This window comes from Seohaeicola saemankumensis, assembly GCF_021021435.1.
GTDB lineage: Bacteria > Pseudomonadota > Alphaproteobacteria > Rhodobacterales > Rhodobacteraceae > Seohaeicola.
On the sequence record NZ_JAINWI010000023.1, the window covers coordinates 1 to 53771 of the forward strand.

Genomic DNA, 53771 nt, shown 5'->3' on the forward strand with positions numbered 1-53771 from the left:
TGATGCCGTCGGGGGGCGGTCACATCATCAGAGCCGGGCTACGCCGAAAGCAAGATTGGCCGCATCCATCAAATTCTAGACCCCGTCGTGCGCGCAGCCGAAAACATGGGCATCACTCTTGTGATCGAAAACATTCAGGACGTTCGCCCAGAAACACGTCGCGCGATGGTGGATGGCTTTGGCTCACAAGCAATCGCACTTTCCATCGACACCGGGCACGCTCAGTTAGCCCGTCGCATGTCTGGCGCCCCACCCGTCGCTGACTTTATCACTGATGCCGGTGCGCAGCTTGCCCATGTCCACCTGCAAGACGTCGATGGCCATGCCGACCGCCACTGGGCCCCGGGGGAAGGGGAAATCGAATGGACAGCTGTCTTCCGTGCCTTGGCTGCTTGCGAAAGCGACCCGCACCTCGTGCTGGAACTGCGTGATAATGCGGACATTCCGAAGGGATTTCGCGCGCTGAGTGATCTTGGTGTGGTGATTTGACAGCTTGTTGCATGGGTCGCGGATTTTGGCGAAGACGCCGGTTCTGATATCCTCAAGGTAGCGCCCTATGCCGCATATATTCAACGCTGGTCGACGCGATAAGTTTTCCAAGGCGAAATACACGGTGACGAATTGGTCGGATTTCAACGAGGCTCTGCGCCGTCGCGGAGACGTTACGATCTGGCTTGAGGCCGGGGCTGCCGGGCGATGGTCAGCGCCGAAGCGAAAGGGTCGCGGTGGTCAGCCAAAATATTCGGACTTCGCGATTGAGACGTGTCTGACGCGGGGGCTGATCTTTCACCAGCCGTTGCATCAGACCCAAGAGTTCGTCCGGTCGCTACTTGGACTGATGGGCGTGGAGTTGCCGGTTCCAGACTTCTCGACCTTATCGCGGCGGGCGATTGACCTCTCGGTCGTGGACGAAAGGCCACAATCCAGTGGCCCCACCACGCTGATCGTGGATAGCACAGGCCTGAAGATCCATCGCGGTTCGGGCTGGCAGGACGAAAAGCATGGCACGTGAAAGACCCGCAAATCCTGGCGTCAACTGCACATCGGGTATGACCCGGACAGCGGTGAGATCGTCGCCTCACTGTTGACCACAGACCAGATCGGCGACGAAACCGCCTTGCCCGACCTCATCGTGGGGATCGCAAGCTAGGTGACCCGCGTTCTGGCGGACGCCGCTTATGATGGCACCGTAGTTTCCGATTGCTTGACCCAAAAGTTCTGACCCGATGTCGAGATCACCATCCCGCCACTAATTACCGCTGTTCCCGGCCTACGCGATGGGCGCAACGCTCACATAGAGCATATCGCCGAGCATGGCCGAATGGCAGGGTAGTCAGCAACGGGATACAATCGCAGAGCCCTCGTCGAAGCCCAGATCGGGCGCCACAAAGACCCTCAACCGCATGACCCGCCTCGGTCATGCGGTCTTCAAACGTGCCGCATAGTCGTTCGGGGAAAGGGGCGCCTGCACCCATATTTTGACCCATGCAACAAGCTGGCATGAAAGAAAACTGAACCGTTGAGGTGATGGCTCATTGTTCGAGCAAATCACCTTGGCATCTGCTTAAATCACCGGAACTTCGCACGGAGCATATTGCTGAGTATATCCACAACGGTCACACAGGCGAGGATGACCAGCAAAACCGCTGACACCTGTGGGTAGTCCAGAAGGCGGAGCGAGCCGACGAGCTCAGTGCCGATACCGCCTGCACCAACCATACCCATGACGGTCGAGGCTCGAAAATTATATTCCCAGCGATACATGCTCACATCTGCGAATTGCGGAAAGACTTGAGGCAGGACGCCATGCAGGATGACTTGCATTGACGTGGCTCCTGACGCCTCGGTCGCTTCAATCGGTGCAGGATGCGCGTGCTCGATGGCCTCCGCAAAGAATTTTCCGACCATTCCAACCGAATGGAGGCCAAGGGCCAAAACACCAGGCAACATGCCAAACCCTACAGCTGCAACGAAAATTATACCCATGATCAATTCTGGGATCGAGCGAAGCGTATTCAGGACGACCCGCGAGACTTGGTAGATAACCTTGTTGGGCGATGTGTTCCGTGCGGCCAAGAAGCCCAGTGGCAAAGAGAGAGCGACCGCCAGCGCCGTGCCGGCGATAGACATAGCCAGCGTCTCGACAAGGGGTCCTACCCAGTCGCGCCAACGGCCGAAATCCGGCGGGAACATCTCAGTGCCGAGGATACCGATAGCCGGCAAGCCGCTGGTCAACCGGCTCCGATCTAGCATCCCGGTCATCCATAGCGATACAATGACGATCGCGGCGACTACGGCGATTTGAAGGAGCAGCTTTCGCCGCCCCTTGCTGTCCTCGGCCAGCACATCTTCAGCGTTGGTCAGCGCAGGCTGGGCAGTCAAGAGGCGGGTCATGGCGGTCTCCTAGTTCGGGCATTCTCAGTCGGCTTGCAGGTTCTTGCGGATGTCACGGATGATGTCGTAGTCGGCATCCGTGATTGCTGCGAACCCGTCGGCCTTGAACGGCGTCAGGACTGCATCGCCCGCGTCGGTCCCTGGCTCCAGCGTCAGGAAGGCGTCCTTGATTGAGTCTTCAAGCGCCTCGGTCATGTCGGTGCGCATAACCCAAGGATATTGTGGGATATCGGCGGAGTAACCGATGACAATCAGCTTCGATGCATCAACCGACCCCTTGGCCAGCAGGCTCTCGTAGATCGGACGGCTCAGACCGCCGACAGCGGCATTGCCCAGCTCGACGTTGCGCGCCACCGCGTCGTGCGCGCCCGTGAAGTTCTGGGTATAGTCATCGCCCTCCGTCACGCCTTCGAGCATCATCGTGTATTTCGGCGCGAAGTGGCTCGAGGTGGATGCCTGATCGCCAAAAGCCACATCGATGCCCGACCCTTCGATATCGTCGATCGAGTCGATACCGCTTTCGACATTGGCAATGAGGACAGACTGGTAGGTGGTGCTTCCATCCGTCACGCGCGCGGCGAACGGCTCGATGTCCAGATCGCCATCCGCCATCTTGGCCTTGGCGATGGTGTAGGAGGCCGGCCCAAAATACGCGACATCCACGCGGCCAAAGCGCATCGCCTCGATCATCGAAGAGTAATCGGTCGTGACGATCAGTTCGATATCCTTGCCGAGCTTCTCTTCAAGATACGCGGCCAGCGGCTTGTTATCCTGGATCACGGTCGAGGCGTTTTCATCAGGAAGCAGCGCGACGCGCAAAGTGTCCGGATCATAATCGCCTGCTGCGAATGCGGCTGTTGAGGCCAGCAGCATGGCGGTGAGAGTTGCGATATTCTTCATGGCAGTCTCCAAGAGTTGAAAGATCAGTTGGTCGTATCGGCCGGCGCGCCGTAGATGCGCGACAGCGCGGCGTTATCCAGTGCCGAGGGCGGTCCGTCAAAAACGATGTCACCATCACAGAGGCCGATGATGCGATCGGCATAGGCCTTGGCAAAATCGAGTTGGTGAAGGCTGACAATGACGGGAATTCGGTCTTCGCGGCATACGTCGCGGAGGATTTTCATCACCCGGTCCGAAGATGCTGGATCGAGCGATGCGATAGGCTCGTCCGCGAGGATCAGCTTTGGCTCCTGCGTGAGCGCGCGCGCAATGCCGACGCGCTGCTGCTGGCCACCCGAAAGGCTGTCACAGCGTGTCAGCGCCTTGTCAAAGAGGCCCACGCGGCTGAGAGATTCCAGCGCAAGGTGTTTCTCGGCGCGCGAAAAGCCTGCCAAACTGCTCCAGACAGAATGGCGACCGAGACGCGCCATGAGGATATTGCGCAGAGCGCTCAGGCGGCCGATCAGTTGGTGCTGCTGAAAGATCATGGCGGTGTCGCGCCGATGAAACCGGATATCGCGGCGCGACTTCAACTGCTGGCCCGCCGATGTCACGATATGTCCTGCGCTTGGCTGGGTCAGCAGGTTGAGAGTGCGAAGAAGCGTAGACTTACCGGCGCCCGACGGACCAAGAAGGACGGTCACTTCCCCGTCCATGAATTGGCAGGTGGTCTTATTGAGTGCGCGTGTGCCGTTCGGGTACACGACTTCGACATCGTCGACGCTCAGAATATCACGTCCCATAATACTCATTGACCCATCCATCGCACCGATTCTCCTTCTGTTAGTTCTTTGATACGCAATATATATGACAGTTTTATTACATATTGCGATATATGTTCCTTGCTGTTAGTGATTGGAAAATCGCAGCTAAGGATGTTGGATAATGGTCAAAATTGTAGTGCCCAACTGGATCGAAGATGAGACGCTGGCACGCCTTTCAGCGCACGGGGATGTCGTGACCAGCGAGGGGCGCGATCCACTCGCCGACGACGAATTGCGTGCGGCTTGCGCGGATGCATCGGCGTTGATGGCCTTCATGACCGAGTGCGTCGACCGCCCATTTCTGGACGCCTGCCCCAAATTGAAGATTATTGCCGGCGCATTGAAAGGCTTCGATAATCTTGATCAGCGGGCCTGCACAGATGCCAGGGTGCTGTTGACCTATGTTCCGAACCTTTTGACCGAGCCGACGGCCGAGTTGGCCATTGGCCTCAGCATTGCGCTCGCACGGAACATGCGTGCGGGAGACGCGCATCTACGGTCAGGAACGTTCGCCGGGTGGCGGCCCAATTTTTATGGTGGCAGCCTGCAAGGCGCGACCGTGGGCATCATCGGCGGCGGTGCAGTGGGCCGCGAGACAATGCGGCTCCTTTCGGGTTTTCGAGGCCGGCGCATCTACTTCGACGAAAATCGCCTCGACCCCACGACGGAAAAAGCTCTCGATGCGCAGTACGCTCCGCTCGATGATCTCACCCGCCTGTCTGACTTCATCATCCTTGCGCTGCCATTGACGGACCAGACCAAGCACATCGTGAATGTATCTTTTCTAGCAGCGATGAAACAAGGGACTTATCTGGTCAATCCCGCGCGCGGATCGTTGGTGGATGAGGCCGCCGTCGTGGAGGCGCTGAACACAGGCCGCCTTGCCGGCTATGCCGCGGACACGTTCGAGATGGAGGATTGGCATCGCCCGGATCGGCCAAGGCAAGTTCATCCAGCGCTCCTCGCCTGTGACCAAACGGTTCTGACACCGCATATCGGATCGGCAGTCAGCGAGGTGCGCCGCCAGATTGCAGCCGAGGCCGCCGATGAGATCATCGCCTTTCTTTCTGGCAAGCGGCCGCGCCACGCCGTCAATCCCGAGGTGCTCGAGACGTGAACCCGACTGTTCTCAAAAGCTTCGTCGCGCTGGCCGAACTCGGCAGCTTCCAGACTGCCGCCGTCCGGATCGGCATCGCGCAGCCTACCCTGTCGCAACATATCAAGAAATTGGAGGAGGACTTAGGCGCGCCCTTGATCCAGCGCAGCCATAGCGGCAGCCGCCTGACCGACGCCGGGCTGCGACTCCTGCCACATGCACAGCAGATTCTTACATCCACTCAAAGGGCACAGGCCGCCGTTTTATCCGAGTCGCTCAAGATCGGGTGCAGCGGCAACATCGCATCATACTTCATGCCGGATGCGCTGGCATCCTTTCTCAAACAGACATCATCGCAGATGCGATGGGAGGTCATCTCAGCCCCAAACCCTCGCGTTGCGCAGATGTTGCTGGCCGAAGAGATCGACATCGCCGCGATGGAGTGGCCAATTTCCCACCCCGCCGTAACGGTGGCTCCTTGGCTCAGCGATGAAATGATCGTCATCCTGCCAAGCGATCATCCACTTGCCACGCGCGAAGAGATCAGCTTTGCCGAACTCAAGACGCTCAAGATGCTGGGCGGCGAGCGCGGCAGCGGGACCGGCACCCTTCTGACAGAAGCACTAGGGCCCCAAGCAGAAGATGTCGACACCATCGGCAATGTGGGCTCGACCGAGGCAGTTAAGCGCAGCGTGGCCGCCGGTCTGGGCGCGTCCATCGTGCTGGAGACGGCGGTGCGAGGCGAAATTGCTTCGGGCTCGCTGGCACGAGCAAGGCTCGAAGGAATGCCTTTGAGAAAGCAGTTTTTCATCGCGCAAATCACATCAAGCGCCGAGACCGGCCCAGCGGCCCGGCTTTTCAAGTTTCTACTTGAGTCCGACTGACGACCCTACCCGGATAGATTGGATCGACGCGCTAGTCACAGAGGGGGTTCCGTCGCAAAGTTCAGTGTGGCCAAGAAAGACGCTTCCTCGGTTGCGCGTCACGCGGCAAGACTGGCATAGATCTCGAAGGGGCAACCACTTCCCAACTCTCCTTTCCTGATCATGTGTGCCGTTTCTATACCGTCCAAAGTTGCAGTTGCTGATCTGAATGACTTGAAGCCCAACATCGGCCTGATCCGCCGTTTTACGCCTCGGTGATCCTGCTCAACGATGTTGTTATCCGGCATGAATGATCTCGGCACCCCAATCGGAGGTTTATAATACCTCGATGTGGGTTAGAATTGACCCACCGGGATTGGGGTGTTGGGAGCACGAATGGCGGGCAGGCCGAAGTATCTCATGAGCTGAGAGCTCGAGTTGTTATCTGGCCGCCCCTTCGACTTGCCCGGTTGCGCTGCGAGCGCGGATCCGTAGTTGTCGTGTGGCCCGCTGGCTCCCTTGTTTTTGAACATTGAAAGGAGCCAATCATGAAGATCATTGCCCTCGATGTGCATCGTACCTTCGCACAAGTGGCGATCCTGGAGAACGGCAAGATCAGGGATGCCGGTCGCCTGGAGCTTGAGCGCGAGCATATCCTGAAATTTGCAAAGCGGCTAAATGTGGAGGACGAGATCGTTCTGGAAGCGACGGTCAACACAAAAGCCATCGTGCGACTGCTAAACCGAGGATCAACCCCGCAGTCGAGAACATCATCGCGGTGACCCTGCGGGAGATGTGGTTGCGCCCGGAGCAGCCGGACCTTGCACCGATCGTTGAAGAGATCCGCACCCGCTGCGCAGAGGAAGGGCACACTCCGCCCGCCTATGTCACTGTCGCCCGGCGCATTCCCATCCTGTTCACCCCGGAAGAAATTGCCCGCCGCCGCCTGTCAGATGGTAAACACCTGCACCGGCTGAAGCCGCGACCGGGCTACATCCGGGCTAACCACGCACTCGACGTTGTCCAGATCGATCACACGCCGGCAGACATCCAATTTGTTGAGGTGATTGATGACCACGGTGTCTTCGTTGGTCGCCCCTATCTGACCATCGCTGCAGATGTGGCCACGAGCGCGATCATCGGCTTCTGCCTGACCCTCGAGCGGCCGTCACGACTGTCTGTCGCGCTTTGTCTGGCGCACGCGATGTGCTGCAAGACTGCCTGGCTGGCAGAACGCGGCATCGATCATGCCTGGCCAATGCATGGTCGCCCGAAGCAGATCGTCGTCGATTCCGCCAAGGAGTTCCAAAGCAGCACCTTCAGCAGAGGATGCGCGGACTATGGCATCGCCATACGCATGCGGAACAAGGGCACCGTGCATCGGGGCGGAGTCGTCGAACGCCTGCTGGGGAAAGTGAACACCGCGTTACGGGCCTTGCCCGGTAAGACAGGGCGTTCCATCGCGGATCGGGGTGACTATGCCTCGGAAGCGCGGGCACGGCTCAGCTTCGCGGATCTTGAACGCTGCATCGCGCTCGCGATCATCGACCACAACCTGAGCCAGAATGCGCGCAAGCTGACCGTTCCGGCGAAAGAGTGGAAAGATCTGTTCCAGCCGAAGGACCGGCCGATCGATGCACCTGTCGATGTGCTGCTGAATTTCCTGCCACGCAAGACGCGGAAAATTTCACCTCAGGGCATCAGTCTCTTCGCCATCGACTATTTCGAACCTTGGCTGGGCCCGTTGGTCGCGCGTCGTGATCGGCTGGCCCCGCTCGATCTGTGCTATGATCCTCGCGACATCAGCCATGTCTACGTCAAGGATCCGGATACGCAGGCCTGGCGGCCGGTCAGGCGACGGGACGGACTGGCCGAGCCGATCACGCTTTGGCAGCACCAGGCGGATCGACAGCGGCGGCGTGAAGTCCAGCGGCGCCCCGTGCAGGAGGCAGCAGCCATCCGACGCGAAATCGCTGCAACTGTTGCCGCCGCCAAAACCCCCAAAAGCCGGTTGAAGGAGATGACCCGCGCCCGGCATGCCACCGGGGCAAAGAAACCTTATGCCGACTTCGCTGCGCCTTCCGCCTCGGCCCAGGCAAAACTCGACCCGGATCGTCCGCGGCGGGTCTTCCCGGTCGAGGATTGGTAAGGTGCCGGATCACCTCATGCCCGCCACCGTCCCGCTCTTGCAAGCCGATGACGCAGTGCGGATCGCCCATGTGCGCGCGCCGCGCTGGATCAGCCATCCGGCCGCCGGCGCGGCGCATGACGCGATGCGACTGCTGGTCGAGCGGCCGCCATCCCTGCGCCCACGCGGTTTGCTGCTTGCCGGTCCCTACCACAACGGCAAAACCATGATCGCCGAACGCTTCGCCGTCGAACATCTGCGTGCCGCCGACCAGCAAAAGGTGTGGGTGATCCAGACCCGAGAAGGTGCAGGGCTGTCGCATTTCTATGCCAGCATCCTGTCTGGATTGCGCGCACCACAAGCCGATGGCTGGCGCAGCCTGTCCCGCGCCGGCGATCAGGTGGATCATCTTCTGGAGCGCTTGAAGCCGCGCCTTTTGATATTCGACGAGTTCCACAGCGCATTGCGCGGGCGGCGCCAGGATGTGAAGGCCATCTTCTCGTTCTTGCGGCGGATCGCACGGGTGCATGACATCTCACCCGTCCTTGTCGGCGAAATCGCGATCTACGATGCGGTGCATGATACGGACGAAATGGGCTCACGTTTCGATACGATCCCCATTCCACGATGGCCGTATGACGAGGAATTCGCGACGCTTCTCGACAGCCTGGAAGCCAGTCTGCCGCTCGCCGACACCTCCGATCTGTCGCGCGAACCCTTGGCGAAGATCATCCATGATCTGTCAGAGGGGCTGATCGGCGAGGTTGTCGAGATCGTCACCCGTGCCGCAGTGGCGGCAATCTCGCGCGGTGAGGGCCGGATCACGGGCGCAACCCTGTGGGACCTCGGCTATGTGCCTCTCTCGAGGCGCCGTAATTCCGCTTTGCGTCACGATATGACATGAGGTTTGGGCCGACCGAGATATCCGTCACATCTGCAGAGCGGTATGAAAGTGTGGCGGGAAGCCGTTGGCCAGTGAGCATTATGCCCGCACCAGGTGAACTTCTGTCGAGTTGGCTGCACCGCCTCGCCTACGCGAACGGCATACCTCCGCACTATTTTGGCACGCTTCTCGGAGCGCCGGGTGAGAACTGGTCGGCGCGGCTTGATCGGGCGTTGCCCGATCGCATCCTGCAGTTTCTGCGAGAGCATACCGGCATACCCGTGGAAGACATCGCGGCTCTGACCATTGCCCCTGACCCTTTGGCTGTGCTGCGTTTGCCCCTGCGGGCATCGCCTCAGCAGAGTTGCGCACCCAGGAGGCAGGTTACCTGGCTGCAGTTCTGTCCCGCTTGTCTGACGGAAGACGAAACGCCCTATTTTCGCCGAGACTGGCGCCTCGCGACACGCGTTTCTTGCTTTCGCCACGGCTGCCGACTTCGGGACAGGTGCCCATCCTGCGGACAAGGATTGGCTCCGTTCAGCCAGAAGCGTCTTGTGCCGCATCAGATCTGCGCCTGGTGCGGCGCGGCCCTCTGCAAACGCATCCGTCCTGCCACCAATGGGGTTCGGCGTCTTGAGCGTCTGATCGACGATCTGCTTCGTCTGCAGGCATCAGGGCATCGAATGGCAGAGGGGCGATCACTCCCGGACCTTCTTGGATCAGCCTGCTTTCAATTTAGTCGACGGCCAATGTCCATCGCGCGCCTCTCTCATCGGGATCGCTATCAGCTGTTTCAGAAATTGGCGGAAGGGCGGTCGACGCCGTTCGAAAAGAGAAGAAGTTCCGCGATTATCTATTGGAAACGCGTCGTTCAGGCTGCGCCAGCTTGGAGCGGACTGGTCACATCATTCAGCGATGCCGTCCTGCCTCGGCCCAAAGCTGGGCCTTGCTCTACCACCGCTGGCCCGCATTTGGCGGATCTCGTTCAGGCGGCCGCGCGGCTCGATCAGCAGCGGCAAGCGCTGTAAAAATTCCCGGTGAGTTTCAGGCGCGCGCGGCCAGCCCGGCATCATTCAGCTGTTCAGCATCTGGCAGGTCGCGCAAGCTCTCCAGCCCGAAAGCTGCGAGGAACGCGTCTGTGGTCACGAAGGTATAGGGGGCACCACGACGCGGCGCGCGCGGCCCAGTTCCAATCAGACCCTGCGCATGCAGCCTTCCGATCAGGTCCCGGCTGATCTCTTTGCCAAAGATGTCTTTGAGCCCATCGCGGGTGATCGGCTGGTGGTAGGCGATGGCCGCCAAAATCGCGACGTCGAACTCGTTCAGGTCCAGCAACTGGTCTCCGACATCCGCTGCGGCGCGGATCGCAGGCGCGTAAACAGGCCGCGTCCGGAACATCCACCCCCCTGCGACCATGGCAATCTCGAACGCCCGCCCTTCCAGATCAGCGGCAAGGTCTTCCAACAGCAGATCAACCGAAGTCCCCTGCCCCACTATGCGCGCCAGATCCTCGCGCGGTACAGGCGAGGCAGAGGCAAACAGCACCGCCTCGATCCGGCGCATCCATTCCCGCCAGCGCAACTCCGGTGGCAGGTCGAGCAACTCGCGATCAAGCTCAGCTTCTGGTCGATCCTTCGACTTCCTTTCCGGTCGCATGTCCGAACCGCGAAACCGGTTCCCACTTTCGCTGTCCATGCTCATGGCTACACCCCGTAGAGCCGGAATGTGTCGCGCCCGGTTAGCTCACGGACCGCGCCGAGATCGACAAGCCGGTCACAGAGCCGCCGCGCCGCGCGGTCCGGCAAAGGCAGGGCACTGGGCGCCACGGCGTCCTGCGTCAGGAATATTTTCACCGCCGCCCCTGCCCCCTTGGCCCGAAGCTTTGGTGCAACTCCTTTCAAAAGCGAAGCCCGACGCGCGAGATCGACAGCCAGACGCGCGGCCTCGACCGCGGATGCGGTCACTGCGCGATGACAGGCTAGGCGCAAATCGTCACCCCGCTTGCGCAGGTCTGTGCGTTTCAAACCCGCGGCCAGCAGCGGCACGACATGATCCCAACCAAGCGCCTGGGCGAGGGCGGCGTCCGCGAGGATCAACGCCGGGACTTCGGCACGGGGTGCCTCCGTCAGGACAGCATCCAGCGCCATCGCGGCACGGGTCACCGGCGCTCCCTTCCCCGTTGTCGCGTTGCCCTTTAATCTGAGACGCGACGCGTTTGGCGACAATTTTTGCCCTTAATTGTGAGATACGGCTGTCATGGGGCCCCTGTTTCTCGCGCACCTTTGCGCGATGTGATCAACCGCGGCAAGCAATCGAGGCTCCTTCTCGAAGGCGCGCAAGAGAGCAACCCTTGCATAGTCGTCGATGCTTTTGCTGACGATGGCTGCCTTAGCCAAGGGATGAGATCGAGCGGCGGCGATTGCGGCGAGGCAGAACAGCCTAACTTCCGATCTGGGGTTCTGGACAGCGAACGACGGATCCCCGCGGAAGGTTTTGAGTGACATGGCAAAGGTGACTGCGCGCATTGCGCGCCGAAGTTGCTTGGGGCCGCGCGAGCGCGCGGCGCACTCAAGCATCTCTGCCCCGCGGCGCGCTCGGTATATCAGTTTTCCAGATATTTGTTCCTCACGGAGTTTGCCAAGGGTCTGCACAAGTCTCGTCCCGCAAACTTGGCAGTCAAATGCCCAGGCCCGCCTCCAATGCCTGAGCGAAAGGCCCTCTCTGGCGCATTGCATGCAATGCTGGAATGGCATCTGAGCCGTCAGCGAGGCTTCTCGTGGCGTCATTGCCGGAAAGGTCAAAGATCGAACAACATCTGGGTTAACCCGTGCGGCGTTGGCAATCTTCGCCGCCGCAGCCGCGTCGACGTTGAAGTCCAAGGCGGTGCCATGCGCGGTATCGATTCTGAGATGAGCCAGTAGTTCCGCATCATCACAGTAGTTGGCCGCCGCCAGCCGAGACAACCAACCTGACAACAACTCGTCTGGCAGCGGCGCGACAGTCTTGGGCAGCGGGTGCGGCTTCACACCCGGGACTTCTGGAGCCGCCGATGGGGGTTCGCATGGCGCGACCAAACCGGCGTCCATTTTGCGATTGCGTCATCGGTGATGCATTCCTCGCCTGTGATAATGGCGTCGATGGAAAGATCCTTGACCAGAGCGAAGATGCGCGAGGTCACCCCACCGGTCAGTGCCAAGACCTGCTTGAGAGATTTGACCTTCAGGTTGGACTTCTTTTCCAGTGGCATGGCAGCAATAAGGGTCTGGATCATGTCCGAGAACTCGGCATCGTCGCGCCAGTTTGGCAGATGATGTTCGTCCAGCCGTCGGGCAAGCTGGATATCACCGCGAATAGCATCGACGGCCTCGCTGACCCCAAGGCAGACCAGTGACACCTCGAGTTCATTGCTGAGATACCGCAGGACATTGAGAAATCGGCGCTGTTCGCGGTGGGTCCCGGCCAAGAGATTGTGGACCTCGTCGATCATGATCATCCGCAGGCCAAGGTCGCGTAAGAGCGCGATGACACGGACTTCGAGGGAAGCCACATTTTGAGCGCGGGCGCTAAGAGCCGTCGCCGGGGCGCCGACGGCGGCCAGGATGTGCAGGTAAAACCGCCGTTCATCAGGTGCGGGCGGCGCTTGCAACAGCAGAAGCGGTGTGCGGGTGATGCCCGACGCCGGATCGTATTCTGGTGCGTACTTGCGCGACAGGTTTCGGGCAATCATCGTCTTTCCGATCCCGGAGGCGCCATGCACAAGAAGCCCAGGCATACGGGTTTGTCGTGGCGCTTCGATCATGCCCTGCAAGCGGTCCAACACCTGTTCCGCCCGAGGAAAGCCGATCCAGATATCCGATTGAATGAGGGCGATCCGGCCGTCTTCTTCAGTTGTCCCTGCCCTCAATTCACCATCTCTCCACCTTGAACAATGGGCGCGATGTATCACCCGTATCGATCGGGCGCAGCCCTTCGGTTGTCGAGACGGCCGAGTTCGTGCCCTTCAATGTCCCTTTTCTTTCACGGGTTCTGCGTTCGGCCTTCGTCAGGCCCCGGCTTTCAGCTTCGATCTGGCGTTGCTGTCGGATCAGCTCAGCCAGCACCAGCTCATTAGACCCGGACTTGCCAAGGGCACGGGCCTTCCTCATCGCTTCGCGATATTCCCAGAGCGAGACGGGCGGAATTTCCAGGTTTCTGTACCGCGCCTCAACATACCGGCCATCGTCCAGTTCGACCCAGATCATTGAGATATCGCGAGGATCGTAGCGAACGACCACCTTTCCATCCCCGCGCCCAATGTGGCCTGCAAGGGCATCTGACCAGTACCTTATCTGGAACAGATGGATGCCGTCACGCCTGATCTTGCGCAGTTCACTCGGCAGGAAGCTCACCTGAAAGGCTTCCATCTCGAAGGGGATGTCGCCTGTCATTTGCTCTGAGAGCGCCTCCCATTTGGCAACGGGCGTGCAGCCAAGACTTGAATGAATGCTGTTGTTGTAACGGCAGATTTCCAGAGCAAACCAGCGATCGAATTCGCTCAACGTCATCGTGGCCTTGCTTTCGGCGTCATAGTCGCCCTTTGCCGCGATCGAGGATTGCGTTGTTCCCGGCAACAGGTGAACGGCCCCCATCATGGTGCCGATCAACCGTTCGATGTGACCACCGAAGTGAGGACTTGCTGGCGGTCGATAGACCAGATCGATCCCCCAATCCGCACAGGCCGACCGAAAGGCGCGCGACCGGAAATCGCGGCCATTGTCGACATGGACACTCTGCGGTTTGCCCTGTGCCGGCCAAGGAACATCGCACGCCAATTCCGCAAGAAGTTCCTCCTTGAGGGCCACCGCCTGTGTCAGGCAAAGCGCCACTGACAGACGCGAAGGTGCCTCGAGAGAGGTGTAATATCCGGTCACCATCCGCGTTGCGACGTCGATCGCCAGCGTGACCCAAGGCCGCCCAATTGGTTTGCGTTCAAAGCCGTCGACAAGAATGATGTCCGCCGGTGTATGATCAATTTGGACGATCTCCAGTGGCATACTGGCCTTGTTCTCACCTGTGACCGGCGCAAACTTCTGGCGGGCCGCCTTTGCGCCCTCTCGTGCCTTCGCAACTTCGCGGGCATCCATCGCATCCAGACGACGCTGAACCGTTCGCCGTGTCGGCGGTTGCAAGCCCTCCTGCCAGCAAGCGCTGCGGATTTCTGTCACGACGCGCGACAAGCTCGAACGCTCCCGGCGCAAGAAATAGCGGCGAAGGTGCTCCTCGATTACCGCTTCGACTTTGCTGGATATTAACATCGTCCCGGTCGGGCGGCCCCGTTTCCGCGGAGCCAGAGCGCTGGTGCGCCCACCCTCTTCCGCCAACCGTTTTATCCAACGCCAGACCGTCGCCCTGCTGACACCAAGCTCCCAAACGGCGTCATTGATGCCACGTTCCAGGCTGCCAGTCCCATTGAGATATGCCTGAACAAGAGGGCGCAGCACCGCGGCCCTGCGCGCCTCTTCAGCACCAACAGCAACGCAGTCTTCGCCATCATCATTCATCGATATTTGCCGCAAATGTCTGTGAACCCTGTCTCAGGTTTAAGGGAAAAAATATCAGAATTAAAGGCAAAATCTCATATTTAAGGGCAAAGCTCAGCCGTTGATTTCGTTGGATTTCCCATCTCACAATTAAGGGCTACGCGACACCTGACAATCTTTATCTAACATATGTTAGATTATCAAGCCTTCAGACATCGCCCTGGGAGGTTAGCGGCTCGGGCATTCCATCAGAACACGATGGTATCTACCACCCGCCAACATGCAGCCCATTGCGGGCGTGCGTTCGGGCGCTGACGAATGAATCTGTTTCTTAAGAAAGTGCCTTGCGTACTTCCGGCGCGACGCGGGTGCCAAAAAGTTCGATAGCCCGCATCAGGGCGGCGTGATCGACCGCGCCAATGGCCATCTGCAACAATATGCGCGAAAAGCCGAAGAGTTCGTGTGCGGCGAGAATTTTATCCACGACCTCATCTGGCGAACCGAGAAACAGCGACCCGCCCGGCGCTGCGGCAGCTTCGACCTGGGGTCGCCTCATTGGCGGCCAGCCGCGTTCGGCGCCAAGCCGGGTCATCACCTCGGCATAGGCCGGGGCGAAATTTTCCAGCGCCTGATCCCGTGTGTCGGCCACGAAACCGTGCAGGTTAAGCGATGTTTCAAGGACGCCGGCGTCATGCCCGGCTTGCGTGGCGGCGCGTCGATACAGATCGAAAAGGGGCGCGAAGCGCGATGGCTGTCCGCCGATGATACCGAGCGCCAGCGGCAGGCCCATCTGACCGGCCCGCGCCACGGAGTCCGGCGTTCCACCAACCGCGACCCAGATTGGCAGATTTTTTTGGACCGGGCGCGGGTAGACACCGCGTTGCGGAACCGGAACGGTATGCGTCGTGCCGGGCCAATCCAGGATCTCATCTTCGTTGGCGGCCAGAAGCTTTCCCAGCTTTTCAATGAAGAGCCCATCGTAATCGTCCAGTTCCTGACCGAAAAGCGGAAAGCTTTCGATGAACGACCCACGCCCGACCATCACCTCGGCGCGGCCACTCGACAGGTTGTCGAGCGTGGAATACTGCTGGAACACGCGGATGGGGTCCTCCGAGCCCAGCACCGTGACGGCGCTGGTTAGACGGATCCGCCGGGTGCGGGTCGCGGCGGCCGCGAGCACCATTGCCGGGGCCGAGACAGCGTAATCGGCGCGATGGTGCTCGCCCAGGCCGAAGACGTCGAGTCCCACCTGATCGGCCAGTTCGATCTCCTCGACAAGGTGGCGCAGCCGGGTTTCGGGGGATACAGTCGCCCCCGTTACCCGACTCGTACCGGCATCGCCAAAGGTATAGAGGCCGATTTCCATGTGCATTTCTCCTTGTGCGCCGCTCAGAGCCCCAGGGCCGCGTTCAGGGGCGCCATTGCCTTTTGCCAGCTTTCCCGCGCCTCCAGCCGCTCGATCCAGGCGGCGACGGCGGGCCGGGCTTCGAGCGCAATACCTGCCTGACTGCGATACATGAAGGTTGTGGCGAGGTAGAAGTCCGCAAGGCTGAGGTTACCCACGATCCAGTCCTGCCCGGCCAGTCCCTGTTCCAGCACGTCCAGGAACTGATCGGTGGCCTTGCGCTCGGCCTCGATCACCGCGGCGTCGGGTTCGCCCATGCCGAACTTCTCCTTCAGGAACAACTCGAAGGACAATTTCTGCATTGCGGGGCCCAGATGGATCGCTTGCCACCAGGCCCATTGTTCCATCAGTCCCCGCGACTTCGGGTCGGACGGAACCAGCCCCGCGTCCGGCTTCAGGCTGGCCAGATAGGTACAGATCGCGCGGGATTCCCACAGCACGAAATCCCCATCCTCAAGCACCGGCACCTTGGCGTTGGGGTTGCGCGCAAGGAAGTCTGCGGCGCGGGTGTCACCTTTGAAGACATCGACCTCGATGATTTCGAGGTCGATCCCCAGTTCGAATGCCACGGCGCGTACGCGCAGGGTATTGGGTGAGAAGTTGGCGTTGTAGAGCCGCATGGTGATCATCCTAGCTCGGTGGGGTCTGCAGTGCGGCCCGGTTCGCCAACAGGAAGTCGCGAACCGACTGGCCCGACTGGCCGGTCAGGGTGTTCAGGTTGTCGCTCGCCACGTCGAGATAATCCTGCGCAATCGCCTCGTCGAAGGAGACGAAGACCCGCGCCATGAATTCCGGCAACCCGTTGCCGATCATCGCCTGCACCAGATCCTCGGCAGGCAAGGCAACATAAGGAATATCCTTGCCAGCGACCTCGGACAGAATGGCCGCGATCTCGGCCTGGCTGACGGCTTGCGGCCCAGTAATATCAAGGGTCTGCTTGCCAGTGGACGTCATAAGCGCCGCAGCCGCCGCACGGGCGCAATCGGCGCGCGAGACATAGCCGGTCTTGCCCTCTGCGGCGGCGGCATAATGACTGCCCATCGCGATGCTCTGCGGGCCGCCCATCAGCAGGAGGTCGGCATAGAGGTTGTTGCGCAGGATGGTGTAATCGGCACCGCATGCCGCGATCAGCTTTTCGGTTTCCTCATGGTCGGAAGAGAAACCAATCGGGCTGTCTGACACCGGGTTGGTGAGCGACGTATAGACTATATGATCGACACCCGCCGCCGTCGCGGCCGCGACGGCGTTGGAATGGGCAGCGATCCGCTTGCCCGGCTCAAGATCGTCGGTCGAGATGATGAGCAGGCGCTTGCCGCCCGCGAAGGCGGGTTCGAGCGACGCTGGATCGTTGAAATCGCCTTGACGCGCCTCGACGCCCTTTGCCTTTAGATCGGCCAGCTTTTCGGGATTGCGCGACACCGCAACGATCGGACTGGCGCTGGCATCGACCAGCAGTTCGACGACCTGCCGGCCGAGCTGGCCGGAAGCGCCGGTGACAATAAAGGGTCCGTTCTGAATATTGCTCATGGTTTGTCTCCTAAGAAGTGAAGTCTGGTGATGGGCCGTCTGCCCTTAGCCGTGGATTTGGACGGGTGCAGGGTTCGCCAGCTTGCCGCGGGCGAAGTCCCAACTACTGTGCAAGAGCCGCAGCATCACATCGATCTCGGCCTCGTCGCGCGGGGCGAAAGCCATGACCGCGTTGGCCGGAATGACGCCTTGCCGCGCCATCGGATGCGGCTCACCCCAGCCCTTGGCGATCAGTTCCTCGACCATCGGCAGCGGCAGCATCAGATGCGACGAGCCATCATAGCCGGGGTGCACGTGAGCAAATTCGCGACCGATCATGAAGGCCTCGCGCGGGCCGCATGCGTGCGCATGTGGCAGTACCAGCGCCTCGGCGCCCGGCACCGAGATGCCGGAGGGACGGCGTTCGACGAAGGGCAGTTCGAAGGCGCGAAGCTTGAACAACGCATGGATCTCCGGCGGCGAGTTCTGCGACACCTGTTCATGGGGGGCGCAATCGGTGGTCGTCGGACGCGGGCCCGTGCGCAACGGCAATTCGAAACTCATGGTGTCACCCGAAACGGAAGGCGCTTTCCACAGCGCCCATGACATGATCTTCCAGCGTCTTGGTGCCGTGATCGGCCCCGGCTGCGCCGGCCACGACATGCAGCGGGATGAGGTGTTCCTCGCGCGGGTTGGCCTCGCGCCCGCCCGGGGCTTCGGCCCAGGCCGCCAGCATCGCGTCTCGGCGGACGGGATCATCCTGCGTGACGGCGTCTGTCAGCCACCGGTCGAACTCGGACCCCGCGACAGGTCCGGTCGCACCGCCGCGCATCGCCCGCATCATCACCCCCATGTTGTGATAGGTGTTGCCCGAGCCGATGATCAGAACCCCCTCGTCACGCAGGGGCGCCAGCGCCCGGCCCGCCGCCAGATGCGCCTCCGGGTCGAGATCGGCGCGCAGGGAAAGCTGGACGGTGGGAATATCTGCATCCGGGAACGCCACCTTCAGTGGCACGAATACCCCGTGATCGTAACCGCGCGTAGCGTCTTCGCCCGTCGCGAACCCTGCACCTTTCAAAAGGTCGCGCACGCGGGAGGCCAGCGTGGGATCGCCCGGCGCTGGCCAGGTTAGCTGATAGGTATGCGGCGGAAATCCGTTATAGTCGAACAGCAACGGTGGCGCGGGGTTGGTCTGAATGGTAAAGATCCGTTCCTCCCAGTGGCCGGAGATCACCAGTAGAGCCTTGGGCCTTTCCGGCAGGTCCGCCGAGAAAGCCTCAAGAAACCGGCGCTGCCGATCCCAGGTGTCGGGCGGGTTCCAGTCCATGAAAAAGCACGGCCCGCCTCCGTGAGGAAGGAATACCGCAGGTTGCCTGTTCGTCATGTCATCATCCTTTCCAGATCCGGGCGCAGCAGGACACCCCCGATGCCGCGCCCGCCCGGAGTCCGATCAATTTGCTGCCGCAGAGGACACCGGTGCATAGGCCGATTTGACCGCGCGCACGCGGTTCGCGATCAGCCACGACACGATCAGAAGCACCCAGGCCACCACAGCAGGCGGCCAGCCCGGATCGCCCGCGCCGACATGCGCCCCGAAGGCCAGCACCAGATGCCAGAACATCGCCGCATAGGCCCAATCGGCCAACATCGCCGAAGGGCGCCACAGGATGGTCACCGCGCCGATGATCTTCAAGATCGCCAGCGGCCAGATTATGTAGGTGGGATACCCCAGCACCTCACGATACATGCCCGCGACCATATCGTAAGATGAGATGTAGAAACCCGCGCCGCCCAGATAAACCAGCGCCACAAGCCCGGTCGCGATCCAGTAGACATACCGTGCTGTCTTGTCACTCATTGCCATTCTCCTAGCTGCCTTCAACTTGTGAAGCAATTTTTTCCGCTGTAGGTATGTTTAATGACTATACTTCAGAAACGAAAGTAGGCACTATAAAGTAACTAACTTCCTATGAGCGAAAGGATTGCCGCAATGAAGACCGTCCTGCCCCCATCGTGCCCCATGGAAGCAATGCTGCGGGTCATTACCGGCCCCTGGACAATTTACATCCTGTGGGTTCTGTCCGAGCAGGGACCGCAGCGCTTCGGTGCGATCAAGCGCCTGGTACCCGGCATTTCCACGCGGGTCCTGACCGAAAGACTGCGAATGCTGGAACATGCCGGTGTCGTTTGGCGCGAGCAGGCCATGACCATCCCGCCCGCTGTCACCTACGGGCTCACCGAGCGCGGCGCGGAGCTGCGCGGCGTACTCGATACGCTTGGTGCCATCGCGCACCGCTGGGAGGCCGAGGGCGCCTTTACTAAAACTTCATCTGCGGCGGAATGACGGCGTCCCGTTCTTCGCCGGAAAACTGTGTGGTGTTTGTCCGAGCAACCTTCAAGAAAAGGTCCGGCGCTCTGCGAGAACGCGAGGCAAGCGATCTTTCATCGCGGTGTAGCCCTGTTCGATGGCGGCTTTGGCCTCATGAAACGCGAGAACATTCAGATGGGACAGGTTCAGATCGACCATGACGTTCGGCGGGTCTCCGGCAAGGCGACTGCGGCGGATCTGGTCGATCATCACGTCGAGCGCCGTTGACAGCACCTCGATATATCCCGGAGGCTGAGAAACCACTTCGGGGCCCTTCGCCAGATAGGCCGCCGCAGCGGGCTGAAACTGCCGTGGCAGCTGGCCGATCAGCACCTCGGCGTTGACCTGCGGAAGCAGGCTGCGCCGGGAAGCGCTGCTGTGTGAGGAAAGATTGCCAGCATTCGGATCGACGGCGATGACGATGTCGGCCCCGAGCGCGCGGCAGGCCGAGACCGGCACCGGATTACTCATGCCGCCGTCCATCAGCCAGCGATTGTCGTGGTGGACCGGCGTGAGAATGCCGGGAATGGCGATCGAGGCCCTCACCGCGGGCAAGAGGGCGCCATCGCGCAGCCAAAGTTCACGCCCACGATAAAGGTCTGTGGCCACTGCAATGAATGGCCGGTCAAGCTCGGAGAAGCCGGGGCGCAGGCCAAGTGTCTCCAACGTCTGCAGGACCGTATTTCCGGCCACCAGCCCTCCGGCCCTCAAGTCGAGGTCGATCATCCGCGCCATCGAGAAGGGCGTGACCGCGCGCGCGAAATCCTCCAGCCGGTCGAGCGCCCCCGAGCAATACGCGGCCCCGACAAGCGCGCCCATCGAGGTACCCGCCACGACATCCGGACGCATCCCTGCGTCTTCTAGCGCCCGCAGCACGCCGATATGCGACCAACCGCGTGCGCCGCCGCTACCAAGGGCCAGCCCGATCCGAACCATGCGCTCCCCCTATTTCCGCCCGTTGCGCCAGATCGACCAGAGCAGGATGAAGCCGCCGATCACCGCCCCGAAAAACCCCAACATCGCGAAGCTGGCCAGCCCGAACGGCAGGTCCGCCCCCGAAGCTGCCGTCACGATCGAGGAGCCGACGGTCAGCGCCGCGACCACCACCGCCAGCGTCAAATGCGTGACTGACTGGCGCATCTTCTCGGCGATCCGCTCGATCTCAGCCAGTTCCACCCGCAATCCTAGCCGTCCGCGCCGTGCGGCGTCCAGAAGCTGCGTCAGATCGCCTGGCAGGCGCGCGGCCAGCCGGGCGCTGTCGCCCAGGCCCTGCCGGGCGGCGCGCGCCATCGCCTCCGGGCCGTGGCGCTGCCACATCAACCGTTCGAGGATCGGCCGGGCGGTGGCGACCATGTCGAAGCTGGGGTCGAGTTGCCGCCCCATTCCGTCGAGTGAGACGAAGGCTTTGACCAGCAGTGTGAGATCCGGCGGCAGGGCAAGGTCGTGCGCGCGCATCAGCGCGGTCAGGTCGAAGACGAGTTCGGAAAGGTTCAGCGCCCCAAGTGGCCGCCCATATACCCGGTCGATGAACGCCTCGAGCCGGACTTCCAGCGTGGGGTCGTCCTGCGCATCGGCTCCGGCCCAGTCGCGAAGGATCCGCGCCACGCGGTCGGGGCGGCGCTCCACGATCCCGTAGAGCAAATCGACCAGTTCGTCGCGGCGCCTTCGCGACAGGTGACCGACCATGCCGAAGTCGATAAAGACCAGCTCGTTGCCGGGCAGGAAGAACACATTGCCCGCATGGGGATCGGCATGAAAGAAGCGCTCTTCCAGGATCATGTGCAGCACCGCATCCGCCCCACGCGCGGCGATCCTCTTCAGATCCAGCCCGGCGCCGTGTGCCGCAGCCAGATCGCCGCCGGGAATTCCCTCTATGCGCTCCTGCACATTCATGACCTCGCAAGTCCAGTCCCAGAGGACGCGCGGCACATGGATGTCGGCCCGGTCGCGGAATCCGGCGGCTACACGTTCGGCATTGCGGCATTCGTTGGCCAGATCCAGTTCGGCCCGGATCGACCGGGCGAATTCGGCCAGGATTTCGTGCGGGTGATAGCGCACAAGATCTGGCCATTCGGCCAGCGCCACGCCGACGGCGTGACGCAGAAGGCGCAGGTCGGACTCGATCACCCGGCGGATGCCAGGGCGACGGATCTTGAGGATAACCTCTTCGCCCGTTGCCAGCCGCGCGCCATGCACCTGCGCGATGGAGCCAGCGGCCAAGGGTTTGGTGTCGATCCTCTCGAAGATCGCCGAAAGCGGTTGACCCAGTTCGGCCTCGACCTCGGCGGCAAGCTCAGCGAAGGGCACGGTGGGCACACGATCACGCAAGCGTTCGAGTTCCGCGATGATGTCGGGCTCAAACAGGTCGATCCGGGTGGACAGGATCTGCCCCAGCTTGACGAAGGTTGGTCCCATCTCTTCAAGCGCGCGGCGTAGCCGCTCAGCTGAGGTCAGGCCGCTGCTGTCGGCGTCACCGGCTTTCTGCGATCCGGTTTTGTGCCACCGACGCGAAAGGCCGGCGCGCTCCAGTGTCTCGGAAAAACCGTATCGCGCCAGAACCGCAACCAGATCGCCCAGTCGCCGTAGATCGGGCGTGACGCCGAGTACAACGGACATGCTCAGACGTCCTTTTCGGGCGGCTCAGTCCGGTCCTTGTCATGCCGCGGCCCCAGCGTATCGGCCAGCCCGGCCAGGATGCCGCTGCCGATCGCGGCGATTGTTGCGGCGCCGGCCCGCGCCGTGTGGGCAATGTCTGAGGGTCTTGGCGCGACATGCGGGGCATGGGGCCGTTCCAGCGCTGCGAGCGCCTCGCGCACCGCGGTACCGGTCCGCGTGCCGGAGTGTTGCAGATGTTCGGCCAGATCGCCAATAATGCGCGCCGAGACTTTCGTCCCGCTTTTCACCACCGCGACCAGCGCCTCGAAATAGAGCCGGTCTAGTGTGGCAAGATCATCGACGGCGCGCCTCAGATCCTGTTCGGAAAACGCGGCTGCTTGGCTGCGCGCCTCCTCGATTGCCAGCTTCGAGGCCATCGCGGCACGTTCCAGTGCATCGTCGATTCCGGCCACTGTCTGCCGGAGCGCCTCGACACTTTCGGCTTCGTCTTCCGGCACGACCTCCGCGGCCCCTTCAAGAACCGAGCGCAAGACGTCGCGAATCTGGCCCTCTTCCAGCGGTCGGTCCGACAGCGCGCGCATCACCACATCGCGCACCGCCTCGCGGGTGGCCTGAGGCCCCTCGACCGCTTCGCGCCCTTGCCGCCTGAGATCGGAGGCATCGGGGTGCTGCCCCTTTTCGACTTCCTCTGTCATCAATCTCTTTCCTTCCTGTCTGCATTGCCCGTGGATATTACACAGCTCAATAAAAGCCAATGAATCGGCCGGACCTTTCTATTCGGTCTTGATTCTCGATGCGAAAAAACCGAACTTCAGCCCTGCCAACCGTCGCCCAATCCGTTACGCCGCGCCAGCATGGACGGCACGTCGCGTGCGGCCCGGCGCAAACAAACTATAGGCGGACTCGGCCTGGACACAGTGACCGAGATCAAAGTCGGCAAATTCAGATGGGAGTATTTGGCACTGCCGAGCGGAGCGATCTATCCCCGCGCAGTTGGCCGAAAGAGATGGCCGGAGAGGCAGTGGAATGAAATTCACTCGATGGCAGTTTCCAGGCTTGGTGGTAATTGTGGCCATCTTGGCGGGCGTTATGGTCGCGGGCTGGTGGTTGCTTCGACCGGCTGCGTTGCCCGACGGGGTTGTCTCGGCCAACGGGCGCATCGAGGCGGTCGAGATCCACGTGGCGACAAAGAATGGAGGACGCCTGCGATCCGTCCTGATCGCTGAAGGCGAATTCGTCACCGCCAACCAGGAGCTTGCAGTGATGGACTCGGCGACATTGCAGGCCCAGCTGCGCGAGGCGAAAGCGAATCTATCTCGCGCGGGCATAGCGGTCGAGATTGCCCGAAGCGGTGTCGCCCAAAGCGAGGCACAGGCTCGCGCGGCAGAGGCGCAGGTCGAATTGCGCGAGGTGGAGCTGCAGGCCGCAGCCATCCGACTTGCGCGCAGCGAGGGACTGGCCGACACGGGCGCCTCGCCACAGTCCCGCCTCGACGACGACAGGGCCGCTCATCAGGCGGCGCGCGCCGCCGTCGCTGCGGCCGAGGCACAGCTTGCGGCGGCTCAAGCTGGGATCCAGCGAGCGAGGTCAGATGTCATCGGCGCCGGATCTGGCGTTGAGGCGGCCCAGGCCACGATCGCCCGGATCGAGGCGGAGCTCGCCGATACTGTGCTCAGGGCACCCCGCGACGGGCGGGTGCAGTATCGCGTGGCCGAACCGGGCGAGGTGCTTCCCCCCGGCGGCATGGTGGTGAACATGGTCGATCTGGCCGATGTGCACATGAACTTCTTCCTGTCTACCGCGCGGGCTGGCAGGCTGGCGTTGGGGGACGAGGTGCGGCTGATACTCGATGCGGCGCCGGAATTCGTGATTCCCGCACGGGTGTCCTTCGTCGCCAGCGTCGCGCAGTTCACGCCGCGCACAGTCGAGACAGAAGCCGAGCGCGAGAAGCTGATGTTCCGCATCCGTGCCCAGATCGACCCGGACCTGCTCCTCCGGCACGCGGCACTGGTCAAGACCGGCTTGCCGGGCACCGCCTATGTCCGTATCGACCCTTCGGGGGATTGGCCTCCCGAACTTCTGCCAAGACTGCCGCAATGACCACGGATGATCAGGTCATCCGGTTCGACGGCGTCGGCCTACGCTACGGCAAGGTCCATGCGCTCAGCGATGTCAGCCTCGGTGTTCCGGCCGGCTGCATGGCTGGGCTTATCGGCCCCGACGGAGTCGGCAAGTCCAGCCTGCTGGCGCTGGCGGCCGGGGTGCGCCGGATGCAGACCGGACGCATTAAGGTACTGGGCTGCGACATGACCCGTGCAGGATACCGCGCCAAGGTAGGGCCGCGCATCGCCTACATGCCGCAGGGCCTCGGCCGGAACCTCTATCCCACCCTTTCAGTGCGCGAGAATATCGACTTCTTCGGCCGCCTGTTCGGTCATGACGCCGCTGAATCCGCCCGGAGGATCGAGGTGCTGACCCGGGCCACGGGGCTTTATCCCTTTATCGACCGACCCGCGGGCAAGCTCTCGGGCGGGATGAAACAGAAGCTGGGGCTCTGTTCGGCCCTGATCCACGACCCGGACCTGCTGATCCTCGACGAACCCACGACCGGCGTCGATCCGCTGTCGCGGCGCGAGTTCTGGGACCTGATCGCCTCGATACGCACGGCGCGTGAGGGCATGAGCGTGCTGGTCGCCACCGCCTACATGGAGGAGGCGGCCCGGTTCGACTGGCTCGCGGCGATGGACGGTGGCCGGATCCTGGCGACTGGTAGCCCGCAGAGCATGTTGAAGACGACCGCGGCCGACTCCCTGGACGCAGCCTTCCTGCGCCTTCTGCCCGAGGAGGAGCGGCGCTCCTACCAGCCCGTCGAGATCATCCCGCGCGAAGGGCATGACGGCGAGCCGGCGATCGCGGCGCATGACCTGACCATGCGCTTTGGCGATTTCAACGCTGTGGACCGGGTGCAGCTGAGTGTGAAGCGGGGCGAGATCTTCGGCTTTCTCGGCTCGAACGGCTGCGGCAAGACCACGACGATGAAGATGATGACAGGGCTTCTGCCGCCCAGCGAGGGCAAGGTTCGCCTGTTCGGCGCCGAGGTGAACCCGCACGATCTGGCCACCCGGCGGCGGGTCGGCTACATGTCGCAGAGCTTTTCGCTTTACCGGGAACTGACGGTCGAGCAGAACCTCACGCTCCATGCGCGCCTCTTCGCGATGCCGGAGCCAGAGATCGCGCCCCGGGTCGCGGAGATGCTGTCGCGCTTCGATCTTGCTGAGGTGCGCGGTAAGTTGCCCGAACGCTTGCCGCTCGGACTGCGCCAGCGCCTGTCGCTGGCCGTCGCACTGATTCACCGCCCCGAAATGCTGATCCTGGACGAGCCGACCTCGGGCGTCGATCCTGGCGCGCGCGACGAGTTCTGGCGCATCCTGATCGAGCTGTCGCGGGGCGAGGGCGTGACTATCTTCATCTCGACCCATTTCATGAACGAGGCCGAGCGCTGTGATCGCGTTTCGCTGATGCACGAGGGCAAGGTTCTGGCGACCGGTGCCCCGACAAAACTGGCACAGGAGGTCGGGGTCGCCACGCTGGAGGATGCCTTCATTCACCATTTGGAGGCTGCGGACGGCCACGCAGTGTTGCGCGCCGCCCCCCTGTCCTCGGACGCGGTGCCGCAAGGCCACGGGCGGGCGCCGCGCGGTTGGCACCGATGGTTCGATCCACGCCGGATGTTCAGCCATGCGCGGCGCGAGGCGCTGGAACTCTGGCGCGACCCGGTGCGAATGACCCTCGCAATTCTCGGCAGCGCTATCCTGATGTTTGTCATGGGCTATGGCATCAACCTCGATGTCGAGGATGTGACCTTTGCCGTGCTCGACAATGACCAGACTGCGATCAGCCGGGACTACACGGCGAACCTTCAGGGGTCGCGCTATTTCATCGAGCGATCTCCGATCAAAGATTACGCCGATCTGGACCGGCGTATGCGCGCGGGAGAGATCAGCCTCGCGTTGGAAATCCCGCATGGATTCGGGCGCGACATCACACGCGGGCGCCCAGTCGCCATCGGGGCCTGGATCGACGGCGCCATGCCAACGCTGGCCGGAACCGTGCAGGCCTATGTGCAGGGCATACATCTGCACTGGCTGGAACTGCGCGCCCGTGACGCCGGTTATGTCGATGCCTTGGCGGGGCCTGTCACTACCGAGATCCGCTTCCGCTACAATGCCGACCTGCGCAGTCTGGATGCCATGGTGCCGGCCGTCATTCCGCTGCTGTTGCTGCTTATCCCGGCGATGCTGAGTTCACTCAGCGTCGTGCGGGAAAAGGAGCTTGGTTCGATCACCAACTTTTACGTCACCCCGACGACGCGGCTCGAATTCCTCCTGGGCAAGCAGATTCCCTATGTCGTGTTGTCGATGGGAAGCTTCCTGATGCTGACGGCACTGGCGGTTACAGTCTTTGGCGTGACACTGACTGGCAGCTTTGCAACATTGGCGGCTGGGGCGCTGCTCTATGTCTCGGCGGCAACGGCGATCGGGCTTGTTTTTTCCGCCTTCACCCGCAGCCAGCCTGCCGCGATGTTCGGTACGGCGGTTCTGACGATCCTACCTGCGATCAGTTTCACCGGACTGGTCGACCCTGTCTCCGCGCTGCAAGGGTTCGGTCGCGTGATCGGCGAAATCTATCCCACCAGCCATTTCCTGACGATTGCGCGCGGCACCTTTTCCAAGGCACTGGGCTATGCCGACCTTCGCGGCGCCTTCTTGCCACTGGCGCTTTCGGTTCCGTTTCTGGTCGCGGCAGCAGTTCTATTCCTCGGCCAACAGGAGCGTTAGTCGATGCGCGTCACCAACATTGTGCACCTCGGGATCAAGGAACTGCGCAGTCTGCTGCGCGATCCCGTGATGCTCGTGCTGATCTTGTTCGCTTTCACCTTCTGGGTGTATGCAGGGGCGACGGCGATGCCGGAGTTGCTGAACAGGGCGCAGATCGCCATCGTGGACGAAGACCGCTCGCCTCTGTCCTCCCGCATCGCCGGAGCGTTCCATTCACCTTACTTCGCAGCGCCCGAACTGATTGATCCGGACATCATGGACGCGCGGATGGATGCGGGCCGGGACACTTTCGCGCTGGTCATCCCTGCCGGATTTCAACGCGATATCCTGGCCGGGCATCCGGTAACGGCGCAACTCAACGTTGATGCAACCCGCATCACCCAGGCCTTCACCGGCAGCGGCTATGTCCAGGCCATCGTCACGGCGGAAGTCCGGGAGTTCGCGAGCCGACACCACGGTGCAACGGACTTGCCGGTCGATCTGGTCCTTCGGGCGCGCTTCAACCCAGAGCTTGACAACACCTGGTTCGGTTCGGTGATGCAGGTCATCAATAACGTCACCCTGCTTTCGATCATTCTGTCCGGCGCCGCCCTGATCCGCGAGCGCGAGCGCGGAACGGTCGAACACCTCCTGACAATGCCCGTCACCCCGTTCGAGATCATGATCTCGAAGGTCTGGTCCATGGGGCTTGTGGTTCTCATCGCCTCGGCCGCATCGATCGGTTTGGTGGTTCAGGGATGGATTGGCGTTCCGGTCGAAGGTTCGGTCGTTCTGTTCCTGGCAGGGGCGGCGTTGCATGTGTTTGCCACGACATCGCTGGGAATCTTTCTTGCCACACTCGCGCGCTCGATGCCGCAATTCGGACTGCTTCTCATCATCGTTCTGCTGCCGCTGGAGATGCTTTCGGGGGGGGTCACGCCGCGTGAGAGCATGCCCGGAATCATGCAAGCCCTGATGCTTGCGGCACCCGATACGCATTTCGTGATGCTGGCCCAGGCAATCCTCTACCGCGGCGCTGGCATTAGCATCGTCTGGCCACAGTTCCTGGCCCTTGCGGCCATAGGCGCGGTTCTGTTCGCGATTGCGCTTCTGCGGTTCCGGCGCACGATTTCCACAATGGCCTGAGAACAGTTGTAAAAAATCCTCGACATTCGCCGTCTAGAACTCTGCGCACCAGCTTTTTCGGCCACGGGGCCAGATCGCTTCCGACAGGCGGAGGCCGCCGTTCGTCACATCTGACACTCGCTCGAACAGACAACCATTCCAGCCACGCAAAATGCGACCTCGGAGCATCACGACCCGGTCACAGGAGCGGCAAGGCACCATCCGTCCGCGTCACAAGTTTGCACCTTCGGACCGAACATGCGGCTCATTTTTCAACTGTTTTTTTCTATCCGGTAATAAAGTACCGGCACGATGATGATTGTCAGCGCCGATGACACGCCTGTGCCGAAGATCAGACTGATTGCAAGGCCGCCGAACACCGGATCGGTCAGCATGATGGCCGAACCCAGAACGACGGCAAGCGTGGTCAGAAGGATCGGGCGCGCCCGGACAATGCCCGCCCGATAGGCCGCCTCCTGCAACGCCATTCCCTGGCTCTGGTTATCGCGGATGAAGTCGATGATCAAAAGCGAGCTGCGGATCGCCACGCCCGCCAGTGCGATGATGCCGACCATGGATGTTGCCGAAAAATCCGCTCCCATGATCCAGTGGCCCGGGAATACCCCGATCATTCCCAGCGGAACCGAGGCCATCGACACGAGGGGGATCATGAACGACTGATAATATGCGACCAAAAGCAGGAAGACGAACACCAGCGCCAGACCCATTACCATTCCCATGTCGCGGTAGGTGTCCAGCATCAACCGGATTTCGCCGTTCCACAGCAGTTGATATTTGCCGATCGTATCGGGGGCGGTGGTGGCCAGCGACAGGTTGCCGGTCTCCAATTGAAGCCCGTTGCCGATCTCCATACCGTCGAACTTGCTGTCCAGATCGGCGATGGCGTAGATTTGCGATGTCTGCGCAAGCTCGCCGCCGACGAAGGTCACACGCTCGTTGTCCTTGTGCAGGATCGGCCGGTCGCGCAGCCCCCGAACCACCTGCACGAGTTCCGACAACGGTATCCCCTGACCCGCGGCATTCTCAACGATGATGTTTTCAAGGTGGTCGGGATCGGGCTGCTGGCTGTAAGGCACCCGAACCCGGATCGGGACAACATGTCTGGCATCGTCGGAGTGGATCCTTCCGATGATTTCGCCTGCATATAGGGGCCGCAGAATGGCGGCTATCTGAGCGTTGCTGACACCTGACAGCGCGGCTTTTTCCTGATCGACGACGATCTTGTATTCGACCACGTCATAGGGTTCGCTGATGGTGACATCGACCATGTCATATGTCTCGGTAAAAATGTCAGCGGCTCGCTCTGACAGATCTCGCAGAACGTCCAGATCCTTGCCGTAGATCTCGGCCAGCACCGTGGCCCGCATGGCAGGCCCGGGTGGATCTTCGACCATCTGCACGGTTGTTCCGGGGTATCTGGCGGCGATTGCCTCGATCCGGGGCCGCAATTCGCGCACAAGCTCGATCGAGGACGTCTTGCGCGCATGCTTGTCGACCAGATTGACGCGGATCTCGCCGATATTTGCGCCTACCCTGTCACCGCTACCGCGCAGCAAGGCGTTAAAATCGATCATACCCGACTGGCCGGTCCAGCTTTGCGTATCGGTGATCAGCGGGCTCTGGACCAGGAGCGCATTGACCTCACGCACCAACCGGTCGGTCATCTCGACCGGCGTCGTTTCCGGTGTCTGCAAGGATACGCTGAAGGTGTTCTTGTTGTCTTTCGGGAGAAAGCCCATGGCGACGCCAAAGGAGGGCTTTGGCCCGGCCACGCCTTCGGGCCGCACGAATTGCCATGCTGGCTGAAGCACCGTCAGCGACAGCGCTCCAAGCGTCACGCCGTATATGGCCCAGCGAACGGCACGGCGGTTCATCGACAGTTCCATGAGCCAGCGATAGGCACGCTCTAACCGCCCGGGTCGGGCCTCGGTCGCAGTTTCCTTGTGCCCCATTTCGACCCAGCGATAGGCGGCCCAGGGCGTCACCGTATAGGCCAGAAACAGCGAGGCCGCCATGGCGACCGGCACGTTGAACGCGACAGGATAAAAATACTGTCCGGGCATTCCCCCGACCAGCATCAGCGACAGGAACACCACTATCACCGTCGCGGTGGCAAGGTTCGCGGCACCGCCGACCTCGGCACAGGCGCGAACCGTGATATCCTTTTTGTTGCCGCCGCCATTGTGATAGCGGCGGTGGATGTTTTCAATCACGACAATCGCGTCATCGACCAAGAGCCCGAGAGATAGGATCAGGGCAAACAGGCTCACCCGGTTGATAGTGACGCCGTGGAGGAAATCCGCGCCAATCGTCACGAACAGCACCAGCGGCACCGTCATGGTAACAATCAACGCCTCCTTCCAGCCGAGAAACAGGATCAGGACCAGGAAGACGGTGGAGACCGCGATGAAGAAGTGCTCGATCAGAAGGTTGACCGCGTCATCGGCCTTTTCGCCGTCATTTCGCGTCACAACGACATGCACGTCGCGCGGCAGGATTTCATCCTGCATGCGCCTGATACGTTCGATCGTGTCATCAGCCACAAAAACCGCGTTGGTACCCTTCTTCTTGGCAACGCCCAGGGTCACTGCGACCATATCGAGATTCCCGAACTCAGCATAGCGCGAATCGCCAGCACCGAAACTGAATCTACTGACCCTTTCGCGCTCCTTCGGCGGCCCATCGACGATGTCTGAAACGTCGCCAAGATAGATCGGTCTGCCGTCATTTTGCCCGACAACCAGGTTTCGAACGGCGTCGGCATCCTTGAAGAATCCGTCCAGAAATACCGAGCGGGTGCTACCCTCTTGCACTGTGTCACCCGCCGGAACCGACAGGTTGTTTCCGGCCAGGGTGTCACGCACACGGGACAGCGGAATGCCATAGGCGGCCAGACGATCGGGATCCAGATCTATGCGGATCTCGCGGTCCTGCCCACCCTTGACGGTAACGACCGACACCGATGGCAGGCTGTGCAACCGCTCGGCCATGCGCTCAGCCATCTGTTTGAGCGCGAAATCGTCATACGAGTCCGAAGCCAGCGTGACGGTGACAACCGGCATGTCGTCCACATCCAGCGCCTTGATCAGAGGGGCGCTGGCACCCGACGGCAGCCTTTCGAGGTTGCTTGAAATCCGGTTATAGAGCTTGACAAGGCTGTCTTCCTTGTTCTCACCCGCCTTGAACGATACCCCAACAATGCCGACCGAATTCATCGCCACGGCGTTAGTATGATCGACGCCAACGATCTCGCTGACGATCGCCTCGAGCGGTGTCACGATAAGTTGTTCGACCTCAAGTGCCGAGGCGCCGGGCAATTGCACCGTAACCTGCGCGGCCGGAACGATGATCTGCGGGTTTTCCTCGCGCGGGGTCAAATAGATCGCAATCGCGCCAAAAAAAGTGAGGGCCAGGATCGTCAGGATCGTCAACCGTGAGGTGACGAATATTTCCGACAACCGCCAGGCAATGTTGCGTTTCGGCTCACTCATCGGGCGTGCCCCCTGCGGTGGCTTCTATCCGATCGCCGTCGCGCAGCCGATCATCGGGTTGCGCAACGATGGCTTCGCCACCCTCAAGTCCGGCTTTGACCTCGATGTCCTCAGCCAATTCGCGCCCGGCGCGCAGCCACCTAAAATGCGCCGCACCATCATCGCTGACAATAAACACCCCGGGCAGCCCCCCCCGTTCGGTCAGGGCACGCGCCGGTATCGTCACCACCCGATCCGATCCGATGACGAAATGCGCCCGCCCGAACATTCCGGGAAAGACATCCAGCCCCGACGGCAAGGCAATCTCGATGTCATAGCGCCGGGTCACCGGGTCACCGGATGGAATGATCCGCAGGATGTCTCCGGTGATGTCCCACTTGCCGAGCGCATCAATTGCCACCTTCACAGGATCGCCGACGCGCACGCCACCGATATGGCTTTCCGAGACAGAGGTCCTGAACTGCAACCTCGCGCTCGATTCGATGGTCAGGATCGGAATGCCGGGAGTCGTCAGATCGCCGACCTGTTTCTGCCGGGCGACCACGATACCATCAATCGGGCTGATAATCGTGGTGTATCTGCGCCCCGCCAGGGCGGTATCCAGCGCCGCCTGCGCCTCGGCCAGTCTGGCACGCGCCACGTCGCGGGCGACCCTCGCCTTGCGCACGCTTTCATTGGAAACCGCGCCCCGCTCTAGCAGGTTTTCGAGCCTGACAACGTCCTGTTCCACATCGCCTAGGGCCGTACTGGCAGAACTGAGTGCCGCTTGCGCCCGGTTGATTGCGCCTTCGATATCGGTCGGGTCGATTTCAATCAGGACATCCCCCTTGGAAATCACGTCGCCCTCGTGGACCGTTATTCGCTGAAGATACCCGGTCGTGCGCGAGGACACCTCGATACGTTCTTGCGAGATCGCACTGCCAGGCGTGCTGTAGAGCCGGTCTGCCTCGGTGATTTCGACACGGGTTACCGGAAGGTCCAGACTGCGTGGTTCCGGTGCGTGATGCCCTTCGGGATCTTCTTTGCAACCAGCCAAAGCAAGCAGGCCGACCCCAACCAGGGCAGTACGAAAAAGCGCGTTGAACATCATTGGACTTTCCCTGCGTCTGGCTGCGGCGACAACCCCTGCAGCACAAGGTGACTTGCGTGATTGGCAAACGCCATATCCCGCTCGTGCGTGACAGGCTGGCCGGTCATTTCTTCGAGAACAGGGGTCAGTTCGACATACCCCAGAACCAACGACAGGACCGACACCGCTGACAGGGTATCATCGTGATCGGGTGCCAACCGCCGCATGAGGCTTTCAATCTCCCGAAACGGCGCGGCGACAACTTCTTTGGTCAACAACTTGATCCGCTCCTTGTCGCCGGTCAAAAGCTCACGCTGCAAGAGGCGTGTCATGATCGGGTTGTCCGAAAACTGGCGCGTGAGCCAGACGATCAACCGCTCCAGCATGACTTCGGGAGCCTCCTGCCCCTTGGCAAGGTCACTGGTCGCCCTGGCCTTGTCGGAAAAAACGAACTCGAGCGTGGCACGGTAGATCGCTTCCTTGCCACTGAAATGGTGATACAGCGCCGCCGGTGTCGTGTTCACCGCTCGCGCCAGATCACGAATGGACACGGCGGCAAATCCGTTTTCGGCAAACTGGGTTGCAGCGGCCTGCAAAATCTCGCCCCTTTTGTCTGGCTGCGACGATTTTCTTCCGGTTTGGTATTGCATGCGTTGTAACCTTACTGAACGATCGTTAAGCTAACTAGATCGCCACTTTACGCCCGTCAAGGGCAAGCCGAAATACAAGTCTCCAGCGTGTTCATGCAAAGAGCGAGGGTTCGCAGTGAAACCGACCGATCCGAAATTCGCTCACTGCCTTGCGGCACTGCGCCAATCGCCGTTTTTTGCCAGACTGAGCGGCGATGTTCAGGCCGACATTCTGGGAATGTTCTCTTATGACACCGCGCTCAGGCGCGACACGAATGTGAGACTGCCCGACGCGGATCAGAGGTTTTCTGCGGTGGTCAGCGGTCGGGCCAAGGTTTCGGTTTACCACCCGGAAACTGGACGCGAGCATATCTTGGAACTCCTTGGACCCGGCGACGTGTTTGATTTGATCAGCCTGCTGGATGGCCAGCCCCGCGATGTCGTCGTGACGGCGCTGGAGGACATGGAGATTCTGACCACGAGCCAGGCCCAGGTCAGGCAGTGGCTATTGCAAAACCCCGAGATCAACCGGACATTCCTGCCCTATCTGGGCGAACAGATGCGCCGCCTGGCCGATCAGGTCGAGGACCTGGCGCTATATGATACCGAAGCCCGGCTGGCGCGCCTGATCCTGCGCCACATCACCAGCAACGCACCGGTCCATGGGCTGCGCCTGATCAACGATCTGTCGCAGGAAACCCTGGCATCCATGATCGGCTCGGTGCGGGTGGTTGTCGGGCGCCAGATGCAGAAATGGAAGCAGGAAGGCATTCTCTCGACCGGGCGGGGGAAATGGGCGATCGACGATCTGAACGAACTCATCGCCAAGGCTCAGAAAAACCTCGACATCTGAGTCGGTTTTGGCTGCGCGCCTTCGGCGAGGAATTGCCTGAAAGGTGATTTTCACGAGAAAACGCATGTCCTGATATCTGGGTTGCATCTTGGCTGCGCCCCGACCGGTAATATCCCGTCTGGATGAGTGCTGGCCGACAAAAGGGTCGGTTGGCGCGCCAACCTGAAAACGGAGAAAACCCATGTTTACCCAAGTGAGAAAACAGATCACGGACTCGGTGAAGGAGGCCAAGAAAAACGGCGCTCTGACGGCAGAGAAAACCCATGCCATCCTGCGGGATGCGGTTGCCGAGGCAGCAACAGACCTGAAGGGCGGTGCCACGCAAGCGCGCAAACTGTCAAACGAGGCCGTCTCCTCTGCAGTGAAGGCGCTTGAAGAGGCCGGTGGCGCAACCCGCGACACCGTGTCGGCTGCGGTTGCGGGAACGGTCGAAGGTGTCCGCCATGCCCCGGCCCAGCTCATTTCGGCCGCCGAAAAGGACGTTGCCGGAGCGAAAGAACGGATCGTGAATGAGGAAGAGAAGCTCGCCGCTAGCCTTCGCGAAAGCCTTGAAGGGGCCAAGGAGGCCGCGCAGGAGTTTACCGGCAACATCCGCGAGGAAATCACCGATGCGGTCGCCGATGCCAAGCTGGAGATGACCGAGCTTTTGGGCGTGACCCGCGATGCGGTCAGGGACGCGGTGAAGAAGGCCATCGAAAACGGCGAGAAGGTCGATGAAAACGTGCGCAGGATCACCCGCGACGCGACGGCCAAGGCTTTGGGCGAGGCGAAGTTCACTGCCGAGCGCGCGCGCAATGTCTCCGAAGCCGTGTTGTCGGCCGCGGTCGAAGCCGCGGAAGAGACCGGCACGTATGTCTCCGAAACCGCGCAAGCCGCAGCCGAGGGTGTGCGCGAAGGGCTGGGTGTTGTGATCGAGCAAACCCGGGAAACCATTTCCAGGACCCGCAAGGATGCTGGTGAATATACGGCGAGTGAGCTGAAACAGGTGGCCAAGGACCTCGAATCGGTTGGCGACCTGTTCGTCGAAGCCCTGCGTCGGGTTGCCGACCGGTCGGGCAAGGTTGCCCGGGCCATTCTTGACGAAGTTGCCGAGGATGCCCGCAAGGCCGGGTCAAGCCTGCGTGAGCTGGCCGCCAAGGCCGCAGGCGCAGCGGGTGAGCGACTGAAAGAGCTGGGCAGCGACACGCTGCATGCCGGTGAAAAGGCCGCCCATGTCGTTGCCGATGAGGCAAGCGAGTTGGGTGCGCGGATGGTAAGCATCGCTAAGGGCGCGGCTGTGGGTATGTGGGAAGGTGCGCGCAAGGCCTATTACCATAATGACAACGACGAGAAGAAGGAGCGCTGATCGTGAAAAGGACATTGATCGCAACAGCCATGGCCATCGGGCTTGTCGCAGCTTGCGCGCTCGCGCCGCTTTCACCCGTTTTCGCACAAACGACGGGCGCAGAGACCGATACCATTAAGGCGGACTGGCTGGGCAGGATAAACACGCGTATCGATCTGGCACAGGCCAGAGCCGCCCTGCTGCGCGCCAGGCTCGATCTTGAGGCTGAAGAAGCGTCCGAATGGGCAAGCGGTGCGCTCGCCGATGCGCAGGCCCGTATCATGAAAGCTCGTGAGACCGCGACTAAGAAGGTCGACCGACAGCTGCAATCACTTGCCGCCGATGTACAGGAGGTTAGAGCCACTCTGGCCGCCACGCCTGCCGTCGCGCGCGAGAGACTCGATGGTCTGATTTCCGAAACCGAGGCGCACCTGCAGGAAATGCGGCAGGCCACCCTTGAAACGGAAGAGGCACAGCGGTTGCAAAGGCGTTATGCGCAGATCGAAGCACAGGCCGCCTTGCTGCGGGCGCAGCTTGCCGAATTGTCGGATGAAACCGGTGAAACGGTCGCGGCTCACCTTGATGACGCACTGGCATGGTATCGTAGCACTAGGGAAGGCGCGTCTGAAGAGTGGCAGTCCGGTCTGACGGAAATCACCGGGGCCATCGAAGCCGCACAGCGCAAGATCGCTGAAGACCGTGAACAGGCCGCTGCGGCGATTTCGGCCCTTGCGGAACGGGCCGCGGATATTGTGAAAGGATCGGAGGCGGGGGACACCAACAACGACAACTGATCGCTCATCCGCAGTCTATCCCCGGTGCAGGCACGAAACCTGCACCGGGGGAGTGTCATGAACTCTGTAAATCTGGCTTGGGCCATGCGGTTTCAGATGCTCAAGCGTCGAAGCGCTCGCCGAATAGTATGGCGAAGTGATTGCAGGCCGCGACTAACCCCGAACATTTCGGCCATACTTCTTGAATTTGCGGATGGCGACGTAAATCAGCTTGGTCGCCGCCTCGATCGCCGGGAAGGACCCCGTGTCTTGATGGGTTTCCAGGTCAGGGATCTAGAGTCAGGATTCACAACCAATAAATGACGGTCGCGGCGAGGGCGCAGGCTGAGAGGAAGAGGATCGGGCAGCGGTCGTGACTGGTGGCGATGCGCCTCCGGTCCTTCAAGCCGGCGAACATGTTCTCGATCCTGTGGTGCATGCGGTAGAAGTCGGTATCGTGCGAAATCGTGACCCTCAGCCTTGCGCGGGATGGGATGCGTGGGAAAAGACCCATTTTTATCAGCGCGTTGCGGAACCAGCCTGCGTCGTAACCGCGGTCTGCCAACAGCGCCCTGGCCTCCGGGATGGGTGACAGAAGCGCCCGCGCGCGAATGTAGTCCGAGGTCAGATCCTCCGATGGGGACATCTGGATAGGGCGGCCCTTCGCATCGGCTAGGATGTGCAGATTGGAGTTCAGCCCGCCCTTTGTGCGCCTGATCAGCCGTCCGCGTCCCTTTTTGAACCGCCAGGGTGGATGTGGTTCGGTGCGCCTTCGCATGGGGCGCGTCGATCATGATGACCTTGGTCTCCTGCGTCTGCGCCGCCAGTTCAGTCAAGTTCTTGGCGAACACGCCCACCCGGTTCCACCGTTTCAAGCGGTTGTAGGGCGCCTTTGGCGCTCCACACACCTCCGGCGCATCGGATCGGCGCGACCCATTGTTATTGATGAAGATAATGCCGCTCAGAACACACCTATCATCAATACGTGGCTTTCGATGGCTCTTTGGAAAATAGGGCCGAAACCACGCCACCTGCCCGTCGATTAGCCAAAAGAGATTGCTCATGCTGCTCCTAATTTGTTTGGGGGGTGTGATCACACCGCAGATCGGGCTGGAACCAAATCAATGGGCCCTGAGCCTAGTAAACTTGGGAAACTTAATGGCATGCGCGCCACATCCTAAAGCGCCCATTCCCCGTAACTTCTTGTATCAGCCCATGAGACTCCATCCACGCCAGATTGCGCTGAACGGCCGCTCGACTGGCGCCTGAAAGGCTTTGGGCCATGGGCGCCGATACAAGCGGCCATTCGGTGAAAATGGCTCGCAAAACTGTCGGAGTTCGGCCTGACAGTTGCGACGTGACGTTTTCCGCCAGAGCAGCCCATGCCTCAACGCTGTCTAGGTGGCGCGCCGAGGCCAAAACGGCGCTGTTCATCCCATCCAGCCAGCGGGCCAACCGCTCCAATGGCAAGCCGGAGGCACGCAGCCCCCCTGCCCCGCCCATGGCCAGCGGTGCAAAAATGGCTCCGCGTCCGTCGCTGGCTGCGACTCTGGCTGCAGTGACCGCTGCCTCGATCCTGTCTCCTTGTTGGCCGAGGCCTGCGAAGCTCCAGAGGTGAAACCCCATGCAAGCCCGCGTGATCGGATGGAGCCGCTCCGCCGCCGCCATCACGTCCAGCCATCCGCCTACGCGATCCTCAAGCCGCTCGGCACTGTCCTCGATGTTCTCGGGGTCGCGGCGATCCAGGAAGGCCGCCAAGTCATCCTTCGGTCCGGGGCCGCCTGTCAGGCGCCGAACAGCCCATCCAATTCGTGCCAAGGAGTTTGGGTCATCCTGTGCGCCTGACAACCGCATCGATACCCAGAGTACCAGACGATCAGAGCTCACCCGATCCCCTGCGAACCAACTCAGGTCTGCCGCTTCGATCAGAGCCAGTCTGTGCCGCCAGCCTTCCGGACCGCGCAGCAACCGATCATCCAGCGCACCCAAGCGTCCAGCCACCTTTGCCAGAAGCGCAGCGTGAGTCCCCTCCGCCTTCGCCCAGTCATCGATGACGGACGTTTCAGGCGGTTCCGCCCACGGCCCGGGAGGCAGGTAATCCGGCTCTTCTTCGATCGGACCCGGAAGGAACCAGAGATCCTCTTCTTGTCGCAATTGCTTTGCCGTTTCATCAAAAAGTTCTTACAGGATTCCAGTAGGATGAAGCGTAATCCGACGCGATATTTTACGTTTCGATTTCAATTTTAAACTCGCGTTTCAACAAGCGAGAGACTGGGGCAGAAAATGGAGTTCAGCAACCGTGGTGCGGCGGGTTCGTGATGCTGCGCGAAAACGAAGCGTCTGACGAGGCTTGGGCGAAGGCAACGCGTATCGGACGAGAACTGGATCGAATTTTGGACGGGCAAGAGCCTATGCGCACCGCAGTTGCTCGGGCCGCATCCGAATTGCGTCTCTCGACGCGCCAAGTCTACAACCACCTGCGCCGATACCGCACCGAGCGCCGGGTTTCTTCGCTGTTGCCAAAGACTGGTGGGGCCCGGCGCACAAGGATCAGCCCGGCTGTAGAGGAGATCATTGCGGCAACGCTTCGGGAGATGTGGCTTCAGCCCGAGCGACCGGACCTTGCGCCGATTGCCGATGAAATCCGCACCCGTTGTGTCATCGAGGGTCTTGATCCGCCCGCCTATGTCACCGTTTCCAAGCGTATCCCACGACTGTTCACGCCCGAGGAGATTGCCCGACGGCGACATTCAGGAGGGAAAAGCCTGCGGCGTCTGAAACCCCGCCCAGGCTATATTTGGGCCAAACACGCACTCGATGTTGTCCAGATAGACCACACCCCCGCCGACATCCAGTTTGTGGAAGTCATCGATGGTCAAGGCATCTATGTCGGACGCCCCTATCTCACTATCGCTGCCGATGTGGCAACAAGCGCGATTATTGGCTTCTGCCTGACTGTCAATGAGCGTTCAAAACTGACCCGGTTTCAGCATTTGAATTTGACCCACCCCTTGTGGCGCAAAGGCCCCAGGCGGGCCGCCCTCATATAGCGAGTCCGTCTGGGGCCTTTGCTTGCGCGACGTTTATGTTTTTCTGCGTCGCTTGCTCTGTGCGAACCGGTATGACGTGTTGCCTGTCTCGATGATTGCGCAGTGATGGGTTACGCGATCCAGAAGCGCGGTTGTCATCTTGGCGTCACCGAAGACCGAGACCCATTCGCCGAACTCCAGGTTCGTCGTGATGATGACACTGGTCTTCTCATAGAGCTTGCTGATCAGATGGAACAGCAACGCGCCGCCGGACTTGGGGAACGGGATGTAGCCCAGCTCGTCGATGATGACGCAGTCCAGGGCCGAGAGCTGCCGGATGATCTTCCCGGCATTGCCCTCGGCCTGTTCCTTGATCAGGGCGTTGATCAGGTCGACGGCGTTGAAGAAGCGCGCCTTCTTACCATTGTTGATCAGCGTGGTGCCCAGAGCGATGGCGATGTGGGTTTTGCCGGTGCCGGTTCCACCGACCAGAATGAGGTTGTGCGCCTCTTCAGTGAACTGGCCCGTGCAGAACGGTTCGATCTGGGGCTGGGTGACCGCGGCCGCGGCGTAATCGAAGGTGGCGAAGTCCTTGTGGTGGGGGAACTTCGCAATCCTCATTTGATACTGGATGGAGCGCACCCGCCGCTCTACAGTCTCAGCGTCGATCAGTTGCTTTATCGCTGTGGTCAGACTTGGTGGCTTGCGCGCGGACAGCAAATCATGGGCGCAAGCTGCCATCCCGTGCAGCCTCAGGGCGGTCAGTTGGTCGATGAGGGCGTTCATGCGGCAGCCTCCTCAGCCGAGCACAGCGCCTCATAGCGCTTGCAATCGGCCTCGGGCCGTAAGGTCAGCTGCGGATAGGTATAGGCGTCGCTGAGCGGCGTGATGACCGGCTCCACCAACTGGTTAATCAGGTTGATGATGGCAGGCAGGCGCAGGGTGTTTTGTTCCACCGCCAGTTCGCAAGCCGTCTCGACCACCTCGATCCCGTGATCCTCGGCCAGCAGAAGCAGATCGACGAACTCCCGATCCCCGCCTTTGCCGGCCATGTAGTGCTCCCTGATCCGATGCATGGCCCCAGGCAGTTGCCAGTCCACAAAGGGGGCGCCGTCGCGCAGGGCGCCGGGCTTGCGATCCAGCAGCGGCACGTAGTGCCAAGGTTCAAAATAGCTGACATTGCGGGTGAATCGACGCTTGTGCTCGGCGATGACATCCTGGCCCGACACCAGCACGATCCGGCCTGCATAGGCGCGCAGCGACACATGTTGCCCCGCGAACCGGGACGGCACGCTGTAGCGATTGCTGGCATATTGAACCAGGCAGGTGGAGCGAACACGAACGGTCTTTTCCACGTATCCGTCAAATGCTCGCCCCAGAGGGCGCAGTTCGGCGCGTTCGTCTTCGAACAGCTCTGCAATCGTGCGATCCGATTGCTCGGGATGGGGCCGGTTTGCCAGCTCCTCACAGCGCAGGCGCAGCCAATCGTTCAGCGCATCGAGATCATCAAAGGCAGGTTTGGGCACAAACAACCGGCCGCGCAAAAACTGGACTTGGTTCTCGACCTGTCCCTTCTCCCAGCCCGCAGCCGGGGTGCAGGCCACCGGCTCCATCACGTAATGGTTCATCAAGGCCAGGAACCGGGGATGGAATATCCGGTCCTTCGAGCGCGAGACGTAGGTCACCATGGTCTTGGGGTTGTCGATGATCACCCGGCGTGGAACCCCGCCATAGAAAGACAGCGCCTTCGCAAAGGCATCCAGCACCATCTCCTGGGCTTCGCCGGGATAGGCCACGACAAAGGGCTTGCGGCTGTGGCACAGGCGGAAATGGGCAACCTTCACCTTCTGCTCGATACCGCCCAGGACAACCCGTTCTTCGCTCCAGTCAAATTGCAGCGCATCGCCTGCCGCAAAATGCAGCGGGATAAAGGCCTCGCCCGAACCGGCACCGGCTCGCTTCAGATCGCGGACAAATCGCTGAACTGGCGAATAGGAACCGGTGTAGCCTTCCACCACGAGCTGCTCATAGAGCGTCTGGGCCGTCCGCCGCTCCCGGAGTGGTCGCTTCTGGTCCTGATCGAACAGCTCCTGAAGCCGAAGATCAAACCCGTTGCACAGTTTGTGCCGAACCGGCGGGGCCTGGCGCTGGTAGCTCGGCGGGCTCTCATCCTTCAGATACTTCTTGATCGTGTTCCGCGATAATCCCGTCGCCCGCGCAACAGACCGGATGCTGCGTCCCTCAACCAATACCCATCGTCGGATCTTCGACACGCTTTCCATCAGTAACACCTGCTCTTTCCTCCGCACGTTTAGTGCGGATGTTAACGAAAACAGGTGGGTCAATTTTACTCGCTCATAACCCACCAAAGTGGGTCAATTTTGCACGCCGCTTCACAGCAATGAGGTGGGGCAAGGCTGGCCCGGCGCTGTTGCACCGGCACCCGGAGAGCTTCTGTCGAGCTGGCTGCATCGGCTGGCCATGGCCAATGGAATTCCACCTCAATATTTTGGGCGGGTTCTGGATGTCGCAGGTGGGGATTGGTCTGCGAAGCTTGACCGAGATCTTCCCGGGCGAGTCCTTGATCTCCTGATCGCGCGAACCGGATTGCCCGTCGAGGATATTGATGGCCTGGCATTGATCAGCGACCCACTGGCCCGGTTGCGTGTGCGGCAGATCGCAAGAACAGGAGATGTCCGCACATCGACCGCTCGGGTCAATCGCCTGCAATATTGCCCGCCATGCCTGAAAGAGGATCGCGCACCGTTCTTCCGGCGCGGCTGGAGCCTGGCGACGCGCGTTTCCTGCTTTCGGCATGGATGCCGCTTGCGCGATCACTGCCCTGCCTGCGGCGGCGGCATTGCGCCTGCTCGACAAAACCGCCTTCTGCCGCAACATTTCTGCGTCTGGTGTGATGCTGATCTCCGAAAACCCACCTTGCCCGCCGAGTATGATGTGCAGCGTCTCGAGCGGCTCATCGACGATTTGCTTCGAATGCATGTTGCGGGACATGGCGGGCATGGAAAGACATCCCTGCCTGCCACGCTTGGAGCGGCTTGCTTCACGTTCAATGGCGAGCCTACGCCAATTTCGCGCCTGCCGCACCGGGTCCGATACGCATTGTTCCGCCAATTGACCGATGGAATGACGCACTTCCAAGAACGTTCCGAGCATCCCGCAATTGATCTCTGGACCCGCATTGCACTGGCTGCGCCCAAGCATTCCGACTTGGTGGCGTCATTGAGTGCAGAGATCACGTCACGGATAACACCAAGGGCAAAGACGCGCTCCAGACATCCTGATTTGGCGGACTTACAACAGGTCATCGTTCGCCTTCATTCAAACCGCCGCACATCATTGGCAACGGCTATGCCTGCCAATTGATGACCCCCGCATCCTCCATCTGCTCCCGATCGGGCAGGTCCTGCAGCGACTCCAGATCGAAAGCGACCAGGAACTGCTCCGTCGTCACATAGGTATAGGGTGCCCCGCGCCGCGGCGAGCGTGGCCCGCTGCCAATCAATCCACGCGCATGCAATCGTCCGATCAGATCCCGACTGATCTCTTTTCCAAAGAGGTCTTTCAGCCCGTCCCGTGTGATCGGCTGGTGGTAGGCGATGGCGGCCAGGACAGCGACATCGTACTCGCGCAGATCGAGGTCCTGTTCATCTATGTCAGCGGCGGTTCGGATCGCCGGGGCGTACGCGGGCCTCGTCCTCAGCATCCAACGGCCGGCGACCTCTGTCACTTCGAATGATCTGCCGTCAAGGTCAGCGGCCAAGTCCTCGATCAGAAGCTCAACCGAAGCTCCCTGCCCTACCACCCGAGCCAGGTCCTCGCGCGGCACCGGCGATGCGCTGGCGAAGAGAACGGCTTCAATCCGCCGCATCCATTCGCGCCAGCGCAATTCGGCTGGCAGATCGTTCAGCTCCCGATCGAGGTCGGTTTCGGCCTGATCCTTGGCCGTTTTTGGTGGTCGCATGTCCGAACTTTGAGCCCGGTTCCCACTTTCGCTAGCCATGCTCATGCTCAGACCCCGTAGAGCCGGAACGTGTCGCGGCCGGTCAGTTCGCGCACTGCGCCGAGATCGACCAACCGGTCACAAAGCCGCCGTGCGGACCGGTCCGGTAGTGGCAGGGACGCAGGCGCGACGGCATCTTGGGTCAGGAACATCGAGACGGCGGCCTCCGCGCCTTTGGCGCGCAGCTTCGGCGCGACCGCTTTGAGATGCGCTGCCCGACGCGCGAGGTCAGTTGAGAGACGCATGGCCTCGACCGCCGATGAGACGAGCGCACGATGACAAGCCGAGCGTAGGTCTTCGCCTCGCTTGCGCATGTCGGCCCGTTTCAAGCCTGCGGCCAGAAGCGGCACGACATGATCCCAACCAAGCGCCTGGGCGAGGGTCGCGTCAGCAAAGATGAGCGCGGGCACCTCGGCACGGGGGGCATCGTTGAGTACCGCCTCCAGCACCATTGCCGCGCGACTGACCGGTGCCCCCTGCCCGGCATCGAGCCAACTCGCGATCTGATCACCCTGAAGTTCAGGCAGCGCCCGGACCAGAGCCTTCACGGTCACCGGCTTTTCCGTGGCGCGACGCCACGCCAGACAGGTTTCTCCTGCCGGGCCGGGCAGGTCGCCGGGACGCAGCAGATGGACCACGTCGCGCAATTCACCCGCCCGTTCCAGACGACCCGAAAACGCGACACAAGCCTCGGCCGCGCGCAGCGCGAGCCGGTCCCGCAGCAAGGCCTGGGGGACAGGCTCGTATCCTAACACAAGATGCAGGTGGCTCAGTGCTGCGCCCGACAAAAACGCCACATCTTCAAGGGTTTCGGCGTGTGCCGAGGTGACCCAGGGCGGCATCCGGGGTACGCTGTCAGGGTCGCTGTCGAAGGTTGGCCGGGCATATGTCATGCCACAACACTATCTCGCGGCGGCGCTTTTGACTACCAAATAGTGTCGAAACCGCCCCTCTTTGCCGAGCATTTCTACGTCCAATAACCTTGCGTTATCGGACATAAAAATGATATGCTGGGAAGCATGGGTAATCTCACAAATAACAGCACCAAAATCGAGGGTTCGGGCGGATCTGAGTCCGGGATTTCGAGCTCAGCACCCCATACCGCGCCGAACAGTGACGAGCGCGACGAGAGAACCTCTCGGGACGGAACCTCAATCGCTCTGCCCGCCCATGTGGCCGGCTCCGGCGCACTCGACCGGCTGATCGACACCGCGCGCGACTACGCCGAGGCCTCTACAGCTGAGAACACCAACAAGGCCTACTCGGCCGACTGGAAACACTTCACCCGTTGGTGCCGGTTGAAAGGGACGGATCCCCTGCCCCCCTCGCCCGAGATGGTCGGGCTCTATGTGGCGGACCTGGCCGCCGCGACCGGGGCGTCCCCTGCTCTCTCGGTCTCCACTATTGAGCGCCGCCTCTCCGGCCTCGCTTGGAACTACAGGCAGCGGGGGTTCACTCTTGATCGCAAGGACCGCCATGTCGCCACCGTCCTGGCCGGGATTAAGCGCAAGCATGCGCGCCCACCGATTCAGAAAGAAGCAATCCTGCCTGAGGACATCCAGGCCATGGTGGCCACCCTTCCCTACGATCTCCGCGGGCTCCGAGACCGGGCGATCTTGCTCTTGGGCTATGCAGGTGGCCTGCGCCGTTCAGAGGTGGTCTGCCTCGATGTGCATAAGGACGATACACCGGACTCCGGCGGTTGGGTCGAAGTCTTCGACGGCGGCGCCCTGCTCACCCTCAATGCCAAGACCGGATGGCGCGAGGTTGAGGTCGGGCGTGGCTCAAGCGACCAGACCTGTCCCGTCCACGCGCTTGAGCAATGGCTACACTTTGCGAAGATCGACTTTGGGCCGGTCTTCGTGCGCACCTCGCGGGACGGCAAGCGTGCCCTCGAGTCCCGCCTCTCCGACAAGCACATAGCGCGACTGATCAAGGCAACCGTTATGAAGAGTGGCATCAGATCCGATTTGCCGGAAGCCAAACGGTTGGCAATGTTCTCGGGGCATTCCTTGCGTGCCGGGCTCGCCTCGTCGGCAGAGGTTGATGAGCGCTATGTTCAAAAGCAACTCGGACATGCGTCGGCCGAGATGACCCGGCGCTACCAGCGCAGGCGCGACAGGTTCAGGGTGAACCTGACCAAAGCCGCAGGGCTGTGAAGCTCAGGAATCTTGACGCGTTGGTGAAGCGCTAAGATGAAATTCCAGCGCCTCAGTTTCAGCTTACGGCTACAATTGAAATCGGGAATTAAACGCGACAGTGCTGCCCGAGCCCCGCTAGGCCCCATAGGTGAAAGCCCATAGCGGCGCGGGTGATCGGGTGCAGGTCATTGGCTTGCCCCATCAAATCCAGCCAGCCGCTCGCACGATCCACGAACGGCTCGATCTCATCACTTAGGTTCTCGGGGTCACGACGGTCTAGGAAGGCGGACAGGTCCTGCTCTGGCCCCGGTCCACCCGTCAGCCGCCGCACTGCCCAACCGACACGCGCGAGCGCCGCGGTGTCGTCCTGCACGCCGGACAAGCGCATGGATATCCAAAGCGCCAGCCTATCCTGGCTGATGCGATCACCCGCGAACCAGCTAAGGTCGGCAGCCTCGATCAGGGCAAGTCTGTGCCGCCATCCTTCCGGGCCCCGCTTTAGCCGTTCATCCAGGGCACCGAGGCGACCGGCCACACGAGCAAGACGCGCGGCATGGCCCGCCTCTGCTTTCCGCCAATCCTCGAGGACTTCGGCTTCACACGGTTCGGCCCGTGGTCCGGGCGGCAAATAATCCGGCTCCTCTTCCATGGGACCGGGCAGGAACCAAAGATCGTCTTCAGACGCCTGTTCAACCTCCTCACCGTCGAGGATGAGAGCATCATAATCATCATGCAAGACAGGCGCTTGAGGCTTCATATGTGCAAAATATCTAAGTTTTGCATTTTACCCAAGAGTTTTGTCGGGATGCCTTCACGCTCCTTATATAGCACGCACAGGCGATGGTCGGCGAGGGCACTCTGATCGCGCTGACCGCACAGAAACCAAGGGCTTTGTGTTGAGCAGGGCCACAGAGTGCACCCTTGCATCCGTTTGCAAACGGTCGTTTATTGGTGGTATATGAAACTGCAAAACAGGCCCCTACCCCGTGCCCCTTATCGGCTACGCTCGCGTTTCAACCGAAGATCAGACCCCCCTGCCCCAGTCGCAGGCCCTGAAATCCGCAGGCTGCGCCGAGATCCATGAAGAACAGGCCTCGGGTGGCAATCGTGCGCGGCCGGTGCTGGCGCGGGTGTTGGAACGCATCGGCAAGGGCGACACGCTGGTCGTCGTGCGCATTGATCGTCTGGCGCGATCGCTGTCGCATCTCTTGGAGGTGATCGAGCGGCTTGAGGCGAAGGGCGCGTTCTTTCGCTCCATTCAAGATCCGATCGACACTGCCTCGCCCCAGGGCAAGTTCACGCTGCAGGTTCTGGGGGCCGCGGCCGAGTTTGAACGCGCCCTGATACGGGAACGCACGAAGGCCGGCTTGGCGAGTGCAAGGACCAGAGGACGCGTGGGTGGCAATCCAGGCCTGCGCGCACGAGACCCTGCCGCACAGCGCAAGGTGCGGCTGGCGCGACAGGACAGCTACATGGAACGTCTGAACAAGACGGCACAAGACTGGGTGCCCCATGTTCGTCGCCTCCGGCCTGACCTGGCCTGGGAAGACGTGGTGCGCATCATCAACGCCCCCCTGCCCCGCGAGCGCCATTGGACGCAGAGCCGGCTGCTCCGCGCCGTGAAGGCCTATGTCCGCGACGGCTTCCTGCCTGCCAAGGTGCTGGCCCGCGCCGGGCGCCGCGAAACGGACGATCGCCTGCCCGCCATTATTGCTGGCATCAAGGGCGCAGATCCCGACATCACGCTTCAAGCGATCTGTGAACGGCTGGAATCTATGCGTGAACGCACGCCTCGTGGCCGATCAAGATGGCAGCCGTCTTCGGTGAAAATGCTGTTGGAGCGGGCGGAACGACTTGGCCTCATGCCGTACGAATCGAGCCAAGATCTGATGTAGCTTCTGACCCGAATCCAAAAAATTTCACCGGGAGAAAACTCCGCAGGAGGCAGAAAGTGCCATTAGTTGCTTGGGGTTAGCTGCTAATGTGCCAACTCAACAGAGTAGCGACTCGATTCGGTTAGATTTGTATTTAATATATCTATATCAATGACTTGCTGAGTTTTTTACCCGGCAACACCTATAGGTGTTGTGGATAACTTTCACACTACATTTAGATTCTTCTTGCCGGACTCACTGGATCGTGGCATTCCCATTCTGACGGCAAAAAGCGTCAGACACGCTGTACACCGTCAGAATGACTAAGAGCCTCAACAGAGGCCGAGAGTGGGCGGCAGGACATGGATGATCGTAACATTGGATACACGCAAGGCATAGGCTCTTCCGATATCGGAGCATTTGCCGACAATCTGGCTGAGTCTTTGGATCGCCAGATGAAGATCGCTTTCGAACCCGAGGAACGAAAGTCCCTACGCCGCTTCAGTTCCACCGAAGTCGCCGGCCTCCTGCGCGTAAGCACATCTAACCTGCGCAACCGGCACAAGGACGGAAGCTTCCCGGAAGTGCATACAGACAACCGCGGACACCGGTTCTACACAGCCCAAGAGATTGATGAGTTGCGCGATGTTCTTGGACGCACTGGAAAGAACGCAGAAAGCTACCGCCCAGGTCGACGTGATGGCGATCGTCTCCAGGTGATATCCGTCGTCAACTTCAAAGGCGGTTCATCAAAGACTACTGCAACGATTCATCTTGCGCAAAGGTATGCCTTGCGCGGTTACCGCGTGCTGGTCCTAGACCTCGATCCGCAAGCAAGTTTGACCACGTTTTTCGGCTTTCGGCCCGAGCTTGAGTTCGCCGATGGCGGCACAATCTATGATGCTTTGAGATATGAGGACCAAGTTCCTCTCTCGAAAGTCATCCAAAAGACCTACTTCCATAAGCTCGACATGGTGCCCGCCGGTTTGATGCTCTCGGAGTACGAAACCGAGACCGCAAACGCTCTCGCCCGTCGCGTACAACCCATCTTTGCAGAGCGCCTCGCCTTGGCGCTTGAAGAGGTTGAGGCAAACTACGACATCGTCCTGATCGACTGCCCGCCTCAGCTTGGGTTTCTAACCCTGACTGCGCTGGCAGCCTCGACGGGGCTTTTGGTTACCGTGATACCTGGCATGCTTGACATCGCATCCATGAGCCAATTCCTGAAGCTTGCTTCAGAAACGGTCAAGGCGGTGGAGGAAGCCATCGGTCGGCGTGTCACATGGGATTTTGTCAAGTTCCTGATTACCAGATATGAACCGTCGGACGGGCCGCAGACCCAAATGGCAGGCTACCTGAGATCAATTCTGGCAGGTCAGGTCATGACAGAACCGATGCTTAAGTCTACGGCGATCTCCGACGCTGGGATGACCCAGCAGACCGTCTACGAAGTCGATCCAAGCCAGTTCATCAGAAAGACAATTGATCGCGCCCTGACAAGCGTGAACGGCGTTGGCGATGAGCTGGAGCAGACGATCCAAATGGCATGGGGGCGTCGCTGATGGGGCGAAACATCTTCAACCAGCCTCCAAAGGATGAGACGGAGAGCGCAGCCCCCTCCCCTACCCCACCAAGAGCGGCAAAGCTGCCGGGATCTGTTGGCGGATTGCGTGACTCGTTGCGCGAGATCACTGCAAACTCGATCCGCGACATCAAGCCCGATCAGATTGATATGGATGGGCTGCGCGATCGGTTGGTGCTCGAAGATTCCAGCATAGATGAATTAGCCGAGAGTATCGCCAAGCATGGCCAACAAGTGCCCATCATGGTCCGTCCATCTGCCCAACCGGACAGATACCGCATCATCTACGGCCGCCGCAGGCTTGCGGCGATCCGCAAGGTCGGTGGAACGGTCAAGGCAATTGTTCGAACCTTGGATGATGACGCTTCTCTGATCGCTCAAGGCCAGGAGAACAACCTCAGGCTTGACCCGTCTTTCATAGAAAAGTCACTGTTTATCAAAGAGATGCAGGAATCCGGCTACAAACCCGGTGTCATCCAGGACGCTCTGGGTCTGACCCGGCAAGGCGTATCCAACCACAGGGTCGTCATAGAACAACTGCCAGACGGTCTTGTTCAACTCATCGGGCCAGCACATGGGATCGGACGACGGCAGTGGAGTGATCTGGCTGCCTTATCGGTGAAGGTAGATTTGGTGGACGCCGCCAAAGAGGCGCTCGCCACTCTGCCCGACGACACACCTAGTTCCGAAAAGTTCCAAGCGGTCTATTTGGCTTGCTCGAGCAAAGCACGTAGCGACAAGAAGCCGCCCAATCGTGGCCTGACGTCGGTCATCAAAGATGAGAACGGCAGTTCATTGGGCACGCTGACAGTCGATAAGAAGGCGATCGCTATCAAGGTCACCAAGAAGGACAATCCAGAATTCGGCCAATGGCTCGAAGAACACGCGGAAGCTACGCTTTTGCAACTCTTCGTACAGTGGCGGAATGAGAGAGGCTCTGGGTCCTAACCCAGGCCACACAGAGCAACACGAGCAGAGGAGAAAAGCGAAGACCCGAAAGAAAAGAGCCCCCCAAAGTTTCCCCTGGAGAGCCCTCATCATCTGATTAGCATCTTTGATGTAGCAATCTCCAGCATACCGGTCAAGAGTCACCGATTCGGTGGACTGATATTTTTTGCCTTTTTCCGCGAAAATTCGAGGAAAGAGACGGGGAAGTTGTGGGCCGAACGGTCGTCGTGAACAAGCCATGGCATTTACAAAACTCTCGATCGAAGCCGCAGGTGCTGATGCAACCCGCGAATCATTTCCCCCATCTGAAACCGACGTCTGGACCATCTTCAGAGCCCTGAGAGATGCACGCAGCGTGTTTGGTCTACGTCCTGGCCACATACAGACACTTCAAGCAATGCTCAGTTTTCTGAAACCTGGCCATGGCGAAACGGTTTTTGCGTCGAACAATTCACTTTGCCAGCGCGTTGGCGGAATCGACGAACGGACACTCCGCAGGCACATCAACCGCTTCGTTGAACTCGGATTCATAAAGCGCAATGACAGCTCGAACCGAAAACGCTACCGCGTTCGCTCATCCGGCGGGGAGTGCATCAGTTATGGATTGTCTCTCACCCCCCTGCTCCAACGTGCGAGCGAGCTTATAGCCATCGCGCAAGAGATCGAGAATAACCGGCGAGATCGGATATTTGTCCGCAAACAAATCCTTACAAAGCTCGCCCATTTGGAAGAGCACGATCCTAGCAACGCATTCATCAACCACGCACGGAAAGCTCTACGCAGGAAGCTGAGCCTCCCCGAATACCACGCTCTGCTCGCCAATACAGATGAAGAATGCCAGAGTTTATCTACCCCGGATGATCCGCCTGAAACTATGGAATTGCCCGCCAATGACGGACAAACTGTCCGGCATCAATCTAAGTCTGAAGAAGAAAAAAAAGATTTAGATAGCAACATAGCCCTTGAGGCCCTGAAACCAGACTTGCTGACCTCAGTCTGCAATCAGGCGACATCGTTCTCCACAGAGAGACTTAGAAACTGGTTGGACATTGAAAATCATGCTCGAACACTTGCACCCATGATGGGCATTCACCCAGAGACTTTCGAGAAAGCCAAGAGTTCTGTAGGAGCTCAGAAAGCGTCATGCGCGATCTTCATCATGCTACAGCTTGGAAAACGCATCAGGGATTTTGGGGCGTATTTTCACAGTATCACCCTGGGTCAAAGGCAAAACCAATTTGATCCATTAGCTTTGATCAAGCGACTGTCCGAAACCAATGATCGAACTGTCTAATGTCCACCGCGGTGGACTTCGAACGAGAAGCGGCGCTTGTGACAACCAAAACTGTCCAAACGCACCTCGTGGCGCGTGGTGGTTCTTCAGTTTATCTCAGACCAGCAGATGTCCACCGCGGTGGACAAGTGACACACGAGCAAACCTTGATGAAAATCTCGCAGGCCAAGGAAGAAATCGGCGGCCAGGCATTAAACCCTAAATCCCTACAATTATTGTGGGAGGTCACCATCTCCAAAGAGGTTTGGAAAGAGCCGCTCTCGATAATCCAACGGAAACGCCAACCGAACTGGCGTCTTCGGCGAGACGGAGGTCAAGTATCCGGCGGCGGTCAGTTTACTCAGCGTGTTACGAGCAGTACGCTCGGACGTCTTGAGCACAATCTGCGCGTCGCCTCGTTCCAGTGCACCATGCCGAAGAACCGCTGAGATCAGTTCAGGCGCGCGCTTGTCATCGATGGTATCTGCAACAAGACGACGATACCGTTGGTCCAGTCCGCCTAGATCGAACAATCTTGCTGAGAAGCTGATCTGGTCGAGCGTCACCTTTAGGAACCATTCACTAAACGTCTTCAGTGCCGCTTCTGACAGGTTCCCCCGTCCATCGCGGTCTCCGCGGCGTGGGCTGTCGGCCAGATCCATCATCCGTTTGTACTCGCCCCGATCGGTCAGCCCGCGGGCCAGCCCGCGCGATACGGACCAGAGCCCCTGGCCACCGATCCCTGCTGTGAGGGCCATGGTATGAGACATCAATCTGCTGACGCGCCCGTTGCCATCCGGGAAAGGGTGGATGTAGTTCAGCCGATGATGTGCAGAGGCGATCGCGATGATCCGTCCGCTCGAAGACCGCGCTGCAATTTGAAACCGTTTGTCGAAATGGTCCATGAATGCCGCGACGCGCGACGATGAAGGAGGTAGGTGGCGCCCGACCGCAACTTCCCGATCGTCATCCTGGCGCATGCGTCCCGGAACGATGGGCACTTGTGTGCCGTCGGGATGTTCGATGACCCGAAACTCATCCGGCATCTCGTCGTAGAAGCTCTTATGGACCCAAGTCAGGAATTCGACGGATGTGGGGCGGGGCAGGGTGCCTATGCGATGCATCTCATCGATGGCCCGTTGAACGATGACGTGCGCTCGGGCCTCAAGGGCGAGAGGACGGGTTTCTTCCTCAAGCTCGGCGCCAGCCAGCGCCCTTTCGATGTCGCGGGGGCGTGTGTTGTGTCCTTCGATCAGGTTGGAGTAGTAGCAGTTCATCACGCGGACAAGATCGGCAAGCTCGGCTGCGCTGTCAGGATGCAACCCTTGTCCCAGCCCGGTGGCTTCCCTCTGGATGTCGACCGAAAGGTCTGCCAATTCTGTGGGAATATGCTCCTCGAAGAAGCAGGGTTCGATTCTGGCGGGTGTTTCCAGCATTTTTGCCGATCTTTTATGTTTGCAAAGTAATTGAAAAACATACACATTTCGTATTCCAAAGCAAGATTTTGCCGATATACATTGCCGATCTTTGGTGCCGATTCAGAATTGCTGCATGAAATCAATGGCTTCGGCAGTTGTGCTGGGCTTTTCGGTTTTGTTGTGTGCCCAAAGGGGCCGGAGAAAGTGAAAGTGTCCTTCGGGTTTTGTGACTGACGGATGAGGGCCTTTGGGGTCCCTCAGATGGGTCCGGGCCGGATTCCGGTCTGTCTTTCCTGATGAAGGGCATTCCGATGCAAACAGGTGTCTTGCGCGTGTTGCGCGCAACCGCTGCCTCGTGGTGGCGACACAAGGAACTACGCCGAACCGGCCAGACGGGGCAGGCACAGCAGCTCAAGCGCGAGACCATCCTGCGTGATCTCGGCTATCTGAAGCAGGCGGCGTTATTGCCAAACGCGCATGTGATCTGCGGAGAGGGCGGGACGTTCCTCCATCTGGGTTGGACCACCGTGTCGACCTTCGCGCCGATCGAGCGATTTCCCTTGGCCACTCTTGCGGTCGCACGAGGGACCCCGTTCATCGATATCCGACCCGTCACCGATGTCATCGCCTTCGCGAACCTGCCGCGGGTGGCGCGGGACGGATCGATCGACCCTGAGCCTTGCGGCCCTGGCAGGTCCGTCTCGCTGACCGCCTACATCGACATGGTCGAAGCCCTCGGTGGCAGGATCGCCAACGATCCACGCCCCCGTCAGTCAACCTGATCACCATTTCCTCCCACCAAAACTCGAAAGGAGGCCAGCCATGGCCCGATCCCGCACGCCCAAATTCGATGCCTCCGAGGTCATCACAAACGAAATCATCCGTATCATTGAGCGCGGCGT

49 protein-coding genes and 4 pseudogenes are annotated in these 53771 nt (G+C 60.5%); 23 read left to right on the forward strand and 30 right to left on the reverse strand.

Going from position 1 to position 53771, the window contains the following annotated elements:
• The first annotated feature begins 54 nt into the window (after positions 1–54).
• Both K7H22_RS18240 and K7H22_RS18245 read left to right on the forward strand, forming a co-directional pair.
• On the forward strand, positions 55–489 hold the full coding sequence (locus K7H22_RS18240; RefSeq protein ID WP_330165864.1) for a sugar phosphate isomerase/epimerase family protein: 435 nt from the start codon (positions 55–57) through the stop codon (positions 487–489).
• A 67-nt stretch (positions 490–556) separates the two neighbouring features.
• On the forward strand, positions 557–1012 hold the full coding sequence (locus tag K7H22_RS18245; RefSeq protein ID WP_009573552.1) for an IS5/IS1182 family transposase: 456 nt from the start codon (positions 557–559) through the stop codon (positions 1010–1012).
• A gap of 557 nt (positions 1013–1569) precedes the next feature.
• Here K7H22_RS18245 and phnE read toward each other — a convergent pair.
• From phnE to phnC, 3 genes are read right to left on the reverse strand one after another with little or no spacing between them, the layout of a single operon-like run.
• Positions 1570–2394, reverse strand: coding sequence for a phosphonate ABC transporter, permease protein PhnE (gene phnE / locus K7H22_RS18250; RefSeq protein WP_009573551.1), 825 nt, complete (start codon positions 2392–2394; stop codon positions 1570–1572).
• A 24-nt stretch (positions 2395–2418) separates the two neighbouring features.
• A complete protein-coding gene (gene phnD / locus K7H22_RS18255) occupies positions 2419–3294 on the reverse strand; it encodes a phosphate/phosphite/phosphonate ABC transporter substrate-binding protein (RefSeq protein ID WP_009573550.1) in 876 nt (291 codons plus the stop codon).
• A 23-nt stretch (positions 3295–3317) separates the two neighbouring features.
• Positions 3318–4097 (reverse strand): phosphonate ABC transporter ATP-binding protein, encoded by a 780-nt coding sequence (gene phnC / locus K7H22_RS18260; protein WP_159964038.1) that lies wholly within the window; start codon positions 4095–4097, stop codon positions 3318–3320.
• A 121-nt stretch (positions 4098–4218) separates the two neighbouring features.
• Here phnC and K7H22_RS18265 point away from each other — a divergent pair, with 121 nt between their 5' ends.
• Together K7H22_RS18265 and K7H22_RS18270 are read left to right on the forward strand one after the other, a co-directional pair.
• The gene (locus tag K7H22_RS18265; protein ID WP_009573548.1) at positions 4219–5214 is read left to right on the forward strand and encodes an NAD(P)-dependent oxidoreductase; all 996 of its coding nucleotides are present in this window, start codon (positions 4219–4221) and stop codon (positions 5212–5214) included.
• Complete coding sequence (locus K7H22_RS18270; RefSeq protein ID WP_009573532.1) at positions 5211–6077, forward strand: LysR family transcriptional regulator; 867 nt, start codon at positions 5211–5213, stop codon at positions 6075–6077. The genes K7H22_RS18265 and K7H22_RS18270 overlap by 4 nt, the downstream gene beginning before the upstream one ends.
• Positions 6078–6175: 98 nt before the next feature.
• Here K7H22_RS18270 and K7H22_RS18275 read toward each other — a convergent pair.
• A pseudogene (locus tag K7H22_RS18275) lies at positions 6176–6355 on the reverse strand (DDE-type integrase/transposase/recombinase); the annotation flags it as partial.
• 249 nt (positions 6356–6604) lie between these two features.
• On the opposite strand from K7H22_RS18275, the gene K7H22_RS18280 reads away from it, so the two are divergent.
• The 4 genes from K7H22_RS18280 (at position 6605) to K7H22_RS20265 (ending at position 10095) form a co-directional block, all read left to right on the forward strand.
• Entirely contained in the window at positions 6605–6838 is a 234-nt protein-coding gene (locus K7H22_RS18280) for a hypothetical protein (protein WP_009573530.1), read from the forward strand.
• Positions 6839–6855: 17 nt separating this feature from the next.
• Positions 6856–8205, forward strand: a complete 1350-nt coding sequence (locus tag K7H22_RS18285) for a transposase family protein (RefSeq protein ID WP_230802283.1) — start codon at positions 6856–6858, stop codon at positions 8203–8205.
• Between the two features lie 16 nt (positions 8206–8221).
• The gene (locus K7H22_RS18290; protein WP_230802284.1) at positions 8222–9088 is read left to right on the forward strand and encodes a TniB family NTP-binding protein; all 867 of its coding nucleotides are present in this window, start codon (positions 8222–8224) and stop codon (positions 9086–9088) included.
• Positions 9089–9168: 80 nt separating this feature from the next.
• Positions 9169–10095 (forward strand): TniQ family protein, encoded by a 927-nt coding sequence (locus tag K7H22_RS20265; RefSeq protein WP_074940673.1) that lies wholly within the window; start codon positions 9169–9171, stop codon positions 10093–10095.
• 16 nt (positions 10096–10111) lie between these two features.
• Here the strand turns inward: K7H22_RS20265 and scpB (K7H22_RS18295) are convergent, their stop codons facing one another.
• From scpB (K7H22_RS18295) to K7H22_RS18345, 11 genes and pseudogenes are all read right to left on the reverse strand, one after another.
• The gene (gene scpB, locus K7H22_RS18295; RefSeq protein WP_037240140.1) at positions 10112–10723 is read right to left on the reverse strand and encodes an SMC-Scp complex subunit ScpB; all 612 of its coding nucleotides are present in this window, start codon (positions 10721–10723) and stop codon (positions 10112–10114) included.
• 47 nt (positions 10724–10770) lie between these two features.
• Positions 10771–11244, reverse strand: a pseudogene (locus K7H22_RS18300) (DUF1403 family protein); the annotation flags it as partial.
• Positions 11245–11301: 57 nt separating this feature from the next.
• On the reverse strand, positions 11302–12153 hold the full coding sequence (locus K7H22_RS18305; RefSeq protein WP_207186718.1) for a TniQ family protein: 852 nt from the start codon (positions 12151–12153) through the stop codon (positions 11302–11304).
• Positions 12090–13013 carry a TniB family NTP-binding protein gene (locus tag K7H22_RS18310; protein WP_245897677.1) on the reverse strand — a complete coding sequence of 308 codons (924 nt, stop codon included), beginning with the start codon at positions 13011–13013 and terminating at the stop codon, positions 12090–12092. Before K7H22_RS18310 ends, K7H22_RS18305 begins: the two co-directional genes overlap by 64 nt.
• Positions 12973–14607: a Mu transposase C-terminal domain-containing protein gene (locus K7H22_RS18315; protein WP_230802286.1), complete on the reverse strand. Its 1635-nt coding sequence runs from the start codon at positions 14605–14607 to the stop codon at positions 12973–12975. Before K7H22_RS18315 ends, K7H22_RS18310 begins: the two co-directional genes overlap by 41 nt.
• Before the next feature lie 310 nt (positions 14608–14917).
• Positions 14918–15952: an Atu2307/SP_0267 family LLM class monooxygenase gene (locus K7H22_RS18320; RefSeq protein WP_230802287.1), complete on the reverse strand. Its 1035-nt coding sequence runs from the start codon at positions 15950–15952 to the stop codon at positions 14918–14920.
• 23 nt (positions 15953–15975) lie between these two features.
• Complete coding sequence (locus K7H22_RS18325) at positions 15976–16611, reverse strand: glutathione S-transferase family protein (protein WP_230802288.1); 636 nt, start codon at positions 16609–16611, stop codon at positions 15976–15978.
• 10 nt (positions 16612–16621) lie between these two features.
• Positions 16622–17518 carry an SDR family oxidoreductase gene (locus K7H22_RS18330; RefSeq protein WP_207020709.1) on the reverse strand — a complete coding sequence of 299 codons (897 nt, stop codon included), beginning with the start codon at positions 17516–17518 and terminating at the stop codon, positions 16622–16624.
• Between the two features lie 45 nt (positions 17519–17563).
• Entirely contained in the window at positions 17564–18061 is a 498-nt protein-coding gene (locus K7H22_RS18335) for a luciferase family protein (RefSeq protein WP_230802289.1), read from the reverse strand.
• A gap of 4 nt (positions 18062–18065) precedes the next feature.
• Positions 18066–18881 carry a DODA-type extradiol aromatic ring-opening family dioxygenase gene (locus K7H22_RS18340; protein WP_230802290.1) on the reverse strand — a complete coding sequence of 272 codons (816 nt, stop codon included), beginning with the start codon at positions 18879–18881 and terminating at the stop codon, positions 18066–18068.
• A gap of 66 nt (positions 18882–18947) precedes the next feature.
• Entirely contained in the window at positions 18948–19355 is a 408-nt protein-coding gene (locus K7H22_RS18345) for a DoxX family protein (RefSeq protein WP_230802291.1), read from the reverse strand.
• 132 nt (positions 19356–19487) lie between these two features.
• On the opposite strand from K7H22_RS18345, the gene K7H22_RS18350 reads away from it, so the two are divergent.
• Entirely contained in the window at positions 19488–19841 is a 354-nt protein-coding gene (locus K7H22_RS18350; RefSeq protein ID WP_230802292.1) for a winged helix-turn-helix transcriptional regulator, read from the forward strand.
• A gap of 51 nt (positions 19842–19892) precedes the next feature.
• Here K7H22_RS18350 and K7H22_RS18355 read toward each other — a convergent pair whose 3' ends face one another.
• The 3 genes from K7H22_RS18355 to K7H22_RS18365 are packed head-to-tail and all read right to left on the reverse strand — an operon-like array spanning position 19893 to position 23176.
• Complete coding sequence (locus tag K7H22_RS18355) at positions 19893–20801, reverse strand: patatin-like phospholipase family protein (protein WP_230802293.1); 909 nt, start codon at positions 20799–20801, stop codon at positions 19893–19895.
• 9 nt (positions 20802–20810) lie between these two features.
• Positions 20811–22481, reverse strand: a complete 1671-nt coding sequence (locus K7H22_RS18360) for an ABC1 kinase family protein (RefSeq protein WP_230802294.1) — start codon at positions 22479–22481, stop codon at positions 20811–20813.
• A 2-nt stretch (positions 22482–22483) separates the two neighbouring features.
• Positions 22484–23176: a DUF6781 family protein gene (locus K7H22_RS18365; protein WP_230802295.1), complete on the reverse strand. Its 693-nt coding sequence runs from the start codon at positions 23174–23176 to the stop codon at positions 22484–22486.
• A 331-nt stretch (positions 23177–23507) separates the two neighbouring features.
• On the opposite strand from K7H22_RS18365, the gene K7H22_RS18370 reads away from it, so the two are divergent.
• From K7H22_RS18370 to K7H22_RS18380, 3 genes are read left to right on the forward strand one after another with little or no spacing between them, the layout of a single operon-like run.
• On the forward strand, positions 23508–24581 hold the full coding sequence (locus K7H22_RS18370; RefSeq protein WP_230802296.1) for an HlyD family secretion protein: 1074 nt from the start codon (positions 23508–23510) through the stop codon (positions 24579–24581).
• On the forward strand, positions 24578–27319 hold the full coding sequence (gene rbbA / locus K7H22_RS18375) for a ribosome-associated ATPase/putative transporter RbbA (protein WP_230802297.1): 2742 nt from the start codon (positions 24578–24580) through the stop codon (positions 27317–27319). The genes K7H22_RS18370 and rbbA overlap by 4 nt, the downstream gene beginning before the upstream one ends.
• Positions 27320–27322: 3 nt before the next feature.
• Complete coding sequence (locus K7H22_RS18380) at positions 27323–28444, forward strand: ABC transporter permease (RefSeq protein WP_230802298.1); 1122 nt, start codon at positions 27323–27325, stop codon at positions 28442–28444.
• Positions 28445–28695: 251 nt separating this feature from the next.
• Here K7H22_RS18380 and K7H22_RS18385 read toward each other — a convergent pair whose 3' ends face one another.
• Genes K7H22_RS18385 through K7H22_RS18395 form a run of 3 tightly spaced genes read right to left on the reverse strand, consistent with a single transcriptional unit; the run spans position 28696 to position 33654 of the window.
• Positions 28696–31935: an efflux RND transporter permease subunit gene (locus K7H22_RS18385; protein WP_230802299.1), complete on the reverse strand. Its 3240-nt coding sequence runs from the start codon at positions 31933–31935 to the stop codon at positions 28696–28698.
• Positions 31928–33025, reverse strand: a complete 1098-nt coding sequence (locus tag K7H22_RS18390) for an efflux RND transporter periplasmic adaptor subunit (protein ID WP_230802300.1) — start codon at positions 33023–33025, stop codon at positions 31928–31930. The genes K7H22_RS18385 and K7H22_RS18390 overlap by 8 nt, the downstream gene beginning before the upstream one ends.
• On the reverse strand, positions 33022–33654 hold the full coding sequence (locus K7H22_RS18395) for a TetR/AcrR family transcriptional regulator (RefSeq protein ID WP_230802301.1): 633 nt from the start codon (positions 33652–33654) through the stop codon (positions 33022–33024). The genes K7H22_RS18390 and K7H22_RS18395 overlap by 4 nt, the downstream gene beginning before the upstream one ends.
• Positions 33655–33769: 115 nt before the next feature.
• Between K7H22_RS18395 and K7H22_RS18400 the strand changes: the two genes are divergently transcribed.
• From K7H22_RS18400 to K7H22_RS18410, 3 genes are all read left to right on the forward strand, one after another.
• Complete coding sequence (locus K7H22_RS18400) at positions 33770–34486, forward strand: Crp/Fnr family transcriptional regulator (protein ID WP_230802302.1); 717 nt, start codon at positions 33770–33772, stop codon at positions 34484–34486.
• Between the two features lie 181 nt (positions 34487–34667).
• Complete coding sequence (locus K7H22_RS18405) at positions 34668–35831, forward strand: DUF6781 family protein (protein WP_230802303.1); 1164 nt, start codon at positions 34668–34670, stop codon at positions 35829–35831.
• Between the two features lie 2 nt (positions 35832–35833).
• The gene (locus K7H22_RS18410; protein ID WP_230802304.1) at positions 35834–36604 is read left to right on the forward strand and encodes a hypothetical protein; all 771 of its coding nucleotides are present in this window, start codon (positions 35834–35836) and stop codon (positions 36602–36604) included.
• 100 nt (positions 36605–36704) lie between these two features.
• Here K7H22_RS18410 and K7H22_RS20270 read toward each other — a convergent pair.
• The 3 genes and pseudogenes from K7H22_RS20270 to K7H22_RS18420 all read right to left on the reverse strand — a co-directional run.
• Positions 36705–36847 (reverse strand): annotated as a pseudogene (locus tag K7H22_RS20270) (IS256 family transposase); the annotation flags it as partial.
• 43 nt (positions 36848–36890) lie between these two features.
• Positions 36891–37647 (reverse strand): IS5 family transposase gene (locus tag K7H22_RS18415; RefSeq protein ID WP_419248195.1). Its coding sequence is split into 2 segments (ribosomal slippage): positions 36891–37328 and positions 37330–37647, totalling 756 coding nucleotides; the frame shifts between segments, so codons are not numbered across the junction.
• 91 nt (positions 37648–37738) lie between these two features.
• Positions 37739–38737 (reverse strand): hypothetical protein, encoded by a 999-nt coding sequence (locus K7H22_RS18420; protein ID WP_230802306.1) that lies wholly within the window; start codon positions 38735–38737, stop codon positions 37739–37741.
• A 164-nt stretch (positions 38738–38901) separates the two neighbouring features.
• On the opposite strand from K7H22_RS18420, the gene K7H22_RS18425 reads away from it, so the two are divergent.
• Positions 38902–39633 (forward strand): helix-turn-helix domain-containing protein, encoded by a 732-nt coding sequence (locus tag K7H22_RS18425; RefSeq protein WP_230802307.1) that lies wholly within the window; start codon positions 38902–38904, stop codon positions 39631–39633.
• Between the two features lie 33 nt (positions 39634–39666).
• Here K7H22_RS18425 and istB read toward each other — a convergent pair whose 3' ends face one another.
• Together istB and istA are read right to left on the reverse strand one after the other, a co-directional pair.
• The gene (gene istB, locus K7H22_RS18430; protein ID WP_230802308.1) at positions 39667–40398 is read right to left on the reverse strand and encodes an IS21-like element helper ATPase IstB; all 732 of its coding nucleotides are present in this window, start codon (positions 40396–40398) and stop codon (positions 39667–39669) included.
• Complete coding sequence (gene istA, locus K7H22_RS18435; protein ID WP_230802309.1) at positions 40395–41894, reverse strand: IS21 family transposase; 1500 nt, start codon at positions 41892–41894, stop codon at positions 40395–40397. The genes istB and istA overlap by 4 nt, the downstream gene beginning before the upstream one ends.
• A 199-nt stretch (positions 41895–42093) precedes the next feature.
• On the opposite strand from istA, the gene K7H22_RS20275 reads away from it, so the two are divergent.
• A complete protein-coding gene (locus K7H22_RS20275; RefSeq protein WP_419248196.1) occupies positions 42094–42996 on the forward strand; it encodes a TniQ family protein in 903 nt (300 codons plus the stop codon).
• Here K7H22_RS20275 and scpB (K7H22_RS18445) read toward each other — a convergent pair.
• A complete protein-coding gene (gene scpB, locus K7H22_RS18445; protein ID WP_230802319.1) occupies positions 42980–43594 on the reverse strand; it encodes an SMC-Scp complex subunit ScpB in 615 nt (204 codons plus the stop codon). The two genes, K7H22_RS20275 and scpB (K7H22_RS18445), sit on opposite strands and share 17 nt — an antisense overlap.
• A gap of 47 nt (positions 43595–43641) precedes the next feature.
• Positions 43642–44526, reverse strand: a complete 885-nt coding sequence (locus K7H22_RS18450) for a DUF1403 family protein (RefSeq protein ID WP_230802311.1) — start codon at positions 44524–44526, stop codon at positions 43642–43644.
• Between the two features lie 126 nt (positions 44527–44652).
• On the opposite strand from K7H22_RS18450, the gene K7H22_RS18455 reads away from it, so the two are divergent.
• Positions 44653–45792: a tyrosine-type recombinase/integrase gene (locus K7H22_RS18455; RefSeq protein WP_230802312.1), complete on the forward strand. Its 1140-nt coding sequence runs from the start codon at positions 44653–44655 to the stop codon at positions 45790–45792.
• A gap of 100 nt (positions 45793–45892) precedes the next feature.
• Here K7H22_RS18455 and K7H22_RS18460 read toward each other — a convergent pair.
• Positions 45893–46531 (reverse strand): annotated as a pseudogene (locus K7H22_RS18460) (hypothetical protein); the annotation flags it as partial.
• Between the two features lie 229 nt (positions 46532–46760).
• On the opposite strand from K7H22_RS18460, the gene K7H22_RS18465 reads away from it, so the two are divergent.
• The 4 genes from K7H22_RS18465 (at position 46761) to repC (ending at position 51472) form a co-directional block, all read left to right on the forward strand.
• Positions 46761–47669 carry a recombinase family protein gene (locus K7H22_RS18465; protein WP_230802313.1) on the forward strand — a complete coding sequence of 303 codons (909 nt, stop codon included), beginning with the start codon at positions 46761–46763 and terminating at the stop codon, positions 47667–47669.
• A 341-nt stretch (positions 47670–48010) separates the two neighbouring features.
• Complete coding sequence (gene repA / locus K7H22_RS18470) at positions 48011–49210, forward strand: plasmid partitioning protein RepA (RefSeq protein WP_230802314.1); 1200 nt, start codon at positions 48011–48013, stop codon at positions 49208–49210.
• Positions 49210–50178 (forward strand): plasmid partitioning protein RepB, encoded by a 969-nt coding sequence (repB, locus tag K7H22_RS18475; RefSeq protein WP_230802315.1) that lies wholly within the window; start codon positions 49210–49212, stop codon positions 50176–50178. The genes repA and repB overlap by 1 nt, the downstream gene beginning before the upstream one ends.
• Positions 50179–50416: 238 nt before the next feature.
• Positions 50417–51472, forward strand: a complete 1056-nt coding sequence (gene repC, locus K7H22_RS18480) for a plasmid replication protein RepC (RefSeq protein ID WP_230802316.1) — start codon at positions 50417–50419, stop codon at positions 51470–51472.
• A gap of 212 nt (positions 51473–51684) precedes the next feature.
• Here the strand turns inward: repC and K7H22_RS18485 are convergent, their stop codons facing one another.
• On the reverse strand, positions 51685–52887 hold the full coding sequence (locus K7H22_RS18485; protein ID WP_230802317.1) for a Fic family protein: 1203 nt from the start codon (positions 52885–52887) through the stop codon (positions 51685–51687).
• A 293-nt stretch (positions 52888–53180) separates the two neighbouring features.
• Between K7H22_RS18485 and K7H22_RS18490 the strand changes: the two genes are divergently transcribed.
• A complete protein-coding gene (locus K7H22_RS18490; RefSeq protein WP_230802318.1) occupies positions 53181–53651 on the forward strand; it encodes a hypothetical protein in 471 nt (156 codons plus the stop codon).
• Positions 53652–53771: the final 120 nt, after the last annotated feature.

Excerpts from the sequence above, each read along its gene's own strand:
- K7H22_RS18405 (WP_230802303.1), top strand. The coding sequence starts at position 34,668 with ATGTTTACCCAAGTGAGAAAACAGATCACGGACTCGGTGAAGGAGGCC.
- rbbA (WP_230802297.1), top strand. The coding sequence starts at position 24,578 with ATGACCACGGATGATCAGGTCATCCGGTTCGACGGCGTCGGCCTACGC.
- K7H22_RS18290 (WP_230802284.1), top strand. The coding sequence starts at position 8,222 with ATGCCCGCCACCGTCCCGCTCTTGCAAGCCGATGACGCAGTGCGGATC.
- K7H22_RS18340 (WP_230802290.1), bottom strand. The coding sequence starts at position 18,881 with ATGACGAACAGGCAACCTGCGGTATTCCTTCCTCACGGAGGCGGGCCG.
- repA (WP_230802314.1), top strand. The coding sequence starts at position 48,011 with ATGGATGATCGTAACATTGGATACACGCAAGGCATAGGCTCTTCCGAT.
- K7H22_RS18325 (WP_230802288.1), bottom strand. The coding sequence starts at position 16,611 with ATGCGGCTCTACAACGCCAACTTCTCACCCAATACCCTGCGCGTACGC.
- scpB (WP_037240140.1), bottom strand. The coding sequence starts at position 10,723 with ATGCGACCGGAAAGGAAGTCGAAGGATCGACCAGAAGCTGAGCTTGAT.
- K7H22_RS18395 (WP_230802301.1), bottom strand. The coding sequence starts at position 33,654 with ATGCAATACCAAACCGGAAGAAAATCGTCGCAGCCAGACAAAAGGGGC.
- istB (WP_230802308.1), bottom strand. The coding sequence starts at position 40,398 with ATGAACGCCCTCATCGACCAACTGACCGCCCTGAGGCTGCACGGGATG.
- K7H22_RS18425 (WP_230802307.1), top strand. The coding sequence starts at position 38,902 with ATGCTGCGCGAAAACGAAGCGTCTGACGAGGCTTGGGCGAAGGCAACG.
- K7H22_RS18305 (WP_207186718.1), bottom strand. The coding sequence starts at position 12,153 with ATGGACGCCGGTTTGGTCGCGCCATGCGAACCCCCATCGGCGGCTCCA.
- K7H22_RS18315 (WP_230802286.1), bottom strand. The coding sequence starts at position 14,607 with ATGAATGATGATGGCGAAGACTGCGTTGCTGTTGGTGCTGAAGAGGCG.
- K7H22_RS18360 (WP_230802294.1), bottom strand. The coding sequence starts at position 22,481 with ATGTCCGTTGTACTCGGCGTCACGCCCGATCTACGGCGACTGGGCGAT.
- K7H22_RS18245 (WP_009573552.1), top strand. The coding sequence starts at position 557 with ATGCCGCATATATTCAACGCTGGTCGACGCGATAAGTTTTCCAAGGCG.
- phnD (WP_009573550.1), bottom strand. The coding sequence starts at position 3,294 with ATGAAGAATATCGCAACTCTCACCGCCATGCTGCTGGCCTCAACAGCC.
- K7H22_RS18450 (WP_230802311.1), bottom strand. The coding sequence starts at position 44,526 with ATGACATATGCCCGGCCAACCTTCGACAGCGACCCTGACAGCGTACCC.
- phnE (WP_009573551.1), bottom strand. The coding sequence starts at position 2,394 with ATGACCCGCCTCTTGACTGCCCAGCCTGCGCTGACCAACGCTGAAGAT.
- K7H22_RS20265 (WP_074940673.1), top strand. The coding sequence starts at position 9,169 with ATGCCCGCACCAGGTGAACTTCTGTCGAGTTGGCTGCACCGCCTCGCC.
- K7H22_RS18350 (WP_230802292.1), top strand. The coding sequence starts at position 19,488 with ATGAAGACCGTCCTGCCCCCATCGTGCCCCATGGAAGCAATGCTGCGG.
- K7H22_RS18280 (WP_009573530.1), top strand. The coding sequence starts at position 6,605 with ATGAAGATCATTGCCCTCGATGTGCATCGTACCTTCGCACAAGTGGCG.
- K7H22_RS18385 (WP_230802299.1), bottom strand. The coding sequence starts at position 31,935 with ATGAGTGAGCCGAAACGCAACATTGCCTGGCGGTTGTCGGAAATATTC.
- phnC (WP_159964038.1), bottom strand. The coding sequence starts at position 4,097 with ATGGATGGGTCAATGAGTATTATGGGACGTGATATTCTGAGCGTCGAC.
- K7H22_RS18320 (WP_230802287.1), bottom strand. The coding sequence starts at position 15,952 with ATGGAAATCGGCCTCTATACCTTTGGCGATGCCGGTACGAGTCGGGTA.
- K7H22_RS18380 (WP_230802298.1), top strand. The coding sequence starts at position 27,323 with ATGCGCGTCACCAACATTGTGCACCTCGGGATCAAGGAACTGCGCAGT.
- istA (WP_230802309.1), bottom strand. The coding sequence starts at position 41,894 with ATGGAAAGCGTGTCGAAGATCCGACGATGGGTATTGGTTGAGGGACGC.
- K7H22_RS18365 (WP_230802295.1), bottom strand. The coding sequence starts at position 23,176 with ATGACAGAGGAAGTCGAAAAGGGGCAGCACCCCGATGCCTCCGATCTC.
- K7H22_RS18335 (WP_230802289.1), bottom strand. The coding sequence starts at position 18,061 with ATGAGTTTCGAATTGCCGTTGCGCACGGGCCCGCGTCCGACGACCACC.
- repB (WP_230802315.1), top strand. The coding sequence starts at position 49,210 with ATGGGGCGAAACATCTTCAACCAGCCTCCAAAGGATGAGACGGAGAGC.
- repC (WP_230802316.1), top strand. The coding sequence starts at position 50,417 with ATGGCATTTACAAAACTCTCGATCGAAGCCGCAGGTGCTGATGCAACC.
- K7H22_RS18370 (WP_230802296.1), top strand. The coding sequence starts at position 23,508 with ATGAAATTCACTCGATGGCAGTTTCCAGGCTTGGTGGTAATTGTGGCC.
- K7H22_RS18265 (WP_009573548.1), top strand. The coding sequence starts at position 4,219 with ATGGTCAAAATTGTAGTGCCCAACTGGATCGAAGATGAGACGCTGGCA.
- K7H22_RS18330 (WP_207020709.1), bottom strand. The coding sequence starts at position 17,518 with ATGAGCAATATTCAGAACGGACCCTTTATTGTCACCGGCGCTTCCGGC.
- K7H22_RS18490 (WP_230802318.1), top strand. The coding sequence starts at position 53,181 with ATGCAAACAGGTGTCTTGCGCGTGTTGCGCGCAACCGCTGCCTCGTGG.
- K7H22_RS18485 (WP_230802317.1), bottom strand. The coding sequence starts at position 52,887 with ATGCTGGAAACACCCGCCAGAATCGAACCCTGCTTCTTCGAGGAGCAT.
- scpB (WP_230802319.1), bottom strand. The coding sequence starts at position 43,594 with ATGCGACCACCAAAAACGGCCAAGGATCAGGCCGAAACCGACCTCGAT.
- K7H22_RS18345 (WP_230802291.1), bottom strand. The coding sequence starts at position 19,355 with ATGAGTGACAAGACAGCACGGTATGTCTACTGGATCGCGACCGGGCTT.
- K7H22_RS18455 (WP_230802312.1), top strand. The coding sequence starts at position 44,653 with ATGGGTAATCTCACAAATAACAGCACCAAAATCGAGGGTTCGGGCGGA.
- K7H22_RS18355 (WP_230802293.1), bottom strand. The coding sequence starts at position 20,801 with ATGGTTCGGATCGGGCTGGCCCTTGGTAGCGGCGGCGCACGCGGTTGG.
- K7H22_RS20275 (WP_419248196.1), top strand. The coding sequence starts at position 42,094 with ATGGCCAATGGAATTCCACCTCAATATTTTGGGCGGGTTCTGGATGTC.
- K7H22_RS18390 (WP_230802300.1), bottom strand. The coding sequence starts at position 33,025 with ATGATGTTCAACGCGCTTTTTCGTACTGCCCTGGTTGGGGTCGGCCTG.